This is a genomic window from Archangium violaceum (genome assembly GCF_016859125.1).
Taxonomy (GTDB): Bacteria; Myxococcota; Myxococcia; order Myxococcales; family Myxococcaceae; genus Archangium; species Archangium violaceum_A.
In genome coordinates this window covers 3,034,652-3,089,193 of sequence record NZ_CP069338.1, presented here as the reverse complement: position 1 = coordinate 3,089,193, position 54,542 = coordinate 3,034,652, and the positions used below count along the sequence as shown (strand labels likewise).

54 protein-coding genes and 6 tRNA genes (1 of these 60 cut by a window edge) are annotated in these 54,542 nt (G+C 68.0%); 42 read left to right on the top strand and 18 right to left on the bottom strand.

Features of this window, described 5'->3' with window-relative positions; all coding sequences use genetic code 11:
* Together JQX13_RS13285 and JQX13_RS13280 are read left to right on the top strand one after the other, a co-directional pair.
* On the top strand, positions 1 to 133 hold the final stretch of the coding sequence (locus tag JQX13_RS13285) for a universal stress protein (RefSeq protein WP_203409365.1). 317 nt of this gene lie to the left of the window's left edge; the window shows 133 of its 450 coding nt (coding positions 318–450); the start codon falls outside the window, past its left edge; it ends in the stop codon at positions 131 to 133.
* A gap of 122 nt (positions 134 to 255) precedes the next feature.
* The gene (locus JQX13_RS13280; protein WP_203409364.1) at positions 256 to 1,716 is read left to right on the top strand and encodes a M20/M25/M40 family metallo-hydrolase; all 1,461 of its coding nucleotides are present in this window, start codon (positions 256 to 258) and stop codon (positions 1,714 to 1,716) included.
* 7 nt (positions 1,717 to 1,723) lie between these two features.
* On the opposite strand, the gene JQX13_RS13275 is transcribed toward JQX13_RS13280, so the two are convergent.
* The gene (locus tag JQX13_RS13275; RefSeq protein ID WP_203409363.1) at positions 1,724 to 3,175 is read right to left on the bottom strand and encodes an amidase; all 1,452 of its coding nucleotides are present in this window, start codon (positions 3,173 to 3,175) and stop codon (positions 1,724 to 1,726) included.
* Positions 3,176 to 3,404: 229 nt separating this feature from the next.
* Between JQX13_RS13275 and JQX13_RS13270 the strand changes: the two genes are divergently transcribed.
* From JQX13_RS13270 to JQX13_RS13185, 18 genes are all read left to right on the top strand, one after another.
* Positions 3,405 to 4,190, top strand: a complete 786-nt coding sequence (locus JQX13_RS13270; protein WP_203409362.1) for a WecB/TagA/CpsF family glycosyltransferase — start codon at positions 3,405 to 3,407, stop codon at positions 4,188 to 4,190.
* A 71-nt stretch (positions 4,191 to 4,261) separates the two neighbouring features.
* Positions 4,262 to 5,383 (top strand): acyltransferase family protein, encoded by a 1,122-nt coding sequence (locus JQX13_RS13265; protein ID WP_203409361.1) that lies wholly within the window; start codon positions 4,262 to 4,264, stop codon positions 5,381 to 5,383.
* Positions 5,384 to 5,416: 33 nt separating this feature from the next.
* Positions 5,417 to 6,697 (top strand): carbamoyl-phosphate synthase, encoded by a 1,281-nt coding sequence (locus JQX13_RS13260; RefSeq protein WP_203409360.1) that lies wholly within the window; start codon positions 5,417 to 5,419, stop codon positions 6,695 to 6,697.
* A 127-nt stretch (positions 6,698 to 6,824) separates the two neighbouring features.
* On the top strand, positions 6,825 to 7,472 hold the full coding sequence (locus tag JQX13_RS56265; RefSeq protein WP_430384173.1) for a HEAT repeat domain-containing protein: 648 nt from the start codon (positions 6,825 to 6,827) through the stop codon (positions 7,470 to 7,472).
* Positions 7,442 to 7,795, top strand: coding sequence for a hypothetical protein (locus JQX13_RS13250; RefSeq protein WP_203409358.1), 354 nt, complete (start codon positions 7,442 to 7,444; stop codon positions 7,793 to 7,795). The genes JQX13_RS56265 and JQX13_RS13250 overlap by 31 nt, the downstream gene beginning before the upstream one ends.
* A gap of 154 nt (positions 7,796 to 7,949) precedes the next feature.
* Positions 7,950 to 8,102 carry a hypothetical protein gene (locus JQX13_RS13245; protein ID WP_203409357.1) on the top strand — a complete coding sequence of 51 codons (153 nt, stop codon included), beginning with the start codon at positions 7,950 to 7,952 and terminating at the stop codon, positions 8,100 to 8,102.
* Positions 8,103 to 8,201: 99 nt separating this feature from the next.
* A tRNA-Gln gene (locus tag JQX13_RS13240) sits at positions 8,202 to 8,274 on the top strand.
* 19 nt (positions 8,275 to 8,293) lie between these two features.
* Positions 8,294 to 8,363, top strand: a tRNA-Cys gene (locus tag JQX13_RS13235).
* Between the two features lie 115 nt (positions 8,364 to 8,478).
* A tRNA-Thr gene (locus JQX13_RS13230) sits at positions 8,479 to 8,551 on the top strand.
* A 23-nt stretch (positions 8,552 to 8,574) separates the two neighbouring features.
* Positions 8,575 to 8,646, top strand: a tRNA-Gly gene (locus tag JQX13_RS13225).
* A gap of 10 nt (positions 8,647 to 8,656) precedes the next feature.
* Positions 8,657 to 8,730, top strand: a tRNA-Arg gene (locus tag JQX13_RS13220).
* 12 nt (positions 8,731 to 8,742) lie between these two features.
* Positions 8,743 to 8,816, top strand: a tRNA-Arg gene (locus JQX13_RS13215).
* Between the two features lie 231 nt (positions 8,817 to 9,047).
* Positions 9,048 to 9,554: a glutathione S-transferase family protein gene (locus tag JQX13_RS13210; protein WP_203412010.1), complete on the top strand. Its 507-nt coding sequence runs from the start codon at positions 9,048 to 9,050 to the stop codon at positions 9,552 to 9,554.
* Positions 9,555 to 9,777: 223 nt separating this feature from the next.
* Positions 9,778 to 11,034 (top strand): glycoside hydrolase family 16 protein, encoded by a 1,257-nt coding sequence (locus tag JQX13_RS13205; protein ID WP_203409356.1) that lies wholly within the window; start codon positions 9,778 to 9,780, stop codon positions 11,032 to 11,034.
* A 160-nt stretch (positions 11,035 to 11,194) separates the two neighbouring features.
* Positions 11,195 to 12,535 carry a hypothetical protein gene (locus JQX13_RS13200; RefSeq protein ID WP_203409355.1) on the top strand — a complete coding sequence of 447 codons (1,341 nt, stop codon included), beginning with the start codon at positions 11,195 to 11,197 and terminating at the stop codon, positions 12,533 to 12,535.
* A gap of 138 nt (positions 12,536 to 12,673) precedes the next feature.
* Positions 12,674 to 16,537: a serine/threonine-protein kinase PknK gene (locus JQX13_RS13195; RefSeq protein ID WP_203409354.1), complete on the top strand. Its 3,864-nt coding sequence runs from the start codon at positions 12,674 to 12,676 to the stop codon at positions 16,535 to 16,537.
* A 56-nt stretch (positions 16,538 to 16,593) separates the two neighbouring features.
* On the top strand, positions 16,594 to 17,094 hold the full coding sequence (locus JQX13_RS13190) for a hypothetical protein (protein ID WP_203409353.1): 501 nt from the start codon (positions 16,594 to 16,596) through the stop codon (positions 17,092 to 17,094).
* A 25-nt stretch (positions 17,095 to 17,119) separates the two neighbouring features.
* Positions 17,120 to 18,202, top strand: a complete 1,083-nt coding sequence (locus JQX13_RS13185; RefSeq protein ID WP_203409352.1) for a hypothetical protein — start codon at positions 17,120 to 17,122, stop codon at positions 18,200 to 18,202.
* Here the strand turns inward: JQX13_RS13185 and JQX13_RS13180 are convergent.
* Positions 18,139 to 18,579 (bottom strand): hypothetical protein, encoded by a 441-nt coding sequence (locus JQX13_RS13180; RefSeq protein ID WP_203409351.1) that lies wholly within the window; start codon positions 18,577 to 18,579, stop codon positions 18,139 to 18,141. The genes JQX13_RS13185 and JQX13_RS13180 overlap by 64 nt on opposite strands.
* Before the next feature lie 184 nt (positions 18,580 to 18,763).
* Here JQX13_RS13180 and JQX13_RS13175 point away from each other — a divergent pair, with 184 nt between their 5' ends.
* Positions 18,764 to 19,369 carry a hypothetical protein gene (locus JQX13_RS13175; RefSeq protein WP_203409350.1) on the top strand — a complete coding sequence of 202 codons (606 nt, stop codon included), beginning with the start codon at positions 18,764 to 18,766 and terminating at the stop codon, positions 19,367 to 19,369.
* A 49-nt stretch (positions 19,370 to 19,418) separates the two neighbouring features.
* On the opposite strand, the gene JQX13_RS13170 is transcribed toward JQX13_RS13175, so the two are convergent.
* Together JQX13_RS13170 and JQX13_RS13165 are read right to left on the bottom strand one after the other, a co-directional pair.
* Positions 19,419 to 19,691, bottom strand: coding sequence for a DUF2277 domain-containing protein (locus JQX13_RS13170; RefSeq protein ID WP_203409349.1), 273 nt, complete (start codon positions 19,689 to 19,691; stop codon positions 19,419 to 19,421).
* 47 nt (positions 19,692 to 19,738) lie between these two features.
* A complete protein-coding gene (locus tag JQX13_RS13165) occupies positions 19,739 to 20,278 on the bottom strand; it encodes a GNAT family N-acetyltransferase (protein WP_203409348.1) in 540 nt (179 codons plus the stop codon).
* A gap of 174 nt (positions 20,279 to 20,452) precedes the next feature.
* On the opposite strand from JQX13_RS13165, the gene JQX13_RS13160 reads away from it, so the two are divergent.
* The 6 genes from JQX13_RS13160 (at position 20,453) to JQX13_RS13135 (ending at position 25,849) form a co-directional block, all read left to right on the top strand.
* Positions 20,453 to 21,418, top strand: coding sequence for an endo alpha-1,4 polygalactosaminidase (locus tag JQX13_RS13160; RefSeq protein ID WP_203409347.1), 966 nt, complete (start codon positions 20,453 to 20,455; stop codon positions 21,416 to 21,418).
* 249 nt (positions 21,419 to 21,667) lie between these two features.
* Positions 21,668 to 22,009 carry a hypothetical protein gene (locus JQX13_RS13155; protein WP_203409346.1) on the top strand — a complete coding sequence of 114 codons (342 nt, stop codon included), beginning with the start codon at positions 21,668 to 21,670 and terminating at the stop codon, positions 22,007 to 22,009.
* 42 nt (positions 22,010 to 22,051) lie between these two features.
* On the top strand, positions 22,052 to 22,831 hold the full coding sequence (locus JQX13_RS13150) for a hypothetical protein (protein WP_203409345.1): 780 nt from the start codon (positions 22,052 to 22,054) through the stop codon (positions 22,829 to 22,831).
* A 16-nt stretch (positions 22,832 to 22,847) separates the two neighbouring features.
* Positions 22,848 to 23,321 carry a DUF6328 family protein gene (locus JQX13_RS13145; RefSeq protein ID WP_203409344.1) on the top strand — a complete coding sequence of 158 codons (474 nt, stop codon included), beginning with the start codon at positions 22,848 to 22,850 and terminating at the stop codon, positions 23,319 to 23,321.
* A 209-nt stretch (positions 23,322 to 23,530) separates the two neighbouring features.
* Entirely contained in the window at positions 23,531 to 24,403 is an 873-nt protein-coding gene (locus JQX13_RS13140; RefSeq protein WP_203409343.1) for a DUF4142 domain-containing protein, read from the top strand.
* Between the two features lie 186 nt (positions 24,404 to 24,589).
* Positions 24,590 to 25,849: a PQQ-dependent sugar dehydrogenase gene (locus JQX13_RS13135; protein WP_203409342.1), complete on the top strand. Its 1,260-nt coding sequence runs from the start codon at positions 24,590 to 24,592 to the stop codon at positions 25,847 to 25,849.
* Between the two features lie 17 nt (positions 25,850 to 25,866).
* Here the strand turns inward: JQX13_RS13135 and JQX13_RS13130 are convergent, their stop codons facing one another.
* Both JQX13_RS13130 and JQX13_RS13125 read right to left on the bottom strand, forming a co-directional pair.
* Positions 25,867 to 27,105, bottom strand: coding sequence for an endonuclease/exonuclease/phosphatase family protein (locus tag JQX13_RS13130; RefSeq protein WP_203409341.1), 1,239 nt, complete (start codon positions 27,103 to 27,105; stop codon positions 25,867 to 25,869).
* Between the two features lie 4 nt (positions 27,106 to 27,109).
* Positions 27,110 to 27,985 (bottom strand): HAD family hydrolase, encoded by an 876-nt coding sequence (locus tag JQX13_RS13125; protein WP_203409340.1) that lies wholly within the window; start codon positions 27,983 to 27,985, stop codon positions 27,110 to 27,112.
* Between the two features lie 254 nt (positions 27,986 to 28,239).
* Here JQX13_RS13125 and JQX13_RS13120 point away from each other — a divergent pair, with 254 nt between their 5' ends.
* The 4 genes from JQX13_RS13120 to JQX13_RS13105 all read left to right on the top strand — a co-directional run bounded on the left by JQX13_RS13120 (position 28,240) and on the right by JQX13_RS13105 (position 30,429).
* A complete protein-coding gene (locus JQX13_RS13120) occupies positions 28,240 to 28,791 on the top strand; it encodes a DUF2188 domain-containing protein (RefSeq protein ID WP_203409339.1) in 552 nt (183 codons plus the stop codon).
* A gap of 65 nt (positions 28,792 to 28,856) precedes the next feature.
* Entirely contained in the window at positions 28,857 to 29,336 is a 480-nt protein-coding gene (locus JQX13_RS13115) for a hypothetical protein (RefSeq protein ID WP_203409338.1), read from the top strand.
* 51 nt (positions 29,337 to 29,387) lie between these two features.
* Complete coding sequence (locus JQX13_RS13110) at positions 29,388 to 29,705, top strand: hypothetical protein (protein ID WP_203409337.1); 318 nt, start codon at positions 29,388 to 29,390, stop codon at positions 29,703 to 29,705.
* Between the two features lie 169 nt (positions 29,706 to 29,874).
* On the top strand, positions 29,875 to 30,429 hold the full coding sequence (locus JQX13_RS13105) for a hypothetical protein (protein WP_203409336.1): 555 nt from the start codon (positions 29,875 to 29,877) through the stop codon (positions 30,427 to 30,429).
* A gap of 72 nt (positions 30,430 to 30,501) precedes the next feature.
* Here JQX13_RS13105 and JQX13_RS13100 read toward each other — a convergent pair whose 3' ends face one another.
* Entirely contained in the window at positions 30,502 to 32,193 is a 1,692-nt protein-coding gene (locus JQX13_RS13100; protein ID WP_203409335.1) for a glycoside hydrolase family 13 protein, read from the bottom strand.
* 257 nt (positions 32,194 to 32,450) lie between these two features.
* Between JQX13_RS13100 and JQX13_RS13095 the strand changes: the two genes are divergently transcribed.
* Positions 32,451 to 33,740 (top strand): SGNH/GDSL hydrolase family protein, encoded by a 1,290-nt coding sequence (locus JQX13_RS13095; RefSeq protein WP_239014727.1) that lies wholly within the window; start codon positions 32,451 to 32,453, stop codon positions 33,738 to 33,740.
* Positions 33,741 to 33,804: 64 nt separating this feature from the next.
* Here the strand turns inward: JQX13_RS13095 and JQX13_RS13090 are convergent, their stop codons facing one another.
* From JQX13_RS13090 to JQX13_RS13070, 5 genes are all read right to left on the bottom strand, one after another.
* On the bottom strand, positions 33,805 to 34,386 hold the full coding sequence (locus JQX13_RS13090; protein WP_203409334.1) for an FkbM family methyltransferase: 582 nt from the start codon (positions 34,384 to 34,386) through the stop codon (positions 33,805 to 33,807).
* Entirely contained in the window at positions 34,299 to 34,724 is a 426-nt protein-coding gene (locus JQX13_RS13085) for a hypothetical protein (protein WP_203409333.1), read from the bottom strand. Before JQX13_RS13085 ends, JQX13_RS13090 begins: the two co-directional genes overlap by 88 nt.
* Before the next feature lie 483 nt (positions 34,725 to 35,207).
* Positions 35,208 to 36,092: a pirin family protein gene (locus JQX13_RS13080; RefSeq protein WP_203409332.1), complete on the bottom strand. Its 885-nt coding sequence runs from the start codon at positions 36,090 to 36,092 to the stop codon at positions 35,208 to 35,210.
* Positions 36,093 to 36,179: 87 nt separating this feature from the next.
* Entirely contained in the window at positions 36,180 to 36,635 is a 456-nt protein-coding gene (locus JQX13_RS13075; protein ID WP_203409331.1) for a MarR family winged helix-turn-helix transcriptional regulator, read from the bottom strand.
* A gap of 84 nt (positions 36,636 to 36,719) precedes the next feature.
* Positions 36,720 to 37,412 (bottom strand): HAD family hydrolase, encoded by a 693-nt coding sequence (locus JQX13_RS13070; protein WP_203409330.1) that lies wholly within the window; start codon positions 37,410 to 37,412, stop codon positions 36,720 to 36,722.
* A 69-nt stretch (positions 37,413 to 37,481) separates the two neighbouring features.
* Here JQX13_RS13070 and JQX13_RS13065 point away from each other — a divergent pair, with 69 nt between their 5' ends.
* From JQX13_RS13065 to JQX13_RS13045, 5 genes are all read left to right on the top strand, one after another.
* Complete coding sequence (locus tag JQX13_RS13065; protein ID WP_203409329.1) at positions 37,482 to 38,237, top strand: DeoR/GlpR family DNA-binding transcription regulator; 756 nt, start codon at positions 37,482 to 37,484, stop codon at positions 38,235 to 38,237.
* Positions 38,238 to 38,379: 142 nt separating this feature from the next.
* Positions 38,380 to 38,775, top strand: coding sequence for a hypothetical protein (locus tag JQX13_RS13060; protein WP_203409328.1), 396 nt, complete (start codon positions 38,380 to 38,382; stop codon positions 38,773 to 38,775).
* Positions 38,768 to 40,135, top strand: coding sequence for a T6SS phospholipase effector Tle1-like catalytic domain-containing protein (locus JQX13_RS13055; RefSeq protein ID WP_203409327.1), 1,368 nt, complete (start codon positions 38,768 to 38,770; stop codon positions 40,133 to 40,135). The genes JQX13_RS13060 and JQX13_RS13055 overlap by 8 nt, the downstream gene beginning before the upstream one ends.
* An 82-nt stretch (positions 40,136 to 40,217) precedes the next feature.
* The gene (locus tag JQX13_RS13050; RefSeq protein ID WP_203409326.1) at positions 40,218 to 41,153 is read left to right on the top strand and encodes a DUF2931 family protein; all 936 of its coding nucleotides are present in this window, start codon (positions 40,218 to 40,220) and stop codon (positions 41,151 to 41,153) included.
* Positions 41,154 to 41,201: 48 nt separating this feature from the next.
* Complete coding sequence (locus tag JQX13_RS13045; RefSeq protein WP_203409325.1) at positions 41,202 to 41,342, top strand: hypothetical protein; 141 nt, start codon at positions 41,202 to 41,204, stop codon at positions 41,340 to 41,342.
* Here the strand turns inward: JQX13_RS13045 and JQX13_RS13040 are convergent.
* Complete coding sequence (locus tag JQX13_RS13040) at positions 41,318 to 43,666, bottom strand: PKD domain-containing protein (RefSeq protein WP_203409324.1); 2,349 nt, start codon at positions 43,664 to 43,666, stop codon at positions 41,318 to 41,320. The two genes, JQX13_RS13045 and JQX13_RS13040, sit on opposite strands and share 25 nt — an antisense overlap.
* Before the next feature lie 112 nt (positions 43,667 to 43,778).
* Positions 43,779 to 44,933 carry an alkaline phosphatase PhoX gene (locus JQX13_RS13035; protein WP_203409323.1) on the bottom strand — a complete coding sequence of 385 codons (1,155 nt, stop codon included), beginning with the start codon at positions 44,931 to 44,933 and terminating at the stop codon, positions 43,779 to 43,781.
* Between the two features lie 340 nt (positions 44,934 to 45,273).
* Between JQX13_RS13035 and JQX13_RS13030 the strand changes: the two genes are divergently transcribed.
* The gene (locus tag JQX13_RS13030) at positions 45,274 to 45,870 is read left to right on the top strand and encodes a YybH family protein (RefSeq protein ID WP_239014726.1); all 597 of its coding nucleotides are present in this window, start codon (positions 45,274 to 45,276) and stop codon (positions 45,868 to 45,870) included.
* 298 nt (positions 45,871 to 46,168) lie between these two features.
* On the opposite strand, the gene JQX13_RS13025 is transcribed toward JQX13_RS13030, so the two are convergent.
* Positions 46,169 to 47,608: a carbohydrate-binding domain-containing protein gene (locus JQX13_RS13025; RefSeq protein ID WP_203409322.1), complete on the bottom strand. Its 1,440-nt coding sequence runs from the start codon at positions 47,606 to 47,608 to the stop codon at positions 46,169 to 46,171.
* A gap of 698 nt (positions 47,609 to 48,306) precedes the next feature.
* Between JQX13_RS13025 and JQX13_RS13020 the strand changes: the two genes are divergently transcribed.
* Both JQX13_RS13020 and JQX13_RS13015 read left to right on the top strand, forming a co-directional pair.
* A complete protein-coding gene (locus tag JQX13_RS13020; protein ID WP_203409321.1) occupies positions 48,307 to 49,473 on the top strand; it encodes a trans-sulfuration enzyme family protein in 1,167 nt (388 codons plus the stop codon).
* 9 nt (positions 49,474 to 49,482) lie between these two features.
* Positions 49,483 to 50,886 carry a L,D-transpeptidase gene (locus JQX13_RS13015; RefSeq protein ID WP_203409320.1) on the top strand — a complete coding sequence of 468 codons (1,404 nt, stop codon included), beginning with the start codon at positions 49,483 to 49,485 and terminating at the stop codon, positions 50,884 to 50,886.
* Positions 50,887 to 50,961: 75 nt separating this feature from the next.
* Here the strand turns inward: JQX13_RS13015 and JQX13_RS13010 are convergent, their stop codons facing one another.
* Genes JQX13_RS13010 through JQX13_RS13000 form a run of 3 tightly spaced genes read right to left on the bottom strand, consistent with a single transcriptional unit; the run spans position 50,962 to position 53,029 of the window.
* On the bottom strand, positions 50,962 to 51,558 hold the full coding sequence (locus JQX13_RS13010) for a polysaccharide deacetylase family protein (RefSeq protein ID WP_239014725.1): 597 nt from the start codon (positions 51,556 to 51,558) through the stop codon (positions 50,962 to 50,964).
* Positions 51,559 to 51,611: 53 nt separating this feature from the next.
* On the bottom strand, positions 51,612 to 52,154 hold the full coding sequence (locus JQX13_RS13005; RefSeq protein WP_203409318.1) for a VOC family protein: 543 nt from the start codon (positions 52,152 to 52,154) through the stop codon (positions 51,612 to 51,614).
* On the bottom strand, positions 52,151 to 53,029 hold the full coding sequence (locus JQX13_RS13000) for a fumarylacetoacetate hydrolase family protein (protein ID WP_203409317.1): 879 nt from the start codon (positions 53,027 to 53,029) through the stop codon (positions 52,151 to 52,153). The genes JQX13_RS13005 and JQX13_RS13000 overlap by 4 nt, the downstream gene beginning before the upstream one ends.
* Positions 53,030 to 53,176: 147 nt before the next feature.
* Between JQX13_RS13000 and JQX13_RS12995 the strand changes: the two genes are divergently transcribed.
* Positions 53,177 to 53,935, top strand: coding sequence for a GntR family transcriptional regulator (locus JQX13_RS12995; protein ID WP_203409316.1), 759 nt, complete (start codon positions 53,177 to 53,179; stop codon positions 53,933 to 53,935).
* 370 nt (positions 53,936 to 54,305) lie between these two features.
* Positions 54,306 to 54,446, top strand: a complete 141-nt coding sequence (locus tag JQX13_RS12990; RefSeq protein ID WP_203409315.1) for a hypothetical protein — start codon at positions 54,306 to 54,308, stop codon at positions 54,444 to 54,446.
* Positions 54,447 to 54,542: the final 96 nt, after the last annotated feature.

Genomic DNA, 54,542 nt, shown 5'->3' with positions numbered 1-54,542 from the left:
GTATGACCTCATCGTGATGGGCACACACGGGCGCACGGGCCTGTCGCACATGATGATGGGCAGCGTGGCCGAGAAGGTCGTCCGGCTGGCGTCCTGCCCGGTGCTCACGTATCGCACTCCCGTGGAGAAATAGGTAGCCGGAGTGGAACCCGGGGAAGCAGGCGGGCCGGACGGGGCGTCAACCCACCGAGGTGCTTGCGAGGAGGCGCCCGCGGGACGAGAGTTCGCGCAGCCCTCTCTCCCCGGAGCTCCGACGTGCCCTCGGCCCTTCCCCTGTCCGCCGCGCTGCTTTCCCTGCTCACCGCCCCGCCGAAGGCCCCGGCGACCGCGACGAAGGACACGGGCCCCTCGCCGCAGGTGGCGGAGCGGCTCATCGGCGCGGCGCTCACGGAAGGCCATGCCTATGCGCGCCTGGCCGAGCTGACCGACGGCATCGGTCCGCGCCTGTCCGGCTCGGAGGGCGCCGAGGCCGCGGTGCAGTGGGCGAAGCGGAGCTTCGAGGCGGACGGCGTGAAGGTGTGGCTGGAGCCGGTGAAGGTGCCGCGCTGGGTGCGAGGTGAGGAGAGTGCCCGGGTGCTCGCCTCGAACCGGTTCCGAGAGCACCCGCTGTCCATCATGGCGCTGGGCGGCAGCGTGGGGACGCCCGCGGGGGGCCTCACCGCCGAGGTCATCGAGGTGCGCTCGTTCGAGGAGGTAGCGGCCCTGGGTGACAAGGTGAAGGGGAAGATCGTCTTCTTCAACCACGCCATGGCCGAGGCCGCGGACTACGGCAGATACGCGGGGCTGCGCACGCGGGGCGCGTCGGTGGCGGCGAAGGCGGGGGCGGTGGGGGCGCTGGTGCGCTCGCTGGCCACGGCGTCGCTGCGCTCACCGCACACGGGGGCCATGCGCTACGAGGACGGCGTGGCGCAGGTGCCGTCCGCGGCGGTGTCGGTGGAGGACGCGGAGCTGCTGCACCGGCTGCTGGCGGGCGGGCCGGTGAAGGTGGAGCTGAAGCTGGGCTGCAAGACGCTGCCGGACGCGGACTCCTTCAACGTGGTGGCCGAGGTGAAGGGCCGCGAGAGGCCCCAGGAGGTGGTGCTGCTCGGGGCGCACCTGGACTCGTGGGACGTGGGCACGGGCGCGCACGACGACGGCGCGGGCGTGACGATGGTGATGGAGACGGCGCGGCTGCTCGCGAAGCTGAAGCCGGCGCCGCGGCGCACGGTGCGCGTGGTGCTCTTCATGAACGAGGAGAACGGCCTGCGCGGGGGCAGGGCCTACGCCGAGGCGCACGCGGCGGAGCTGGCCAACCACGTGGCGGCGTTGGAGATGGACTCGGGAGGTGGCAGGCCGCTGGGCGTGGCGCTGCGCGCGGGCCCCGGGGGCGAGGAGCTGGTGCGTCCGTGGCTGCGTCCGCTCGAGGCGCTGGGGGCGGGCAGGCTGCTCCCGGGCGAGGCGGGAGGCGCGGACATCTCGCCGTTGATTCCGGCGCGAGTGCCCTTCGTGGGCGTGCGGGTGGACAGCAGCCGCTACTTCGACGTGCACCACTCGCACGCGGACACGCTGGACAAGGTGGACCCGAAGGACCTGGCGCAGAGCACGGCGGCGCTGGCGTGGGTGAGCTACGTGCTGGCCGAGGTGCCGGGCGTGCTGCCCCGCCCCGAGGCTCCTCCGGCCGAGGCCCCGAAGGCTCCGGCCGCGCCGGTGGGAGCCCCGAAGCCGTCGGCCCCCTGAGGCGCCGTCAGTACCCGGGCGGCTTGCGGAAGTCGCCCGTGAGCTCCACGAGGGACTCGGAGAAGGCGAGCAGCTCCTCGTCGCGCCACCGCCGGCCGACGAGCTGGACGCCCAGCGGTAGGGGTGAGTCCGCCAGCTTCGGGAGGGGCACCACGACCACGGGGTGGCCGGTGAGGTTGAACAGGGTGGTGAAGCCACAGGTGGCGGTGATGTAGGGCACCTGTTTGCCCTCCACGTTGATCCACTCGCCGCTGCGCCGGTGGGTGAAGGCCTGGCTCACGGTGACGGGACACAGCCAGGCGTCCCACTCGGACAGGAAGGCCTCCACCTGCCCGGTGATGCGGTCGTGGATGGCGAGCGCCTCGGCGTAATCGGACATGCTGCCCCGCACGCCGCGCACGATGCCGCGGTTGAGGATGGCGTCGCCGGGCATGGCGTTGAAGCGGATGCTGAAGATGAAGCGCGCCACGGCCTGCATCTCCGAGCCGAGCTCCGCGCCGAGCACGCGGCCCCACACCTCCCATGCCTCCTCGAGGTCCAGCCCCCTGGGCCCACGGCGCTCCACGTGGCAGCCCTGCGCTTCCAGGGTGCGCGCCAGCTTGTCCATGGCGGTGCGCGTCTCGCGCGTCACGGGCAGGCCGCCGAAGTCATCCGTCCAGGCGACGCGGTAGGAGCGCAGCTCGCGAGGCGGGACGTCGCGGAGGGGCACGGGAGGCACGTCCCAGTCCTCGTCATCCGGGCCCGCGAGCAGCTTCAATCCCAGCTTCAAGTCCTCCACGCAGCGCGCGAGCGGCCCGGCGGCGCCCTCGTAACGCACCCCGCGGGGGCGGCCGGGGAGCGGGGGGATGTGACCGGAGATGGGGACGCGGTGCTCGGTGGGCTTGAAGCCGAAGATGCCACAGTAGTGGGAGGGGACGCGGATGGAGCCGGCCAGGTCGCTGCCCACCTCGAGGGGCGTCATCCCCGAGGCCACCGCCGCGGCGCCTCCGCCGGTGCTGCCTCCGGGGGTGCGCGACTCGTCCCAGGGGTTGCTGGCCCGGCCGAAGAGGTGGCCACTCGTCTGCAAGTCCAGCGTGAGCGTGGGCAGGTTCGTCTTGCCGAGGAGGATGGCTCCCGCCTGCTTCATCCGCGCCACCACGGTGGCGTCGTGCGTGGGCACGTACGTACTCAGCCGCTTGTAGCTGCTGGTGGTGCGCACCCCGGCCGTCATGAAGGAGTCCTTGATGGTGAAGGGCACCCCGTGCAGGGGGCCCCAGGACTCTCCGCGGGCGAGCGCCTCGTCGGCCTCACGGGCTCGGGCGCGGGCGCGCTCCTCGTCGAGCGTGACGATGGCGTTGAGGCGGGAGTTGTGCCGGGAGATCTGCGCCAGATGCGCCTCCAACAGTTCGCGGGCGGACACCTCGTGGGTGCGCACCAGGGCCGCGAGCCGGTGGGCCGGAAGGAAGTTGAGCTCCTGCATGAGGGCGCCGCCCTTCTGCGCTGCGTCGTGGACGCCAGAAGCTAGGCACGGGGCACGAGTGGCTTCGGCATCCAGTGTCCTGGAGTCCCTCCCATGCGTTCACCAGCGAGCGGAGGGCCCGCGAGGTTCGTCGGCGGCGGACATTCCGGGGTCCCCCGTCCGGGTCTCCGCGAGTCCCTCCCGGATGTTCCGGTTTCCGCTATCTTCCGGACAGGGAGGAGGAGGACACATGGCAACCCCGGGGGAGACGAAGTCGGAGCGGTCGCGCAATTTCATGACGTTGATGGACCGCATCCGTGTCATCGACGACGAGGCGGCGGAGCGGGCGCTGCTCGACGAGCTCACCCGGCCCGGGAGGCCCTTCATCCTGTCCTTCGTCAACGCGCACGCGGTGAACCTGGGGTGGAATCAGCCAGGGATGCTGGACGGGCTGCTGCGCTCGGACATGCTGTTGCGTGACGGCATCGGGGTGAAGCTGGGCATGAAAGCGTTCAGCCGGCCGTATGGGCTGAACATGAATGGCACGGACTTCATCCCCAAGCTCGCCCGTGCGTACAAGGGGCGGCGGGTGGCGCTCTTCGGCACGCGCTCGCCGTGGTTGGACAACGCGCGGCGCACGCTGGAGGAGTGGGGGCTGGACATCGTGGCCTGCCATGACGGCTTCGACGCGCCGGAGACGTACGTGCGGCTGGCCACCGGGACGAAGCCGGAGCTCATCATCATGGCGATGGGCATGCCCAAGCAGGAGGCGGTCTCGGTGCAGCTGCGCGAGGCGCTCTCGCACCCGGTGCTCATCGTCAATGGGGGCGCCATCCTGGACTACATCGGCGGCAAGGTTCCGCGGGCGCCGCTCGTCATGCGCAAGGTGGGGATGGAGTGGCTGTTCCGTCTGGCGGTGGAGCCCCGGCGGCTGTTCAGCCGCTACGTCCTTGGCATCCCCATCTATTTCTCGCACGTGGCGGAGGTCCGCATGTCGGGGGGCGCGGACCAGACGGGCGGGCGGGCGGTGCGCTAGCGTGTCTGCCCGGAGGCCGGGGCTGGCCCTCTTGTGGGTCGTCGGGAATTCTGCGTTCCTAATGGGCGGACATGGAATCCGCCAAAGCCGCCCATCAGGCCTTTCTTCGCACCAAGACCTTCGGAGCCCTGGACGGGCTGCGAGCCCTCGCCATCCTCGCCGTGGTGCTCTACCACGTGCTGGAAGCGCGAGAGGGCCTCGTGGGGCGCTTCTACCTGAGCGTCTCGCTCTTCTTCGCCATCAGCGGCTTCCTCATCACCACGCTGCTGCTGCGCGAGCGCGAGACGACGGGCTCCATCTCCCTCAAGGGCTTCTACGCCCGGCGCTCGCTGCGCATCTTCCCGCTCTACTACGCGGTGACGTTCCTCTACATCGTGCTCGTCTTCTTCTTCGAGCAGGACATGGTGGTGCGCGGCGCGTTCTTCGACAACCTGAAGTACTACCTCACGTACACGTCGAACTGGTTCATCAAGCTGGAAGAGGGCCGCATCATCTTCTACTTCGCGTGGTCCATGGCCACCGAGGAGCAGTTCTACCTGATGTGGCCCTTCGTGGTGCGTTACTTCAAGACGACGTGGGGACCGGTGGTCTTCATGTCGGGCATGCTCGCGGTGGCCATCTTCATGGACTGGGCCACGAAGACGGGCTTTCTCGACACCCGGCTGCTGTGGGTGCGCATCCTCGCCAGCATCTCCGTCTCCGTGTGCATGGGCTGCCTGGCGGCGTACCTGACGCACTACCCCAAAGTCTTCGAGTGGACGTGGAAGGTGCTGGGGCAGGTGTGGAGCGTGCCGGTGGTGGTGGTGCTGGTGTTCTTCGCCATCTACAACCACGACACGCCGCTGTGGATTTCCTCGCTGCTGCTCACGGCGATGGTGATTGCGATGTGCATCCGGCCCGACCACGTGCTCGCGCCGCTGGTGGACCACAAGTGGCTGCGCTACATGGGCTCCATCACCTACGGCATCTACCTGCTGCACATGATTTCGCTGAACATCGTGCGCCGGGTGGTGCCGCACAACCTGATTCTCTACTACGTGCTGACGATGCTCCTGAGCGTCGGCCTGGCGACGCTGAGCTACCGCTACTTCGAGAAGCCCTTCCTGAAGCTGAAGAACCGCTTCGACTGGCGCGACAAGAAGCCGCAGCCGGCCGCCGAGCCGGTGGCGAGCACCCCGGTCAACCCGGGCTAGCGCTGGCGCGCTGAGGACACGAGGAATCGATACATGAACACACAGGCGCGTCCTCCCATCCTGCTGACGATGGCCGACTACTACGGCACGCTCGCCGCGGTGCGGTGCCTGGGTCGGCTGGGCATTCCCATCACCATGGCCGAGTCCAAGCTGCTGGCGCCCGCGCGCTGGAGCCGGTACGTGACGCGGCGGGTGGAGTGCCCGGACGTGGGAGACTCGGAGGCCTTCCTGGAGTGGCTGCTGCGCTTCGGTGAGGCCGAGCCGGGGCACGTGCTGTACCCCACGAGCGATGACATGGCGTGGCTGTTCGCCCTGCGCCGCGAGGAGCTGTCGAAGCATTTCCGCATGTACCAGCCGGACGTGGACGTCATCTACGGGCTGTTGAACAAGAAGACGCTCCACGACCAGTGCAAGGAGGTGGGGCTGGACGTGCCGGACACGTGGTTCCCGGAGGGTGAGGCGGACCTGGAGAAGGTGGCGGCCGAGGCGCGCTTCCCGGTGCTACTCAAGCCCCGGACGCAGATTCTGTTCGAGAGCCACGTGAAGGGCGCGCAGGTGGAGCGCGCGAGCGAGTTGTTGCCGCGCTACCGCGAGTTCCTGGAGCGCAACAAGTACGGGCGCAAGCTGTTGGAGTACGACGCGCGGGCGAACCGGCCGATGGTGCAGGCCTTCTACACGGAGGCGGCGCAGAACATCTTCAGCCTGAGCGGCTTCGTGGACCGGACGGGCGAGCTGTTCGTGGCGCGCGGGGCGGTGAAGGTGTTGCAGCGTCCGCGCAAGCTGGGCATCGGCCTGTGCTTCGAGGACGTGCCGGTGGACGCGGGGCTCGCGGAGAAGGTGCGGGCGCTGTGCAAGAAGCTGGGCTACCACGGCACGTTCGAGGTCGAGTTCATCCGGGCCGGAGGCAAGCAGCTGCTCATCGACTTCAACCCGCGCTTCTACAGCCAGATGGGCTTCGACATCGCGCGGGGGAGTCCGCTGCCGCTGTTCGTGTACGAGGCGGCGTGCGGGCACGAGGAGCGGCTGGGCGAAGAGGCGAAGGAGACGCTCGGCTGGAAGGGAGGGGGGCAGTACATCTACTGCCACCGGGGCATCTTCGAGCTGCTCTTGAGGGCGCAGGGGCTGTCGGGGCGGCTGTCCTCGGACGAGGTGAAGCACTGGCGCGAGTGGTACGCGCGCAACCGGGAGCACGCGGTGGACGCGGTCATCGACACGGGCGACTGGGTGCCGTGGATGGTGGACACGGCCATGCACCTGCGCACGTACGTGCGCTACCCGAAGTTCTTCATCCGCAGCATGGTGCTGGACCGGTAGGCGCGCTCCGAGCCCAACTCCCCAATCGTCACATTTCTGTCAAACACCCCTGGCGTGCGCGAGGGAGGGGGCCTTTCCCGTCCGTACTGTCTGCGGTCAGAATCCTCCCTCGGGATGGGGGGGCTGAATGCAGCGACGAACTCTGATGTGGCTGAGGGTGTGTTGTTTCACCCTTCTGCTCGGGAGCAGTTCACAGGCCACGACCAGGGAAGGTCCCGCCGAGGCGCCGCCAACGCGGATTCGGGGACTGCTCGCGGCTCTGGACGATCCCGACCCTGAGATCGTCGTGAGAGCGCTGTTGCGGTTGAGCGAAAAGGAGCTCGCACAGCCTGGAGTTCGAGAACGGCTGGGGGTATTCGCTCGAGAGCCGCGCATGCGGGAGCTGTTGAATGCGAAGGACTGGCGCATCCAGCTTGCCACCATCTCTTCATTGAGCGTGCTGGGGATGGGATTGGAGCAAGCGCACCTTTCCTCGCTCGTCGACTGTTCACGAAACCAGTACGTCTGTCTGGAGTCGTTGGAGGCACTGCGGGAGATGGGGGATGCGGCCAGCGCGCTGGCGCCAACCGTTGCCAACCTCTTGCGGAGCGACGACAAGGACATCTGTTGGGCGGCACTGGAGGCGCTGGGGGCGATGGGGTCGGAGGCCGGAGCGCAGGCGCCTCTCGTCGCCAGGCTCCTGGAGGACGAGGACCTTCGAGGAGCGCCCTCTCGGAGAAGAAGTTTCGCCGGGAGTTGCAGCGGATGGAAGCCGCCAAGATGGTGGTGTGTCTGAAGTGGAAGACTCCCGACGGTGAGGAGCAGTGCGAGTGGCGCTTCCGCCACGGCAAGATTCATGAGTTCTTCATTGCCCAGACCTTCCTGGGGAAGGACAACCGGCGAGCAGTCAAGCACCTGAAGGATCCACGCTTCCGGGGCGTCTACCTGCTGCTCGCGTTGTTGCTGGAGCCGGAGCAGGCCCAGACCCTGCGCGATATGCTGGTGGAGCATGCTGCGGCGACGCACGATCACTCGGTGAGCGACGACTTCGTCACCCTGCTCAAGAAGCGGCAGAACGCGGAGAAGGCCCGGGACCATCGTTCCCGGGACGTCGCATGAGCGGGGGTGATGCGTCCTGGAGTGCCGGTGGCGCTTGTCCATGAGGAGTGAGGGCTCGCGTGCCTGCTTGTCCCCAAGCGTCGAAGGAAGATCCGCGTGGCGTGTCAGGACACATTTCCGGCCGCGTCTTTTCTCGATGAAAGGAGCGGTGACCATGACGACGGTGGCGATGCAGAGCGCGATGAACCCCAAGCACACTGAGAAATTTGCCGGTTGCATCGATTCGCTCCCGCGCACCCACGTGGTTGCCGCTCCGGTTTTCCGTGCCCGGCGCTGGCAGTATCGCGGTCGTCCACCCGGTTTCTGACCGTCAGCGCCTCTTCTCTCTCGAGGCGCTGTCGATCAGAGGCCGGGCTCCCGAAGGGGAACCCGGCCTCTCGTGTTTTCGAGCTTCATCTTCACTCATACCGGGATCGTCTAACTGGCGAGGATGGCGGGCTCTGACCCCGCAGGTGCAGGTTCGAAGCCTGCTCCCGGTGCACGCAGCATGCAGGACATGGCCCGTTCCGCCTGGGGCGGCAGCGGTTTGCAACACCGCGTGGGGCGGGTTCGACTCCCGCATGGGCCTCTCACGTCGCACCCGTCGTCTGTTGTTTGTTGTCTGTGTTCATAGGCCGCGCTCCGGGAGCAGCTTGGAATCCAAATCCGAGCGTGCAGGGTTCAACTCCTTGGCGGCCTGCCATGCCCTTGTAGCTCAGCTGGAGGAGCGCCGGTTTCGTAAACCGGAGGCCGTCGGTTCGAACCCGACCAGGGGCTCTCGCAGTACCGAAGGTCGTGTTGCTGCCGTGGCCGAGAGGTGAGGCACCTGAGCGCCACTCAGGACGATGCGGGTTCGAGTCCCGCCGGCAGCTTCTGTTTTCTGGTTCCGTAGCTCAGCGGATGAGAGCACACGGTTGCGAACCGTGGGGTCGCAGGTTCGAGTCCTGCCGGAACCACTTCTTCTTCTTGCCTCTGTAGCTCAGTGGATGAGAGCGCACGGCTCCGAACCGTGAGGCCGCAGGTTCAATTCCTGCCAGAGGCACTCGTTCAACGCGGAGAGGGGCCGGTGCCCCACCGGGTCTCATACGCCTGCGCCACAGGGTTCAACTCCCTGCTCCGCGACTTCTCATGCACGCCGAGCCAGCTGGAGACGGCGTCGGTTCCACACACCGATTTCGCTGGGTTCGATCCCCAGGGCGTGCACTTCGCGTGGGGTCGTGAGAGAAACGGCCGATGACGCCCAACCCTCGACGGCCACTGCCCGGTGGGACGGATGCCGGTCCTGGTGGACCGCGCCGCGAACCGGACCCTTCCCGAGTCCAGCATCATCATCGAATACCTGGATCGCCATCACCCGGGCGCGACGCCGCTGATTCCCGGAGAATTCGACCAGGCCCTCGAAGCGCGCCTGTGGGATCGCTTCTTCGATCTCCAGATCGCCGAGCCGATGCAGAAGATCGTCACCGACCGGATCCGCCCCAAAGGGCGCGGAGATCCACACGGTGTGGAGGTGGCCAGGGCTTCGTTGCTCACCGCCTATGGCCTGCTCGATCGACAGATGGCGAACCGGACCTGGGCCATTGGCGAGGCGTTCACCCTGGCGGACTGTGCCGCGGGCCCCGCCTTGTTCTACGCCGATTGGGTCGTGCCCATCACCCAGGCGCACTCGCACGTCAGGGCCTATCTGGACCGCCTGCTGAACCGGCCGTCCTTCGCCCGCGCCGTGGAGGAGGCTCGGCCCTATAGAGGTCTCTTTCCACAGCCGCGGACGGAGGACTGACGCCTACCCCGGCGCCCCGGCCCCGTGAGTGAGCGGAGGCGGGGCCGGGGCGCCTACGCGTCTGGCATGCGAGCGTGGGGAAGCCGTTCGCCGTCGCCGCGGAGCCCTTGTCGGAGTTGGGTGGAAGGCGTCGAGCGCGAAGTCGAGCTGCATGGCTTTTTTGAGATGCGGGGCGGGAGTCCCCCTCTTCCCTGTAGACCTTTTCGAGGATGGAGGGTTTCAGATGATGCGAAGTCTCGTGGGACGAGGACGTGGGCGGTGCGTGCGGCTGGCCTGCGTGGTGGGCCTGAGCGGGCTGTTGGGGATGGGCTGTGGGCCCGAGCCGGAGGTCCGGGCGCTCGCGCCGGAGGAGACCCGAGCGAGCACGGCCGCGGCGACGGACAACCTGCTCGCCAACGGCGGCTTCGAGCAGGACCTCCAGGGCTGGAAGACGTGGCAGGCAAGCCTGTCGCGGATCCTCCGTTCCTCGGACGCGCCCGAGGGCGGCTACGTGGTGAAGGTCACGCCCGTGGCCGGGACGAGCGGAGGGTATTCGCTCGAGGCCGCGTCGAGCGTGGTGGCGGCTCCCGCTGCGTTGGGCACATACACGGCGAGCGCCTACGTCGCCGCCGCGAGCACGAGCGCGGTGGGCAAGACGGTGATCCTCGCGCTCCGGGAGACGGATGCCAGCGGTGTCGTCCGTGTGTGGGAGCAGAGGGCGACACTGACGCAGACCTTCCAGAAGGTCACCGTCTCGGCCACGCTCGAGCAGACGGACCGGAAGCTGTCCTTCTACATCCTCCAGACGAACAGCGTGTCGGGTGACGCCCTCTACGCGGATGACATCCGCGTCACGGCGCCTGGCACGCCCCCGGGCTGGCGGCTCGTCTTCCAGGATGACTTCCTGGGGAGCGCGGTCGATACCACCCAGTGGAGCATGTACTACTCGCCCGGGCATGGCGGCAATGGCTTGCGCCGTCCGAGCGCGTTCAGCGTCGCCAATGGCCTGCTGACAGTCACCGCGCAGATGGTCGATGGCACGCTCGTGTCGGGCGGCATGTCGCACAAGTCGAACTACAAGTACGGCCGCTTCGAGTTCCGCGTCCGCACCGAGCCGGACCCCAGCGGCACGACCAGTGGCGTGGTGCTCACGTGGCCCCAGAGCGGGAACTGGCCCTCGGATGGGGAGAACGACATCTACGAGACGGGCACCGGCACGAGCCGCGCCAGCTTCAGCACGTTCATCCACTACGGCGCGGACAACCGCCAGTACCATTACAGACACGCCGTGGACGCGACCCAATGGCATACCGTCGCGATGGAGTGGGAGCCGGAGGCCCTGCGCATCTTCCGCGACGGGGCCCTGGTCTGGACGCTCACGGACGTCAATGCCATCCCGGACGTGGCACACCATCTGTGCATCCAGCTCGACGCCTTCCGCACCACCATGGGCGCTCCGGTGAAGATGTACGTGGACTGGGTGAAGATCTACCAGCGCTGAGCGCCACCCCCTGGAGCCGCGGGGTGTGAGGCAATTCACTCCAAACGGGTGAACCTCTTCATGGTGGATGCCCCGGAGGCTGCTGCAACCTGCCCCCATCCGGGCACCTCGCGGGGCCCGTCCACGTGGTTTCAGTCGAGCACCAGGGGGATCGCATCCGATGCTGAGTCGATACACCTTCGTCACCCGACTGTTCATGGGAGTTCTCCTCGCCTGGCTTCCCGTCGCGAGCGCCCAGGCCCCGGCCGCTCGCCCGTCGCCCCAGGTGTCGGCGGTCGTCCCCGTCAGCATCACCCCGCCGTTCTCCGACCCCGAGAAGAACCTGCCGTATTTCGATGACTTCGCGTGGCGGGAGTTCATCGCGCTCACCTGGCCGGCACAGAAGGGCAGATACCGGGGCCTCGCCGACAACGGGAAGCGTTATGGTGACGTGTCCGTGCCGGGGGTCTGGGAGACATGGAAGGCGGACTACGAGTTGTTCCTCCCCGGGGGTGCGGCTCCGGCCACCTGGAACAGCTTCGACACACTCTCGCCATGCGATCCCAACGAGCGGCTGGCGCCCTACACGAAATACCTGGCCTCCTTCGACAGGTTCCACGGGTTCAACCAGGCCGGCCTCAAACGTCAGGCCGGTCCGCTGGTGAGCCAGAACCGCCAGTACGTCCGTTACGAGTTCCGGGTCAACAACACGCAGTACAACTTCATCATCAATCCTCCCTCGCGGTACCCGGGCCCGCTGTATCTGGCGGAGAACCTGCATGGCGGCACGGACAACCCCCTGGAGTTCCCGTTTGGTTCGATCGGGGTCAAGGCCTCGTGGCGCATCATGACGGGGGTGCCTCCCGAGCAATGGAGCCGCTACTACGTCACCCAGGCCAACGTGCTCGACCCGGTGTCCGGCAGGTGCACCCCAACCCCCGTCGGTCTGATCGGCCTGCACATCGTCAACAAGGTCGTGGGCTTCCCGAACTGGATCTGGGCCACCTTCGAACACGTCGATAACGTTCCGGCCATCCCGGGTGAGAAGAGCCAGGGGCGCGCGCCGTACGCGCTCAACAACGGCGATCCGACGACGCCGCCTTCTCCCATGGGCAGGCCGATCGATCGGTGTAATCCGCCGCGGCGGGACCCGGAGCCGACGCAGGTGGTGCGCATGCGGCCGATCGCCAGCTCGACCCAGCGTACCAACGAGGACTATCACGCCGCCCCAGGCGTCAAGGGCACCGTCTGGGAGAACTACCAACTCGTGATGACGCAGTGGCCGACCCACGACGGGACGGACAGCTTCCCCAATGCGCGCCAGCCGCAGCCGCAGACGAACACGGCCAACGTGGCGGCCGAGACCTGGTTCCAGGACTCGAGGTCCTCGTGCATGGCCTGCCATGGCAGGGCCAACCTGCATGGGTTCGATGGTGTCTGGTTCCTCCCGTTCAATGCGTATCCCCGGCCGGAGGTCCCCTGCCAGTCCCTGCTCCAGAAGGACGAGAAGGAGCAGGAGTAGCTGGAGGGCCCACCCGCGCCTCCTTCACAAGCGGAATCGCGCGGTGGATAATTCCTGTCCATCAACGCATCCTCGAGGCGGGCCTCGGTGTCCTCCTCCATGGGTCCTGTCCGGTTCGCCGGGGGAAAGGCGGGGCACGTGCGGATTCTGTCTCAGAAGGGATTCGAGGGGACCGCGCGGTTCGAGGTCCGCCGGCTCATCGGTCAGGGAGCCTTCGGCTCCGTCTACGAGGTTTTCGACCGTCACTACAACATGGTGGTGGCACTCAAGCTCCTCCATGACTCCCGGCCGAGCGCGCTCTACCGCTTCAAGCAGGAGTTCCGGCTCCTCACGGACATCGTCCACCCCAACCTGGTGACGCTCTACGAGCTGCACTCGGAAGGTGACCGGTGGTTCTTCACCATGGAGTATGTGGCGGGGAGCAACTTCATCGCCTACGTCCGCGAGCGCTCCGCCACCTCGGGTTCCTTCAACCCCATCTTGTCGCAGGCGCCCACCGAGACGCTCGAGCCCAGGGCCCCGTGGACGAGCCACGTCGAAGAGACGACCCTGGTGTTCCCATCGGAGACGTCGGCACGCGCGGCACCGCCCGCGCCGCTCTCCGCCGCTCCCGCGCCCGGTGCCCCAGAGCCCGCTCGCCCCGTCTTCTCCGTGGACCCGCGGCGCCTGCGCTCCGCTTTCTTCCTCCTGGCCCAGGGCGTCCGGGCCCTGCACGCGGCGGGCATCGTCCACCGCGATCTCAAGCCTTCCAACGTCCTCGTCACCAGCACCGGCCGGGTGGTGCTGCTCGACTTCGGGCTCGCCCGCGAGTTCGCGCCCGCGCCCATGGACGCGACTCCCGAGGAGTTGGCCGGCACGCCCTGCTACATGGCACCGGAGCAGTGGATGGGCGAGGCCGCCACCGAGGCGAGCGATTGGTTCAGCGTGGGGGTGATGCTCTATGAGGCCCTCACCGGGCAGCGCCCCTTCGTGGGTCCTCCGGCCCAGCGCCTCCAGGATCAGAAGAGGGGGGCGGTGCCGCCTTCGCGGCTCACGTACGGCCTGCCGCCGGAGCTCGAGGCTCTCTGCATGCGCATGATGAGCCCCATGCCGGAGGACCGCCCCAAGCACGAGGAGATCCTCTCCTGCCTGGCCCCGGAGGGGAGCGGGAGCCACGGGAAGAGCCGTCAGGTGCTGACGGGTCAGGGGCGCTCGCTCGTGGGTCGCGAGGCGGAGCTCCAGGTGCTGGAGGAGGCCTTCGAGCGGAGCAGGGAGGGGCGGGTCGAGACGGTGTACCTCAGCGGCGGTCCCGGCCTGGGGAAGAGCACCCTGCTGCGGACCTTCCTGGACTCCGCCTACGCGCGTGGTGCCATCACGCTGATGGGGCGCTGCTACGAGCGCGAGTCGGTCCCCTACAAGACCCTGGACAGCCTGCTGGATGCGCTCATGCGCTACCTCCTGCAGCTGCCCGACAACGAGGCGCGAGAGCCCATCCCCGCCCAGGTCCAGGAGCTCACGGCCTTCTTCCCCGTATTCCGGGTGCTCGCGCAGCTCGCTCCGGACGCTCCGGCACCCGCCGAGCCGCTCGATTCGCTCCAGATGCGCCATCAGATGGTGGCCGTCCTCAAGAAGCTGCTCGCGAGCCTGGCCCGGCGGGGACCCGTGGTGCTCTGCTTCGATGACCTCCAGTGGGGCGACGCGGACAGCGCACGCCTGCTGGCCGAGTTGCTCTCGCCTCCAGACGTGCCGCACCTGCTCCTCGTGGCGAGCTACCGCACCGGGGAGGCGGAGGTCAGCCCCTTCCTCCGCGAGCTGGAGCAACTGCTGGCGCACTCGCCCGCGCTGGCTCCCCGGCGCGAGCTCGTGCTCCAACCGCTCCCGGCGGAGGAGGCCCTGCGGCTCGCGCTGTTCCGGCTGGGCTCCTCCTCGCCCGAGGCCCGGCTCCGCGCCGAGCGCATCGTCCGCGAAGCCGAGGGCAATCCCTTCTTCATCGAGGAGCTCTCCCTCGAGCCCGAGCAGGTCACCGAGGAGGCGCCCGCGGCGTCCAGGGAGGGGAGCTCCCTCCGGGATGTGCTCGGAAGGCGGATCCACCAGCTCCCGGAGAGCGCGCGGTACCTGCTGGAACTGGTGGCCGTGGCTGGGCGGCCCACCGACGAGACCCTGGTGCTCGAAGCGGCCCGGGAGGGAGAGGCCGCGCTCTCCTCGCTCGTCCTGCTGCGCGCTCGGAGTCTGTTGCGGGTCCGCAGGGGGGAGCACACCCGCCTGGAGGTCTCCCATGATCGAATCCGCGAGTACGTGGTGGAGGGACTCGAGGCCAGCGCGCTCGCCGGACGCCACCGTCGGCTCGCCGAGGTGCTGGAGACCCGGCCCGAGCCGGAGCACGAGCTGTTGGCCGAGCACTTTCACGGAGCGGGTGAGCTGCGCAGGGCGGCGGTCCATGCCGTCCACGCGGCCGAGCGCGCCTACAAGGCCCTGGCCTTCCACCGTGCCGCGGAGCTCTTCGGGTCCGCGCTCCAATGGGGGGGCGGTGCCTCCGACGCGGAGCTCCCGCGTCCCAGGGTGCTCAAGACGCGCCGGGCCGAGGCCCTCGCGAATGCCGGCAGGGGCGCCGAGGCGGGGCCGCTGTTCCTCGAGGTGGCTCGCGAGAGCCCTCCGGAAGAGGGGTTGGGGCTCCAGCGCCGGGCCATCGAGAGCCTGATGCTGAGCGGCCGTATCGACGAGGGGCTGGGCCTGGTTCGGCCACTGCTCTCCCAGGTGGGCCTGTCCTATCCCCGGACCAACGTCGGAGCCTTCTCCAACCTGCTCTATCAGATGCTCCGCCTCCAGATGAGCCGTCTGGAGCCGAAGGCGCGGAGGACGCCAGCTCCGCCCGGGATGCTCGTCCAGGTGGACATGGGTTGGGCGCTCGGTAAATCGCTGGCGAGCGTGGAGTGGATGCGGGCGGGCAGCTACCAGCTGCAGAGCTTGAGGCTGGCATTGGAAGCGGGGGAGCCGTCCCGGGTCGCCCGCGCGTTGATCGCCTTCGGTCCCATCCTGATCTGGCAGGGGACGCCCCAGACGCTGGAGAAGGGCACCCGCTACCTCGAGCGGGGCTGGGAGCTTGCCCAGCGGCTGAAGGAGCCCGCGTTGATTGGCTTTGCCGAGACCTACCGTGCCGCGCGCTCGTTCGTCCTGGGTGACTGGAGCACCGCGCTCGCACAGGTGGATGGTGGGATGACGCTGCTCCAGCGGCACGGGACGGACGTCATCTGGGAGCTCAACGTGGGGCATACCCTCTACACCCTGGTGCTGCAGGCCACCTGCGACATCCAGGGATTGGAGCGGCGCGCTTCCGAGTGGTTCCGGTGGGCCACCGAGGTGGGCGATCTGTTCTCCCGGGTCACCGCCTCGTTCTCGACCGCGTACTGCCTGCTCGCCCGGGACGAGCCGGAGGAGGCCCGGGCGCTGCTGCGGGAGACCATGGCGAGCTGGACCCAGAGCGGTCTCGTCCAGAAGAACTTCGACTTCCAGCGCCATGCCCAGGCGGACCTCTACCAGGGACGGCCCGCGGACGCCTGGGCCCGCCTGGAGAAGAGCTGGCCCGCCCTCGTCTCGGGGCAGATCTTCCGGGCGCAGAACGCGCGCATGGAGCTGTATGCGCTGCGGGCGCAGATCGCGCTGGCCCTGGTGCGGGAGGACTCGAGCCGGCGCGCGAAGCTGCTCGAGACGGCCGAGCAGGACGCTGCCCGGGTCGGCCGCGAGATGCGGAGGGATGCTCCCTTCCTGGAGCAGCTGCTCCGGGCGGGTCTGGCCCGGGTGCGAGGGCAGCACGAGCAGGCCCTGGCCCACCTGTCGGTGGCCATCAACGGTTACCAGTCGGCCAACATGCCCACCCATGCGGCATGTGCTCTCTGGTGCAAGGGCGAGCTGCTGGGCGGTGAGGAGGGCAGGGCGCTCAAACTCCGGGCCGACACGCTGCTGACGGCTGGCGGAATCAAACGCCCGGAGCGATGGGCGACCCTTCTGGTTCCGGGTTTCAAATGATATAGCCCGGCTGTTATCGAACGAGTGGTGATTTGCGTCGACGCCGAAAGGGAAACATGCTTCTGCATTTCATCTCTGATCTGCTTCGCAACCCGGAACTCCAACGCAAGTTCACCAAGAACCCGAAGGGCATGATGGAGGAAGCCGGCCTGACCCCGGCTCAGCTGGAGGCCCTGCATGCCGGTTCTCTCGACAAGGTCATCGAGCACCTCCGTCTGGAGTTGAGCCACGTGGAGCTGTTCGCCGCGGTCTGGGTGAAGTCGGTGGTGGAGATCTCCTCGGTGACGCCGGACCCTGTCGAGACGGGCACCTCGGTTCAGCTCCAGATCTCCGGCGACTTCTTCGCGCTGGGTTCGATGGCCGTGCTCAAGCAGGGGACGGTGGAGCTCCCCGGGCAGACGCTCAACGTGGTGAACGCGGGCAACCGGGGGTCGCGTCTGACCGCCCAGGTACAGATTCCCTCCAACGTGCCGCTCGGCGCGTATTCGGTGCTGGTGGCCAACCCGGACGGGCACTACGGGAGCAAGGACAACGCCCTCACGATCGTGAGCGCCTGAGCACGCGAGAGCGAGCACTCCCCCGATGATCGTCCACGTCGATGAGTTGCTGAGTCGGCTGCGTCCGTTGCTCCCCGAGCTGCTGGTGGACGGGCGGGCCCTGGACAACATCCACACCGCGGCGCGGCTGTTGCCGGAAGTCTCGGGAGGCATCTGCCTCGAGTGCCGCCTGGAGGAGGGCTCCCGGCGGGTGGACTTCATGGTCTGCTGCATGGCCAGTGATGGGGGGCCCCCGGCACTGGCCGAGGCGCTGTCCAAGACACGTGAGCGTTTGCGCGGCCCCCACTGGGACGGCATTCGTGCGTTCTCCCAGGAGTGGGTGAAGCCCGGCTCGGTGCTGTCGCGGGTCCCCATCTTCTGGCTGGAGTACGATCTGGAGGGGGCTGTCTCCGGTGTACCCACGCCTTTTCCCTTCGTCTGTGTGCAGCCCGAGTTCGAACGGAGGGTGCCTACCTCCCGCCGGGCCTCGGGTGCCACCCACGATGAGGCGCTTCGCATCATCTGGCGGGCCCTGGAAGTGCTCCAGGGCAGGCCGGTGTCGCCCGCCATCGCGAGGACCATCACCCGCTGCTTCGAATTCCTCCCCGACCTGGCGGAGGTGGCGCACGTCGCGCCGCTCGCCGCTCGCGGCTCGGAGGCGATCCGGGTGGTCATCGGCGCGCCGCGAGCGGAGCTGGGGGCGTTCCTCGAGCGGATCGGCTGGCCGGGCCCTCGCGCTCAAATCGAGGAGATCGCCGAGCGCTGGCTCTCGCACCTGCACCTGATCGATCTGAACCTGGACGTGGGAGAGACCATCGGACCCACCGTGGGGCTCGGACTGGCGATGCCCGACGAGCCGCGCGGGACGTGGGCGGAGGGCGTGCTCCGCCGGCTGGTCGAGGCCGGGCTCTGCTCGCCCGCCAGATGCGATGCGGTGCTGGCGTGGCCGGGGTCGGAGCGCGTCATCCTCGACGGCCACGCCTGGCCGAACAAGCTGTGCCGGACGCTCGGGGTGAAGCTGGTGTGTCGGCCCCACGAGCCGCTCACGGCGAAGGCCTACCCCTATTACGAGTGCCGCTTCTCGCTCTGGAAGGACGCGTCCGTGACGTCGAAGTCACGCTTGATGTAGAAGTTCTTCGAGCCCATGTCGGTCTTCACGAACCCGCAGATGACGCTGGTGCTCGTGTGGCCGTTGACCGCGGGGTCGAAGAGCTGGGTGCTGGCGAAACCAGACATCCAGGTTCCATGCGGGGCGTTCATGCCGTTGAGGCTGCTGTTGCTGGAGCAGTATTGCACGCGCTTGCCCCGGGCGCTGTACGCGGACACGTACAGACTCGAGACCGCGTTCGAGGAATCCTTCGGCTTCACCGTGCAGCAGACGGAGAGCGTGCCGTCCGAGTAGCCCACCACCCAGTCGGATACGGTGACCAGTTCGTTGCCGGGATACGCGTTGGCGTCTGCTTCCCTGCCCGTGCTGCCCTTCAGCGCGTGGGTCGTGTCATCCATGTTCCCCTCCCTTGTTCGGTGAGCCAACCCGGGCTCGGACCATAGCGAAGTTCGGGCGCGCCGAGGAAGTCGCGGCCCCGCTCGGCTCCCTGGGGGGCCCCGCGGGCCAGGGCAGCTTCAGTGGGCCGGTTTGTCCCCGGGTCGGAGCACCACCAACTTCGGGCGAAAAGGAGGTCGCTTGCTCATGATGCGTCGAATCGCGGTGTGTCTCGTCTCGCTCGTGCTCACCTCGCCTGTCTGGGCCCAGGGCCAGGAGCAGGAGCACGCCCCGGCCGCCACGGGTGGTTCGGGCATTCCCATGGACATGTCCAGGATGGGCCCGTGGACTCGCAAGCCCACCCATGAAGCGAAGACACGAAAGGAGATCGAAGCCTGGGTCAAGGAGGGCGATGCCATCATGAAGCGTCGCGACTTCGAGGCGGAGCTCGCCCGGGCCGACTTCCCGGTCTACATGCTGACCGATGACAGCAAGGGCGTGCCGATGGCCGAGACGTACGACCGGCAGCAGTACGTGCAGATGATGAAGCCCATGTACGAGCAGATGCCCTCGGACATACAGATGAACCACAAGCTCGGCATCACCGTGTTGTCCGATTCGCTCGCCAACCTCACGGATGACTACACGATGACCATGGGGGGCCAGAAGTACTCCGGCAGGAACGCCGGGCTGCTCGTGAAGCGCGATGGTCAGTGGAAATGGAAGGCGTTCTCCGAGGCGGGCTGGGGAGACATGCCGCAAGCCGCGGTCGGTGGCTCCGGAACGCACGGAGACCAGGAGAAGCAGAAGTAGGGCGCATCCGGTATGCGCAGGGGCCTCGCCACGGGCTCGGGGGGAGACCTCAGCCCCGTGGCTCGGCCTTCTTGAAGCGCAGCTTCTTCATTTCCTCGAAGCGCGCCCGATTCCTTGGTGGGGTCGTCGCCACCAGCCCCTCGAGCATGCGCTTGGAGCTCTGGAAGATCTCCTCGACGGCGACCTCGAAGGCGTCGGCGTTCTGCTTCGACGGCTTGCGCGTGCCGGCGATCTTCCGGACGAACTGCAGCGCCGCCGCGCGGATGTCATCGTCGGTGGCGGGCGGCTCGAAGTTGAACAGGGGTTTGATGCTTCGGCACATGTCTTGAGGTTAACCCTGCCGGCCCCAGGAGATCCACGCCCGGCTGCTCACCTGGCCTCGGGGAGCCTCTCGAGCATCAGCATGGGCCCGCCTTTATACGTGCCGCGTGCGAACTCGCGGAACCCGCACTTGTGCGCGACCTTGAGGGAAGCCTCGTTCGGCGGGTCGATGATGCACACCACCCGCTCCGGACCGAACCGGCCTTCCGCCCACTTCAGCGCCGCGCGCACGGCCTCGGTGGCGAACCCCTTTCCGTGTGACCACGGAGACAGCACCCAGCCCGCCTCCTTGGCATCCCCGAGTGACGGTTCGATGTCACGTCGGAAGTCCGCGAAGCCCACCTCGCCGACGAACCGGCCCGTGCTCCTCTCGCGCACCACCCAGAACCCGAACCCCATCAGGTCCCAGTGGCCCACGTTGCGCAGCAGACGGGCCCACACCTCCTCCCGGGTGGACGGCTTGCCACCGATGTACCGGGTGACCTCCGGGTCGCTCCACAGCGCGAAGGCTTCCTCGAAGTTCTCGAGTCGATGGCCGCGCAGCGTGAGGCGCTCGGTGTCGATGGTGGGAATGGTGACGGCGGACATGAATTCACTCCTGTGGGGTTCACGACAACTTTAGCTGCCTCATGGGCGAGATGGGGGTTCTTTTAGTCTCTTGTTTCATGAGATTCGGGAGAAGCAGGCTTGTCTGGACGAGCGGCTCTGAATGCCTTATGCGCGGCGATGTTCAAAGCCAACTCACGGCTCAAGGGAGACACCATGCTGAAGCGATTGACCCGTCTGATTTCCTGTTCCGCGCTGCTCGTGTCCGGGTGCATGCCCATGGAGGGCGAGGACGCCCTGGCCGAAGCGGGAGCCAGGCAGGAGGCCTCCGGCGACCTGGCGTGCACCATCCCGAGCTTCCCCAAGGGGACCACCTGGATCTGGGACCTCGAGAACAGCTCCATCCCCACGACGCTCAACGCCCAGGTCTATGTCGTCGACCTCTTCGGGACCTCGAGCGCGAAGATCCAGGAGTACAAGAACGCTGGCAAGAAGGTGGTCTGCTACTTCAGCGCTGGCTCCTACGAGAACTGGCGGAGCGATGCCGCCCAGTTCCCGCGCGACACCTATTGCAGCCCCGGCGAGGACTGTAACGAGTCCATCCACATCATGGGCGACTGGTGCGAGAGCGGCGGGGGCTGCGAGTGGTGGTTGGATCACCGCAAGCCGGCGGTGCGGACCGTGATGGAGGCCCGCCTGCAGCTGGCGCGTGACAAGGGGTGCGACGCGGTCGAGCCGGACAACGTCGACGCCTACGCACACGACGATGAGATTTCGTGCACGGATCAGGCCTGCTGGGGCCTCACGGCGGCGGACCAGCTCGCCTACAACCGCTGGCTCGCCGAAGCGGCCCATGCCAGGTGTCTGGGCATCGCGCTCAAGAATGACGTCGAACAGGTTGCCCAGCTCGCCCCGTCCTTCGACTTCGCCATCAACGAGGAGTGCCAGAGGTACAACGAGTGTGGGGTCTACAAGACCGCCTTCGTGGACCAGAACAAGGCTGTCTTCAACGCCGAGTACCGCGAGGACGCGGGCGGCGACGTCACGAGCTGGACGTCGTGCACGGGAACGCAGGCGAGCTGCGCCTGCGGGGAGCGCGGCTTCGCTCAGGGCGACATGAGGACCCTGGTCTATAAGACCTCGAACGTCCGCTACAACAACGTGGCCATCACCTGCGGGTAGTCTGGAGCGCGCCCGGTGTGACACCGGGCGCGCTTCGGGTTCCCGGTTGGCGGTGTTCCGCGTGCCGCTGCTGGTATTGCTGAGGTTGAAGCAGGACGAGCCGAGGCTGCCGGGCAACCCATCCTTCCGTTCCCTCCTCCTCCTGCACCTCACCACACAGACGCTACCCACGAAGGGCAGTTCTCTCTCTCCGGGTGCGCACCATTTTCGTCCTGGAGGCTGGTGCACCCGATTCCTGAAGGGGACGACATGACGCTTTCAATCCGCGGGTTCCTGCGCAGGGCCTTTGCCCTCGGCACGCTGACGGCCGCCCTGGCGGCCGGGCAGGCCATGGCGCAGGAGGAGGAAGGGTTCTTCGAAGGAGGAATCTACGAGAACGACACCTTCGAGAACGATTGGTACTACGACACCTACGACATGGGGATGTACGACACGGGCGTGGGGGGCGCGGGCCTGGATGAGGTGGGCGAGTACGGTATGGGCTGGAACGAGAACGAGCTGTACGACGGCGACTACGACGCGGATGCCGGCAACGACTGGTTCTACGACACCTACGACGACCCGGGCGACGAGGGGCTCTTCGACATCTGAGGAGCCGGATGTAAAGCCTCTCAATCATCCAGGAGACAAGTCATGAAGAGTGCATTGAGCGCGTGGATCGTCGCGGGGACCGTGGTGTGTGTGACTCCCGCCTTCGCACAAGGACAGCAGCAGGCGGGCGGTTCGCGGCAACAACAGACACAGATGCAGCAGGGGGAGGCGGCCCATCAGGGCGGGACGGGCCAGCAGGCGCGACAGCGCGGCATGAGGAAGGTGCAGGGCACCATCCTCAAACAGAAGGAGGTCACCGTCCGCGGCACGGATCGCCGCCATCAGGTCGTCCTGCTGGAGACGCAAGGGGGCCGGCGGGTGGTGGTGGACCTGGGTTCCCCCATGCGCAACGCCCCTCAGCTGAAGGAGGGTCAGCAGTTGCAGGCCTCCGGGGTCGCCGGCCGCGTCGGGGACCGGGCCGTCCTGTTCGCCCAGCGCGCGACGATCGGCGGCAAGGAGGTCCAGCTCAACCGGCCAGAGCAACGGTTCAACAAGAGCCTGGCGCGCCAGGTGACGGGGCAGGTGGTACGCCAGAAGAACGTGTCCGTGCCGGGCAGTGACGTGGACAACACGGTGGTGCTGCTGCGCACCCAGCAGGGAATCGCGGCCGTCGATCTCGGGCCCGCGGATCAGCTGGGCTCGGCCCAACTCAAGGAGGGGCAACGCCTCTCCGTTCGTGCACGGCCCGTGATTCTCACGGATCGCATCGTCCTGGTCGCCGACCAGCTCACCTCCGGTGGGAAGACGATGAGGATCAACCGGCAGCAGTCTCCGGCGACGGGCGGGGCTGGAGTGGAGCCCCAGGACGAGCAGGGCCGTTAGAGACAACGCCCTCGACATGGACTCGCAATCGACGGAGCGAGAACGGTTCCGGGAAATCCTGGAGGAGCTTCGCACCATCATTCCGGGCGTCCAGGTCCTCCTGGCGTTCCTGCTCACCACCCCGTTCTCCTCCCGATTCGACCAGCTTGGCCAGACAGGCCGGACGCTGTACGGAGTCGCGGTGGCCAGCGCGGCCATCGCGACCATCCTCCTGCTGGCCCCCGCCTCCTATCATCGCATCACGCGCCTGTCCCAGGAGCGGGATGTCCATCGTCGGAGGCGCATCAAATACGCGGGAGTGATGACGGTGAGCGGCCTGCTCTTCCTGCTCGTCTCCATCATCACCGCCATCCTCCTGGTCACCCAGTTCGTCTTCGACATGTCCTGGGGCATGCTCGTGGCCGGGCTCGTGTTGGTCATCGCGCTCGTGTGCTGGTACGTGGTACCGCTCATCCAGCGCCCCGGTCACACCAACGAGTCACGGCGGTGAGGGCTGTCCCCCGCGGCCAATCCCTATCAATCCTCCCGCCCCAGGGGAGGGAAGGCCCTGTGGACGTGCGGTCTGCGTCTCATCCTCGTGGTGCGGGAGCTCCACACCGGTGGGGCGAGGGCCTGCACGGCGGCTCGGGATGCCGACTTCCCCGGCCGGAATCGCACCGTAGATTCTCCTGGGGGCCAGGGGCCCCGGGGGGATAAGACATGCGAAAACTGATGGGTTTGATGGTGGCGGCCTCGTTGGCGGGCTGGGGATGTGCGAGCGGCCCTCAGGAGCGGGCGGAACGACAGACGGAGCAGGAGCAGGTGGCCAGTGGCACGCGCGAGGAAGGCACGTTGCCGCAGCAGGAGGCAACCGAGGAAGACGAGCTCTTCGGACGCTCCTACGAGCAGGAGCAGGCCCAGGGCACTGGCGGCGCGGCCGGGGCCGGCGCCCAGCAGCAGCAGCCGGGTGCGATGCAGCAGCCGGGTGCGATGCAGCAGCCGGGCGCGATGCAGCAGCCGGGCACGATGCAGCAGCCGGGCGCGATGCAGCAGCCGGGCGCGCAGCCCCAGGTGAGACAGCTCGACGAGAGCCAGTGGTTGGCCGAGCTGATGCTGGCCAACCGGTGGGCCGCCGACATGTCGCGGATCGCCGAGGGCCAGGCCGCTACCCCCTCCGTCCGTCAGTTCGCGCAGAAGTCGGTGCAGACGCACCAGCGCTTCGAGCAACAGCTCCAGCAGCTCGCGCAGCGCGAGGGCATCGATATTGCGCAGGCCCTGCAACAGGGCGAGCTGAACGCAAGGCAGGACTTCATGCACGCGGCGATCCTCACCTCGCTGGCCAGCCTCCCGATGTTGAGCGGGGTGAACCTGGATAGAGCCTACCTGTCGTCCGTGGTGCTCTCGTACGACCTGGCCGTCGACAAGATGCAGTGGGCCTTGAAGCAGGTGAAGAACCCGCGGCTGACCCAGGCCATCCAGGACGAGCTCCAAACGCTCGTGCAGCACCGCCAGCAGGCGCACAAGCTCCTCGGGCAGGTCGCTCCCGAGGTGAAGCGAGGGCAGGCCCGCCGCGCGCCAGCCGATCGGCGCTGAGCCGGACCTCTTCTCCGGCCCTCTTCCTGGGCCGGGACGCACCGGTGTTCTGTTCAGTATCGGAGTGGCTCCTGGGACGCGATGTCAGGCAGTCCCTCGAGCCTCTTCCCGGGAGTGGTGGGGGCGCTCTCTTTCGGACACCGTGCATCTGCGGTTTCCCGGCCCGTCGCCTGCAGGTGTTCCACGATGCCCTCGTCCCGCCCGCCGCCTCGCTGTGCACTGTCCGCCCTCGCGCTCGCCGCGGCGGCCTGTGCTTCCTCTCCTTCCTCGCGGCCTCCCTCGGCCCCAGGTCCCAATCCCGAGGTGAAGCCCCCGGAGGCCCGCGCCGAGTCCGAGCGCATCGGCAAGGCCACCATCAGTCACGTCTCCCGCCCCGAGACCGTCCCCTTCCGCCCCGAGTTGCTCCGCCGCCTCTCGCTCCCGCCCGGCTTCCGCGCCGACGTCTTCGCCCAGGAGCTCGGAAGCCCGCGCATGCTGGCCGTGGGGAGCGATGGCGCCGTCTACGTCACCCGGCCCAGGCACGGGGATGTCCTCCTGCTCCGCGACCGCGATGGGGACGGACGTGCCGAGGAGCGGAAGACCGTTCTCTCCGGCCTGCCGCTCGTCCATGGCATCACCCTCCACCAGGGCCGCGCCTACGTCGCCACGCCCACCGAGGTCTGGGTCGCCAACGTCCTCCCCGATGGTTCCTGGGGCGAGCGCCAGCCCTTCCTCCGAGATCTCCCGGATGGTGGGCAGCACGCCAACCGCACCCTCGCCGTCGGCCCCGATGGGATGCTCTACATCTCCGTGGGCAGCAGTTGTAACGCCTGCGACGAGACCAACCCGGAGCACGCCGCCCTGCTGCGTGCGCCCCTGGACGGCTCGCGCCGCGAGCGCTTCGCCAGTGGTCTGCGCAACACCATCGGCTTCGGCTGGCACCCCGACACCCGCGAGCTCTGGGGCATGGACCACGGGAGTGATCACCGCGGCGACGACGTTCCCCCCGAGGAGCTCAACCGGCTCGTCCAGGGCGGCGACTACGGCTGGCCCTATGTCTTCGGCCAGCGGCAGGTGGACCCCATCATCGGGGACCCTCCCAGCACCACCAAGGAGGCCTACGCCCGGAAGACGGTGCCCTCCGTCCTCGAGTACCAGGCCCACGCCGCGCCCATGGGCATGGTCTTCTACACCGGCGCCATGCTCCCCGCCGAGTACCGGGGGGATGCCTTCATCGCCATGCGCGGCTCGTGGAACCGCCGCCCGCCCGTTGGCTACAAGCTGGTGCGCCTGCGCTTCGAGAACGGGCAGCCGCGGGGCTTCGATGATTTCGTCACCGGCTTCCTCCTCGATGAGGGCAGCCAGCACTTCGCCCGGCTCGCGGACGTTGCCCAGGCCCACGACGGCGCCTTGTTGCTGAGCGACGACACCAATGGCGTCCTCTACCGCATCTCCCGGGCCCGCTGAGCCACCGCTCCGGCGTGTCACAAGGCGTAGCGGGCGAGGACGGGCCGGTGATCCGACGCCTCGGTGGACTGGTCCACCTCCGCCTGCTCGGGCCGCAGGTCGCGCGTGGCGAAGATGGAGTCGAAGCGCTTGCCCGTCGCGGGCTTCGTTCCATCCGGGTCGGGTTCCGAGTTGAGGGTGGCCGCGTCCGCCACGTCCTGCAGGCGCCGCCACGCCTCGGTGCCCTCGCGCACCCGGCCCGACCTGAGCGCGTGCCGCGCCTCCTTCGGCGTCATCAGCGAGCCGTCCTCCCGGCGCACGCACACCGAGGACGCCGCGTCGAGCGCCTGTGGCAGCTCGCGCTCCAGGTCCCGCAGCGCGCGGCGGATGCGCGGATCTCCGATGTTGCCCACGCCCACGTCGCCCACGCTGGCGATGACGCCGCCGTAGCGCGCCTGGTACTCCTCCACGGTGTGCGTGGGATCGTAGCGGCGCAGCTGGGCCAGCAGCCAGGTGCCGTCGCGCTTGATGGCCACGTTGGCGTTGAAGTCCCCCATCACCACCGCCGGGCCGGGCCCGCACGCGTGCAACAGGCGGTGGAGCTGGCGCAGGTCGCTGGCGTTGATGGAGGTGTCTCCCAGCGTGTGGTGGACGACGTAGACGGAGACCGGACGTCCCCACACCTCGAGCACGGCGCGCAGTGCGCCCCGGTCCTCCTTCAGCTCGCCGGCCTTGTCCTGGCGGGAGATGGCCGCCCGTCGCTGGTCATCCTCCAGCGCATAGCGGTGATGAACCGCCTCGCGCAGCGGGTGCCGGGACAGGAGCGCCTTGCCATTGACGAGCCGCGCCTCCCCGTCCCCGGAGGCACCGAAGTAGGCGAGGTGGAAGCCGTGCTTCCGGGCGAGCGCCACGGAGATGGGCTGGTTGGCCTCCTGCAGGCCGATGATGTCCGGCATCCGCCCGCTGGCCTCGAGCCGCTCGAAGTAGCGCTCCAGCGCCTCGCGGCGCGCTCCCCCCATGAGGATGTTGTACGTCATCACCGTGAGGCCGGGCCCCCGGGGCGGAAGGGCGGAGGGGTGATACACCACCCGCGTCTCGCCGTCCCCGAGCGGGCGCGGTCCGGAGGTCTCGGGCAACTGGGCGAAGTCGTGGTAGGCGCGGGTGGGGCTCGGCTCGGGAAGGCGGGCCGTCCCGGCGCTGTGGGGGACGTGTCCGCCCAGGAAGGGGGCCGAGTAGAAGGGGAGCTGCTCGAGGAGGCGCGCGAGAAGTCGGGCCATGCCGTCACCCTCCGGTGGGCTCGCCGGGGGAGTGCCGCTCGCGCAGGGCGATGCGTTGGCACATGCTTCCCACGGCGAGCAGCAACGAATCACTGAGGTCCTCGCCCCGCCGGTAGTCCACGGGCGCCAGCCCCGTCACCCGCGCGTCCGCGCCGCGCTGGCCCTTGCGCTCGTGGCGTGCGCCGCGCTTGTACACCCCGAGGGAGATGCCGTGCCGCTCCTCGACGAGCGTGAAGCAGGGCACGTCCGTGAAGCCGTCTCCCACGTAGATGAACTGCGACAGGGGGATCCTCAGCTCGTGGGAGGGGGCCAGCCGGCTCACCTCGGAGGCGCGCTCCGCCTCCGGGCCCTCTCCCAGCCCGTGCGCGATGTGGAAGAGGTAGCGCGTCTTCTCGGTGTGGCTGATCACCTTGCGCGGGAAGTCCACCTGGCCGGCGGCGTCGTAGTGGAGCTCGTTGGCCCAGAGGGCGCGGAACTCCCCGGCGATGGAGGTGTGGCGGATGATGTCGGCGATGCCGCAGCTCAGCAGGTAGAACTCCAGCCGCGCGTGGCCCGGCTGTTGACGGGCGTGCGCGCGCAGCCGCTCGAACAGCTCGGGCACGCCCTGGAAGAGGCGCAGCTCGCGGCCCACCCCGGCGAGCCGCTCCCGGGTGATGGGGCCGCCGCGCGTCCTGCCGGAGCGGGAGAGCTCGACGAGCCGGAACAACTGCGCCGGGATGGGATCCCACCCCTCGTCCACGAGCCGCTCCTGGCTGGACCAGAACGCCTCCTCGTCCACCCCGAGCTCGCGCAGCAGGGTGCCCGTGCTGTCGGGCGCCAGCGTGTCGTCGAAATCGAAGATGACGGCGATGGTGTCGTGCCACCGCGCGGGCCTGGCCATCCGTGCACCTCTCCCTGCGCGTCCCACGGGACAAGCTCGGGCGGGCGGAGCACATTGCCAACCGCCGTGCCCGCGGGATGCGCATGACCTGCTTGCCCCTCTGAACGCCGGGCGTGCGCGGTAGCTCTCCATTCCTCACCGGAGGCACGAGTGATGCGCCACGCCGGGTCTCGACTATTGCCGCTCCTGTCCCCAACCTCTCTGGTGGAACGCTCCCACAAGAGTTCTCGGGCGTAGAACAGGCGAGGCACGCGATGGCATCGGCGACGAGGACGAGAGACCACGAGGAAATCCGGCACTGGGTGGAGGAGCGAGGAGGCATTCCCACCATCGTCAAGGGCACCGGGGGGCTGCTGCGCATCGACTTCGTGCGTGGCGCGAAGAGTGGTGGGCGCGAGGACTCGCTCGAGGAAGTGGATTGGGACCGCTGGTTCGAGCTGTTCGACCAGAACGAGCTGAGCTTCCTCCACTCGCCAGAAGAGGACAGCAAGTTCTTCAAGCTCGTCTCCGCGAGCAAGGGTGAGAAGCAGGACGGCTCGGACAGACGCGCCTCCACCTCATCCGAGCGCCCGAACAGGGGCGAGGACTGGAACGTGGTGCTCGTCACGAAGGAGGACGAAGGCTGGGTGGTGGAGTTCGAGGACGAGGGGGACCGGGAGGTGTTCCGCACCAAGTCCGAGGCGGTCCAACACGCGCGTGGGCTGGCACGGGAACATGAGCCGGCCGAGCTCATCATCGAGAAGGTGGATGGAGAAGAGGAGGACCGCATCCACTACGGGCTCCCCGAAGAGCACGCCCCGGCCTAGGAGCGGGTGGGCCTTCGGGCCACCCCCAACGGTAGAGCGCCGTACGAGAATCCCTGGAGATGGACATGCACGACAGCGGTTCGCGACGATGGAGGGTGGCGGGGGTGCTGGTCTCGGCCTCGTGGCTGGTGACGGCCTGTGGAGTCCTTCCGCAGAACCCGGGGAACGAATCCTACTCACCCGGCTCCCCTCGGGGCCCGGAGCAGGCCGGCTATAACGGCACCATCCAGGACATCCCCACCAGCATCGATCCCCGGACGCCCGAGGCGGCCGGCACCCCGGGCCGCTCCCTGGCGATGGACCCCGGTGAGCGGGCCCTGCTCGAGTCGAGGGGAACGGGCGGTGGCGGCCAGGGAGAGGATGTGGTGTTGGAAGCGGTCCCAGGGGTGGAGGGGAGGCGGTCCGGCTCCCTCTACGGAGGCTCGGGCGCGGAGGGCGCCGCCCCGATTCCCGGGGAGCGGGAGGTCATTGATCCGACTCGGGATACGCGCCAGCGGGCGCCCGCTTCCCAGGAAGGCTCTGGCGAGGGCTCCCAGCGACGTTGAACTGGAGCAGGAGGCGCGGCCCATCCGCTGCCCGACAAGGAGGTCGTGACGATGCATGGACGCATTCACAAGTGGATGGTGGTGGGGGCGCTGGCCTCGGCCTCGCTGCTGGTGACGGGCTGTGAGAACCGGGGCCAGGGCGTCGAAGTCCCTGGCCAGCCCGACAGCCGCGAGCTCGAGCCCGCCACGGGCGGGGCGGGCCAGCCGGACTCCGTGGATCCCCTGGAGCTCGACAACCAACCGAGCCTCGACGAGCCAGGGGGCGCCGCGGAGCCGAGGCAGAGGGGGGGCTCCGATGCCGGCACGGGCGGCGCGGGCATCCAGCAGGAGACGACGGGCACCTCGGACCAGGGGGGCCCCGTGAAGTAGGCAGTGGGGTGGGCAATCAATCGAGCAGGCCCCGCCCTATCGGGCCGTCACCCCTGGGGCGGTTTTTCTCCCTGACAAGCCCTGTGCACGCGTGATTCGTCCACCCAGTTTCTGCCACACCCCACGCGGGGGGAGCGTCCTTGATGAAGGACATGGAAGGGGAGGTACCATGCGGAAGCTCATGATGGCTGTGGTTGCAGTGGCGGGTCTCGGAATGACGGTGGGTTGCCAGAATCGCAGCGAGGTCCAGGAAGAGCGGCAGGATGTGGCCCAGGCGAGGCAGGGCGTCCAGCAGGAGCAGCGCGAGCTGCAGCAGGAGATCGCCGGGGAGCGCCAGGAGGGTCAGCAGGAGATCGCCGAGCAGCGCCAGGACGTGCAGGAGGAGCGGCAGGAGTTGAACGAGGCCCAGCGGGAGCGGATGCAGGAGCAACAGCAGGGCACGGGGGGCGGCGCGATGGCCGGTGCCCAGACGGTGAGTGGCCGCATCCAGTCCGCGACTCCGGATGCTGTCGTGCTGATCGTCCCGGATCAGAACAACCAGCAGATGCGGCTGCGTGCCGATCGCCAGACCCAGGTGAAGCGGGAGGACCAGACCCTGTCCCTGCGGGATTTGAATCCGGGTGACGAGGTCCGCGCCTCCTACGAGGTGGGCCAGAACGGACAGATGATTCTGCGCAACATCGAGGTGCAGAAGCAGTCCACCGACAACACGATGAACAAGTAATCCCGATGCACGGCGGCGCTGGGGCCGTACCCTGTCCGCCTGCCTCCACCGTGGGGGCAGGCGGACAGGGCGTCAGCGAGCGCGAATGACCAGCGCCTGGTAGGGCCGCAACGGCAGCTCCCGCGTGAGCTCCTGGGACGGGTAGTTGTTGCTGAGCACCTCACCGCCGACGAACTCACCGGGAATCCGGTACACGCCTGGCCGGTCACAGAAGTGCCCGACCACGAGCAACCGGGTGTGCGCGTCCCGCCGGATGTAACTGAAGACGGTGGGATGCTCGGCATCCAGGAGGGTGAAGGTGCCGTCCCGTACGACCGGCAGGGACTTTCGCAGGGCGATGGTGTCCCGATAGTGGTGCCAGACGGAGTTCGGGTCCGCCTCGGCCGCCTCGGCGTTGATGTCCGGGTAGTTGGGGTTCAGGGCGATCCACGGGGTGCCCTTGGTGAAGCCCGCGTTGGCCTCCCCGGACCAGTGCATGGGCGTGCGGGCGTTGTCCCGCCCCCGGGCGTGCACGCTCGCGAGGATGCGCGCGTCGTCCCAGCCGTGCTCGTCGCGCAGCGCCTTGTAGGCATTGAGGGTCTCGATGTCCTTGTAGTGGTCGATGCTCTCGAACGACACGTTGGTCATGCCGAGCTCCTGACCCTGGTAGATGTAGGGCGTGCCCTGCATGAACAGCAGCACGGTGCACAGCAGCTTCGCGCTCTCCACTCGGTACTCCCGGTCGTGCCCGAAGCGGGACACGGCGCGCGGCTGGTCGTGATTGTCCCAGTACAGGCTGTTCCAGCCACGGCCATGCAATCCCGTCTGCCAGCTCGCCAGCACGCGCTTGATGTCCGGCAGGGACAGCGGTGGGTTGCTCCACTTGCCGCGCTCGGCGGCGGCGTCGCCGAGGAAGACGTGCTCGAAGTGGAAGACCATGTTCAGCTCGCCGCGATCGAAGCCGCAGTACAACACGCTCTCGGCGGGTGTCACACCGGGTGTCTCTCCGACCGTCATCACGTCGTAGTGGGAGAGCACCTCGCGGTGCATCTCCTGGAGGAACTCGTGGATGCGCGGGCCGTTCAGGAAGTGCTGCTGGCCATCGGTGAGGCTCGTCCCGGGGAGGGGCCGGCCCTCGGGGAAGTCGGGGTGCTTGCTGAGCATGTTGATGGTGTCCATGCGCCAGCCGTCCACGCCCTTGTCGAGCCAGAAGCGCATCATGTCGTGCACTTCGCGCCGCACCCGGGGGTTCTCCCAGTTCAGGTCGGGTTGCTTGCGGCTGAAGAGGTGCAGGTAGTACTCCCCGCTGCGCTCGTCCTTCTCCCAGACGGAGCCGCTGAAGTACGACTGCCAGCGGGTGGGCGGTTGGCCATTCCGGCCCTTCCTCCAGATGTAGTAGTCGCGCTTGTCGGATCGCGGGTCCGCTCGGGACTCGATGAACCAGGGGTGCTCGTCGCTGGTGTGGTTCACGACGAGGTCGAGCATGAGCTTCAGGCCGCGCGCGTGGACTTCGCGCAGGAGCTCGTCGAAGTCGGCCATGGTGCCGAACTCGGGCATGATGGCGCGGTAGTCGGAGATGTCGTAGCCGTTGTCATCGTTGGGGGATGCGAAGATGGGCGACAGCCAGAGGACGTCCACTCCGAGCCGCTTGAGGTAGTCGAGCCGCCGGATGATGCCGCGCAGGTCGCCGATCCCATCCCCGTTGCTGTCCTGAAAGCTGCGAGGGTAGATCTGGTAGACGATGGCATCCTTCCACCAGGGGATGTGGGGCGCGTCGGGGGTCATGTTCGTCTCCGTGCAAGAGGTGCCGCGACAGGTCTACCAAGCCGCGGCGCTGCCTGCTCGGAGATGAGCCCACGCGAGTCTCCCACTGGGCGATTGGCAACGAATGCTCAGCACGGAATGGGCGTGCATTCGAAGGTGTGAGAAGAGACTTCCACTTCCTGGTCCGAGCCGCCTGACGATGACAAGGGGTTGTCCTTGGAAAGGTGTCAATTGCGCGCTAAACATCCTCCCCTCACAACAACCCCTGGTAGACGACCATGAAACATGCATTGAGGGATCGACGTCCGACCTGGTCCGCCATCACTCGCCGCAATCTCCTGGGAGGCGCTCTCGCGGCGACCCTGGCGGCAAGCGTGCTCACCGCCTGCGACGGTGACGACAAGGTCACCCACTGGTACGGAAGCTGGAGCGCTTCACCGCAGGACTACAACGAGCCGTTCCCCGCCCCTCCACCTCCCAGCTTCTTCAACAACCAGACGATCCGGCAGGTCCTGCGGACTTCGATCGGTGGCGATCAAGTCCGCGTGCGCTTCTCCAACGTGTTCGGCACGAGCCCGCTCGAGATCGCTGGGGCACGCATTGCGCTCAGCGCGGGCGGCTCCAGCATCGAACCGGCCTCCGACACCGAGCTGCGCTTCAATGGAAACGCTTCCGCTACGATTCCGGCTGGAGGCGAGCTGTGGAGCGATGCCGCGGAGCTCAGGGTGGGGGCCGAGGAAGAGCTGGCGGTGAGCCTGTTCCTCGCCACTGAAACCGCCGTGTCCACGGTGCACGCGCTGGGTCTGCGGACCCACTACGTGGCCGCCGGCAACGCCCTGTCCACCGAAACCCTCTCGGGCGCCGAGACACGCAGCTCGTACTACTTCATCTCGGGCGTTGATGTGCGGAGCAGCGCCAGGGCCAACGTGGTGGTGGCCTTCGGCGATTCCATCACGGATGGGGCGGGCACCACCCCGGACACCAACCGCCGGTGGCCTGACTACCTGTCGCGCCGCCTGCGAGCGGATGGGAGCGCGGGCACCGTCAGCGTCTTGAACGCGGGCATTTCGGGCGGCCGGATCCTCACGGACGTGATAGGGCCCAGTGGCGTCAACCGCTTCGAGCGGGACGTGCTGGGCCAGACCGGCGTCACCCATGTGATCTTCCTGCTGGGCATCAATGACATCGGTTTTGCGTCGTTCGTGCCGGAGCAGGAGGTGACGGTCGAGCAGATGACCGCGGGCACGCAGTCGATGATCGACAAGGCCAAGGCCAGGGGGGTCAAGGTGCTGCTGGGCACGCTGCTGCCCTGGAAGGGGGCGAATGCGGGCGGTGTGCCCTACTATTCGGAGGCTGGCGAAGCCAAGCGTCAGGCCTACAACGCCTGGGTACGCGCCAACACGACAGTCGATGGTGTGATTGACTTCGACCAGGCCTTGCGCGATCCAGCCGACCCCCTGGCCCTGTTGCCAGCCTATGACAGCGGCGACCACCTGCACCCGAGTGACGAGGGCGCCGAGGCCCTGGCGAATGCGGTGGATATCCGCCTGCTCGAAGTGCGGCCCTGACAGCTTCTGACATGTTGACCACCGGGGATTGGAGCCTTCGGTGCCCGTGGCGGCCCTGGTCGGGTCAGCGTGCCCCGCGGCGATTGAGGCAGTGCCATCCGCGCGGTGTCAGGAGCGCGCGGGCCCGGTCGGGCTCACGGGTTGCCAGGAGGCTGGGCGCCTTCCAAGAGTCGCCCTCGGGAGGGGCTTCAGGGGGCAGGAGGGCAGGGCCCCCCAGGGTTTTCTGGAGGCGGAAGAGCGTGTAGCCCGACTCGAGCAGGAGCCGCATGGTCGAGGTGGGCCAGGCTCCGTGGTCTTCGAAGACGATATCGCGCACATGGGTGGAGAGAAGGCGCGAGGCACCCCGGAGGGCGGCGCTCTCGCCTCCCTCGATATCGAGCTTCATGACGGTGGGCGCCAGAGGAGGTGGCAGCTCCGTGTCGAGGGTCCGCACGTCCACGGCCACGAGCTCTTGTTCGCTCATCGGTGGGTGCTCATCGGTCGCAACAAGGGAGGCAAGCCCCGCGTTGTCCTGGAATGCAGCCGGGATGCGCAGGTGTCCCGGGCGGTTCTCATCGCCTACGGCCACCGCGCGTGCCTCGAGGTGAAGGCCGGGCAGCGCCGCCCGCCACAGCGCCAGGTTGCGCTGCAGGTGCGCGTGCAGCATCGGGTGGGGTTCGAAGGCGATGACCTGCCCGTGGGCCCCGTCCGTGCCGCCATCACGCTCGCCATGTGCCCGATGTTCGCCCCCACGTCGAGTACCTGCTCGCCCGGGGAGATGAGCCGCCAGAGGGTCTCGCTCACCAGCAGGTCGTAGAGCCCCAGGTGCCACACCGCACGTCCGATGGTGTCACGAGGGTTGGCGATGAGCGGTAGGCCCCAGGGAAGCAGGAAGATCTGCTCCGTCTCTGGCTCTTGGGTTAGGAGTGCACGAAAGCGCTGCAGCAGTTGTTGCGGTCGGTAGAGATACTCGGGCTTGTTGAGTCTCTGTCGTAGAGTCGGCATCACGCACCCTGGCGTCAGGCGGAGTGTACACCCCAGCATCTCGTTTGATTTCATGCCAGCGCTCCGGCATGAACGCATGCAGGCTTGCTCTATCACGGTACAGCGCAGTACGAGTTCGTGCCCGCGATATTCCGTGAGTTGCTCCGTCGGTGCAGTGAACGGGTCTTTCGTGCCTGTAAACGGGATTGGGGCGAAGCCCCAGGAGGGGGCAACTCCTCACTGGACGGTGGTGGGCGTGTGGGACCGGCTGCGATTGGATCAGGTGCTCCAGAACCTGCTGTCCAATGCCATCAAGTACGGCCACGGCCAGTCTGTGGATTGTATTTGTGAGGTGGAGAGCGTACCCGGGCGTGGCGCCACCTTCTCCGTCGTCCTGCCTCGCACCTGGGGCGAACAGGAGGGCGCTGGCGAACACGTCCCTGGCGTGTTCGCCGCAAGGTCAAGGCCTGGGGCCTCCAGTTCATGGGCCCGTCCGGACACCCGCTAGGGCTGGATGCGGCCCATGCGCCCGCTCTGGTAGTCCTCGAACGCCTGGATGATCTCCGTCTGGGTGTTCATCACGAAGGGCCCATAGCGCACCATCGGCTCTCGCAGCGGGACTCCGGACAGGAGCAGGAGCTGGAGCGGCGCAGTCCCCGTGTTTGCCAGCACCACCGAGTCCGCGTCGTTGGCGAACAGCACCGCCTGCCCGTCCGCCACGCGCGTGGCCTCGGGGCCGAACGTCCCCTCGCCCTCGAAGACATAGGCGAAGGCGTTGTGGTCCCGGGGCACCGGCTGCTCGAGCCGGCCTCCCGGCTCGAGCGTGAAGTGCAGGTACTGGATGGGCGTGCGCGTGTCGATGACCGCGCGCACGCCGAGCGACTCGCCCGCGATGACCTTCACCCGGACCCGGCCATCCGGCGTCGTGGCCACCGGGATGCGTCCGGCCGGAATCTCCTGGTAGCGCGGCGCCATCATCTTGTCGCGCCGGGGCAGGTTCACCCAGAGCTGGAAGCCATGCATGCGCCCGCCCTTCTCGGCGAGCTCGCGCGCCGGCATCTCCGAGTGCACCACCCCCGCCCCCGCCGTCATCCACTGCACGTCCCCAGGTCCGAGCTCTCCCGCGTGGCCCGCCGAGTCCCGGTGCTGATGCCGCCCCTCCAGGATGTAGCTCACCGTCTCGAACCCCCGGTGGGGGTGGTCCGGCGCTCCCTTCGCCTCGCCCGGCCGCAGCTCCACCGGCCCCAACTCATCCAGCAGGAGGAACGGGTCGAACTGCATGAAGCCCGGAATGGGGAACGGCCGGCGCACCAGGAAGCCCTCGCCCTCCAGCGTCTGGACGGCCTGCACCACCTTCACCACGGAACGCGTGCTCCTGCCCTTGGACATGACTCCCTCCGATTTGGTTCGAACCTTGATGATTCGTACTGGAACTAAATGCGCGAGCGGAAACTTCGTTGCGGGGCCTCGTGCCGCTCAGCCCCCGGACAGGGAGCGCCCCAGCTTCTTGCAGAGCGCGCCGAGCTGCTCCTGCTCCTCGGCGGTGAGGGCCCCCATCAGCGCCGCGATGTGGGCGGCATGGGCCGGGAACACCTTTTCGATGACGCTCCGGCCCTCGGGGGAGAGGCTCACCACCACCACCCGGCGATCCTCCGGGCTGCGCTCGCGCTTGATCCACCCGTTGCGCTCCAGGTTGTCGAGCACCGCGGTCATGTTGGGGTTGCTGCGCAGCAGCTTGCGGCCCAGCTCACCCTGGCTCATGGGTCCCAGGTGCAGCAGGGCCTCCAGCACCGCGAGCTGGGGCGGCGTCATTCCCAGGCTGGCCAGGTGCCGCTGCAGATGGCCCCCCAGCGTCTCCATCGCCCGGGTCAGCTTGACGAACGTGTCGAGCGCCCGGGTCTCCCGCGCGCTGCCCTTGTAGTGCGTCGGCATTATTCTGCCCCGAAAGGTTCATGCTGGAAATAATCAGGCACGGGCGCGAGCGCAAGGGAAGGCCCCTGGCGGCGTCACATCGCCTCAAAGGGCGACGGGAGAGGGCAGCGTTCGAAAGTCCTCCGCGAGCCACTGCGGCTCTTCCCTGAGCAGGACGTCGCGGGGGAACGAGGTGGTCAATGCAAGGCACCTGGCGCCAGCGGCCCGGGCGGCACGGACCCCGAGCACGGCGTCCTCGACCACGAGGCACTCGGTGGGCGGCACCCCCAGCGCCGAGGCCGCTTTCAGGTACACCTCGGGGTGGGGCTTGCCCTGCACGACATCCTCCGCCGTCACCCGCGCATCGAACATCTCCAGCAGGCCCAGGCGTGACAGGGCGAGCTCGGCGTTCATGGGCGTCGCGCTCGTCCCCACCGCCCGGGGCACTCCCGCACGCCGCAGCGCCTCGAGGAACGCCTGCACACCGGGCACCGCGGACACCGGCGCGGTCGCGAGCATGCGGTTGAACAGCGTCTCTCGCTCGAGCACCAGGGTGGCCAGCTGCGCTTCGGTCCGCCCCTCTCCGAACCAGGCGCGCAGCACGTCCTCGGCCCGTCGCCCCGTGGTGGCGTTCAGCTCGGCCTGGCTCGGGACGTAGCCGCGTGCGCGCGCGAACTCATCCCACACCCGGTAATGCAGCTCGGTCGTGTCGATGATGACGCCGTCCAGGTCGAACAGGACCGCGGCGAAGGGGTAGATGTGCGACTTCTGCGTGCCTGTTCTTGCCGAATCGTGCATAGTCGCAGGAGGTAACATGCACGATTCGGCGACTTCAAGCCCGAATGAGGAAAGTGGGAGGTCGGACGAATGCTCACCGAGGAGCGGCGCAGGAGGATTCTGGAGACCCTGGCGAGCGACCAGCGGGTCGTGGCGAGCGCCCTGGCGGCCGAGTTCGGCGTGTCGGAGGACACGGTGCGCCGCGACCTGCGGGAGCTCGCCGAGGAGGGGCTGCTGCGGCGTGTCTATGGGGGCGCGGTTCCCCGGACGCCCGTGGCGCCCACCTACGCGGGACGGCGGAGCGAGTCGATGGAGGCCAAGAGCGCCATCGCCGCCACCGCGGCGCGCTTCCTGCGAGCCGGGCAGGTGGTGTTCTTCGATGCGGGGACCACGGCCAGGGCGGTTGCGACGCAGGTGCCGAGGGAGCTGGCGCTGACCGTCGTCACCCACAGCCTGCCGGTCGCCGCGGTCCTGGCGGAGCATCCGACGGTGGAGGTCATCGTGCTGGGGGGACGGCTCCTCAAGGAGTCGCAGGCCATGGTGGGCGCCGAGACGGTGGACGGCTACCGGCGGATCCGCGCGGACCTGTGCGTGCTGGGGGCGGCGAGCGTGCACCCGGACATCGGCCTGGGCGCCTTCGTTCACGAGGACGCCGAGGTCAAACGCGCCATGGTGGGGGCGGCCGCGGAGGTCATGGTGGTCGCCGCCGGCGAGAAGCTGGGCACCACCTCGCCCTTCCTGATCGGGCCGCTCTCGCTCGTGGACCGACTGGTGACGGACAGCGCCGCACCGGACGCGGTCCTCCAATCCCTCACGCACGCGGGCATTGAGCTCGTGCGGGGCTGACGTGCCGCGTCCCGGGACACCTCCCGGCGGCAAGGACCGACAGTGAGGGTGGAATTCTAGGGGAGCATTGCAGGAGCTTCAACCGGATGGTTTCATTACCGGATAGAGTCCTGATTTTCACTTGACCAGGGTCCGGTTCCGAATGCTGACCATCTCCCGGCGGCAATATGAGGCCTTTTCCAAGGACCGAGAACAAGGCTTCACCGCACGTGCGGTCGCGCATCTGCGCGAGCATCACCCCGATTGGTGCTATGGGCGTGACGACAGAACGCTTGCCGCCAGGGTCAGCGCCGCGACGGCCTTCGCGCGCGAGCATGGCGTGACGCAGGAGCCCAACGTCCTCAGGCTGCTCGACCTTCAAATGCGGCCGGGCTTCACCGTCCCGCTCTCGGGTTACCCGCACTACCGCCTGACCCAGCGCGGCTTCGACGAGGCCACGCGCGTGCGCAACTTCGCCTCCGCTCTGACCCATCCGCGGAGTCTGGTGGTCGTCACGCTCGACACGGATCTCGACGCGCTGGAGCGCGGCGATGTCTAACTACCTGTCGAGTCCGGTCTTCGGCGAGCCGGGTCCACCGGAGGGTGGCTCCGCTGGGGGCCCTGCTCAGGGCAGTGGAGGCGACGTCAGTTCGCCGGTGCAGCCCTGCGCGAAAGGCCCGCCCGAAAAGCCACCGATCCGCATCCGGGCGAGCCTGTTCTTCGACGGAACTGGCAACAACCGCACCAACGTGGGGCTCGGCAAGAGCGCCAAGGCCGATGCCAGCTATACCGCCGGGTTGAGCAACGTCGCGAAGCTCGAATCCGAGGGGCTCGACGGAGCCGGGCCGGCCGTGGACTGGCATTTCACCGTCTATACCGAGGGTATCGGCACGACGGATGGCGGTTCGGACAGCAGCTGGGACATGGCCATTGGCAGAGGGAAGACAGGCATCATCGCCAAGGTCGAGCGCGGCATCGCCGCGACCCTCTCCAACATCCGCGCGTTCTCGGGCTCCTTTGGCAAGATCGAGCATCTCCACATCGACACCTTCGGCTTCAGCCGAGGCGCGGCGGCGGCGCGCCATTGCGTCTGGAAATGCATGCAGGAGGCCGGAAGGACGCTGAAGAACCGGCTGGAGGCCAATGGCTTCACCGTCGGCGAGGTGGTGGTGAAGTTCGTGGGCCTGTATGACACCGTCGCGTCCTCTGGCTTGAAACACTCGGACGACACAGCGGAGCTGGGCCTCGACGCGATTTCGATCGCGGAGAAGGTCGTGCAGCTTGCCGCGGCCGAGGAGCACCGTATCAACTTCCGCCTGACCAACATCAACAGCGCCGGAGGCAAGGGCCGGGAAATCTTCCTGCCGGGAGCGCATTCGGACATCGGCGGCGGCTATGCCGATACCGAGGACGAGGTGGATTGGGAGCTGTTCGATCTGGACGTCGCCTGGCTCAACGCCGCGGAGAAGGCCGCGCTCGAGCGAGAACGCCAGTGGCTGGTCGCGTCGGGTTGGTATCGCGCCAACGAGCTGGCTTCGACCAATTTCTGGAACGAGATCAAGGCGACGCGGCGCAACATCTCGAACACCTATTCCCGCATCCCATTGCGGATCATGGCCGGGTTCGCCCGGGAAAAGGGGGTCCCCATCGCCGCGACACTGGAATCGCGCCACCCGATCCCCGGCGCGCTGTCCAAGGCGAATTCCGCGCTCCAGGCCTATGTCGGTCGCGGGGGCCGTTCCTCTCCTGACGACTGGTTCAAGACCGACCCTGCAGACGACGCCAGGTGGCACATCGCGCTGCGCCATGACTACCTGCATTTCTCGGCCCGCTATGGTGGCATCGGCGCCCACTCCCCGCAGTGGTCGGATGGCGGCCCGGTCAAGGGGCGTCGCGAGAGGATCATCCAGGATGGCTAGGCTGGCGGGTCCGTTGGCATTCCTCGCCATGGTGATGCTGGCGACGCAACCGGGTTGTGTCAGGAAGGAAGGCTCGAAACCCATGTTCGAATGGCTTCCCACCGAATCCGCGCCGGAGCGGTTTCCCGTGCGGCTGATCCGGGGAGACCTGTTCTTCGCCGACGGCAGGTCGATCTACGTCCCGGATGGTCGCGACGTGGCGAACGGATGGGGCCTGCGCGGGTCCACCCATATCGTGGATGAGGCGACGAAGCCGGTGCCCGTCCGGCTGGAGGTCGCATGGTTCTCCTACACCGAGGACCGTTTCTACCAGGGAGCCTTCGAGCTGCCCGCCGAGGCGATGACCGCGCGCTTCATGGCGGGTGTGACGGATCCGCTCACCGGCCGGCCGCTGGGGTTCGAGCGGATCATCGTCGGCATGGCGCCGGAGGGGCTCGTCTCGGTCTGGATGTCGGCGGGGGCGGAGGTGGTCGAGATGGCGGCCTTCGTCGCGCCCCAGGGCTCGCTGCCCTGGAAGAAGGTTCTCGACAACCCCGAGGTGTCCCGCGCTGACTTCATCCGGCAGGTGCTGAAGGCGAAGCTTGGCGCCGACGGACTGGCGCGGTTCGATCGCGAAGGTGTGCCCAAGGGGCTCTATCAGGGCTACCGGGTGCAGTACCTCTGGAGGCCGCAGATAACGGGCGATGGGACGCCGACAGGGCTCTGGATCCGGTCGTTCAACGGCGAGAATGCCTTCATCGGACCGGCGGGGCCGGCGATCGCGCGCGACACCCGTCCGGTGCCGGCCGAGGTGCAGCTCGACTGGACCGCCCCAGGTGGCACGGAGCTGTCCGCGAAGATTTCCTTCGACGAGGCGGAGATCTTCGCCGCCTTCGCCAAGCTCTCGCGCGGCGATGCCTCGCACCAGCTCGCGTTGGACATCGAGGTCTCGGGGACCGCCGCATCCGTGTCCCTGCGTGACGCCAAGTACATCCTGCCCCTGCAGAAGGCCCGCATCGAGCTGTTCCGAAAGCGTTGACATATCGGTGCGCTCCACTTCCACGGACACGCGGACAGTCACATCGCGGTGCCGCTCGTCACCCTCGGTGTGGAGGCCGGAGACACCGGCCGGATGGCCCGTGCGCGCTATGCGATAGGGCCACCCTGGCGAGTGGCACGAGGCTCGGGCTTCAAGCTCGTCGTCTACCCGGAGAGCCTGCTGCGCTGAGGATGGAGCGGGCGTGAGCGCGGACGACGCAGCGCGAAGCCGAGCGCCGCGAGCAGCAGGAGGGCTGTCGTGGGTACACCGCCATCCTGGCCCGCCGCGCAGCCACAACCGCCGGTGTCCGGAGGCGGCACCTTGTCGGTCACGCGGACGGTGACGGTATCCGTGCTGCTCTCGCCCTGGATGTCCGTCACCTGGAGCTGGAAGGTGAGCGCCGTCTCCCCGTCCACTTCGGGCGCGTTGAACATGGCCATCGGACCCCCCGGCAGGAGCGTCACGGCGGGGCCGTCCACCTGGGTCCAGGTGTAGGTCAGCGCCGCGTCCTCGGGATCCTTCGAGCCCGAGCCGTTGAGCGTCACCCCACTGCCCTCGCTGACCTTCTGGTCTCTCCCCGCCTGAGCCACCGGTGGCTTGTTGGGAACGTTCCGGACGAGCACCGTCACCCTCACCGGTTCGCTCTCCAGCTTCCCATCCCCCACGACGAGCTGGAAGGTCAGCTCCGTATCGGAGTCCACCAGGGGCGCGGTGAAGGAGGGCGTGGCCGAAGCGCTGTCGCTCAGGGTCACCGTGGGGCCGCCCTCCTGCGTCCACGTGTAGACGAGCGTGTCCTCGTCCACATCCGTGGCACTCCCCTCGAGCGTCACGTTCGTCCCCTCGTCCACCGCGGACACCTGCTCCACCTGGGCCACCGGGGCGTGGTTGAGATCATTCACCCGCACCGTGACGGTGAACGGGGCGCTCCGGTCCACTCCGTCGCTGGCGACCACCTGGAAGGTGAGCTCGAGCGTCTCCGTCACCCCGGGCGCGGTGAAGGTGGCCTGGGCCGTCCTGGCTCCCTCCAGGGCGACGGCGGGCTCGCCCACCTGCGTCCACTCGTAGCTGAGGGAATCCCCGTCGGCGTCCGTGCCCGTGGCCACCAGGGTCACCTTGTCGCGCTCATTGACGTTCAGCACCGGCTCGGCTTGCACCGTGGGGGCCCGGTTGCCAGCGGAGACGTCGAGCACCCGCACCGTCACCACCGACGGCTCGCTCGTGTTCACCTCATCGCGCACCCGCAGCTCGAACAGGAGGTCCGTGTCCAGCGTCACCTCGGGCGCGCGGAAGGTGGGGTTGCTCACCTGGGCGTCGCTGAGCGTCACGGCCGGGCCCTCGGTTTGCGTCCACTCGTAGGTGAGCGTGGCACCCTCGGGATCCGTTCCGTTGCCGGAGAGTGTCACCTGGCTCCGCTCGTTGACGGTCTGGTCCGGACCCGAGTCCGCCACCGGCGTCCGGTTGATGCACCTGCCCCGGTGGTCCACCACCGTCGAGAAAGGCGTGTTCACCACGCCCTCGAGCTGGAGGTCATCCAGGTCCCAGCCCGTGTCGCCCGTGCTCTCGTCGGTGCCGATGCGGAAGCGCAGGCGCACCGTCTTCCCCGCGTAGGTGGTGCCCAGGTTGAGGGTGGCCTTGGTGAACGCGGGGTACCCGGCACTCCGGCCTCCATAGGCCCGCCTTCCCCGGAGCGGGTTCGACCCTTCCGTATGGAGGGTCGTGTTGTAGGTGGGGCTCACGGAGGCGCCGATGTCCACCCAGGTCAGCCCATCATCCGCGCTCAGCTCGATGATGCCGCCGTCGTAGGGGACGCCCGAGGGGTTCACCTCGAAGGCGTAGCGCTGCTGGAAGATGACGCGGAACGTCGCCGTCCCCGATACCTGGAGGGGCGGCGAGACGAGCACGAGGTCCCCGGTCTCCGTGTTGTCCGGTCCGCGGAAGAACCCGTTCCCGCTCGCCGGGTCGAGCACACGCGTCCACTGCCGCGGGAGGCTCTCCGGGATGGCCTCGACGGTCCATGGGGAACGGGGCACCTCCACCGTCTCCCGGGTGCTCGTCTCCGGGAGGGCATCCATGTTCACCCGGTACACCACTGTGTGCCTCTTGTATTCGGGAGTCGTCTGCCCCTCGTCCCGGTAGTCGATGTTCAGGGCGAGGTCGCGCTGCGTGGCGGGGTCCGAGAGCTTCACCCTCAGCTCCGCGCTGGTGGTCTGGAGCGGCTCCGAGGCGGGAAAGAACACTTCCTGTCCGTCGGGGAAGGAAAGGCTCGGGTCCGAGCTGGAGAGCTTCATGCTCGTCCGCTCAAGCCGCTCGGTGCCGCTGTTGAGCAGGGTGACCCGCACGCGCGCGGTCTCGCCCGTGTCGAGCACTCCGTCATCATCACAGGATGCGGTCGTCCCCGTGGACTCGACCAGCTTCACGCTGTCGAGCTCCACGTGCTTGCCGGTGGCGAGGCCGGCGGCGTGTGAAGAGGCGGTCAGGGCGAGGACCACCCATGCGGCGAGGTATCGCTTCAAGGTACCGTCTCCAGGGTTCAGGGACGTCACCCCGGATTCTACCCCTCCTGGCCGCCAGACCTCACAGGGCTGACCCCGTACAGCCAGCCCGGTCCGGTGGGTGACGCGAGGCTCAGCGGAACGGCCCCGTCACCTCGAAGGTGACGCCGCGGCCATTCGTGCCGCGCTGCGAGCTGAAGTAGAGCCGGTGTCCATCCGGGCTGAACGCGGGGCCGGTGATTTCCGAGCCGGCGTGGCCCTCGAGCTGGAGGAAGGGGGCCACCACCCGGTCCGGGGTGATGATGCAGATTTGAAGGTCGCCGCCGTCCTCGGCCACGTAGAGGTCGCCCGAGCGCGACACCGTGACGTTGTCCACGCCAGTGAGCGGCGAGTCCGGGTGGAGGCCGTCGTCGTAGATGATTTCCAGCCGCCCGGTGGCCGGCGTGTGGGCCCACACGCGGTTGTCGCCCTTGGTGGTGAAGTAGACGACGCCGCTGTCGTACCAGCAGCCCTCGCCACCGTCGAAGGCCGAGGTCCACAGCGCCGCGAGCTGCAGCCACGCGGGCACCGACGCGGACACCTTGTGCCAGCTCAGGGTGGCGGTGCCCGCCAGCGCGTCACCGGAGATGCGCGCCGCTTCCAGGGTGCCGGACTCCAGCGACGGCCAGTTGGACGGCGTGAAGCGGTAGAAGCGCCCGTTGGAGCGGTCCTCCGTCAGGTACAGCCGCCTGCCCACGGGGTCCACCGCCACGGCCTCGTGCGCGAAGGTGCCCAGCTCCTTGCGCTCCACTCCCTGAGAGGGGTTGAGCGGATCGCACTCCCAGACGTGACCGCCGTCCCACTCCTCGCAGGACAGCCACGTGTTCCACGGCGTGGGCCCACCGGCGCAGTTGCTCACGGTGTTGCCGAGAATGCGGTACGCGGACACCACGTTGCCACCACCGTCGAACCGCACCGCGGACGCGCCGCCGCCCAGGGGCAGCTCGCTGTTGGACGTGTAGACCCAGCCGCCGTCACCCGTGGCGAAGCAGGCGCCGCCGTCCGGGCTGCCGTGCCAGGTGTAGCTCGTGCCCGGAACCACCTCGCCCGTGCGCGCGATGATGCGCGAGGCGAAGCCCGCCGGAAGCCGCACGCCCTGGGCATCCGGCGAGCCGGAGATGGCGCCGTAGGGGCTCGGCCCGGGCTGGGCGGGCGCCGCGTAGGCCTTCTTCCAGAAGCCGGGGCCCAGCACCAGTGCACCGCTGCCCACCGCGGAGAGGTGAAGGAAGTGACGACGATTCAAACGCATGCGGACTCCTCCCGTTCGTCAGGGAAGGTGGAGCGTTCCGTTTTCGCGGCGCGGGCATCGTCAACATCCGGTCAGGAGTGGCTGACGAAATGGTCGAGGGTGGGTGACGGATCCGAGCGGGGTGGAAAGGAGGTAGGGGGACTGCAACCGCTCCCCGTTCGGGCCGTGGCGTCCGCCGCTGGAGTTGCGCTCGCTCGACATTGTCAAGCAGCGCTTACGAGTCCATTCACAATCAGCAACTCAATCGAGCGGGTAGGGCTGTCATAGATTCTCTGCATCGTGACGGGACCGCGGTGCCGAGCTCGCGCCCGCGGCAGCAGTCACGACAGAGGAGAAGATCATGAGGACTGACAATATCAAGGGCGGACTCCGCCTCCTGGCCCTGGCCCTGGCTCTGACCGCGCTGATTCCGAACAAGACAGCCGCGCAGGTTGGCGGCTCGTCCAGTTGCCCGGCGAGCGGTCCTGCCGGCGTGGGGGCGCTTCATCGTGAGTGGATTCTCGTCGGCTGGGAGAAGCAGGTCGGCGACGGGCCGTTCATCTTCCGTGAGAAGCTCGGAAAGTATTATGACTTCTCGGCCCACGACGTCGTTCTCTACGACGACTTCGACCCTCGGAAGCGCGTGGCGCACAGCGCTGAAGAGTATGGAACGTTCTGGGAGCCGACCTTCTCCGCGCTGCGCAGCGTGCACCATCGCGTCGTCAACGGCCCGGAAGTAGCGTCCGGCTCCGGCGACCTGGCTGCCTCCACACTCGAGTTCGAGGCGCGCATCGAGGCCGCCGACCGCAAGGTCACCCGCATCCGTACCCGGTCGTCCCTTGTGTGGCGTTGTACCGGTGCCGGTTGGAAGATCATCCGAGAGCATAACTCGTCAGTCGTGATCCCCTCCGACCCTCGTGATGGGTTCCTGGATTCACACGGAGCGAAGACGAGGTGACCCGGGGGTGGACTCCCCCCCGGGCCGGGGTGAGGCCTCAATTGCCGAGGCCTTCGGCGGCGAGGATCACTCCCTGAGCGAGGAGGCGAAGCGCCAGCGGCCCGAGGAGGGCAACCTGTTCGCCTTCGAGGCGCCCGTGCCCGGGGACGTGAGCGCGCGCCGGCGTGGAGCAGGGAAGGCCCGGGAAGGTGCCAGAGGACTCGATACGCGGGATTGGAGCCCCAAGGTCGCCACGAAGGCCCTGATACCGGCATCCGTCAATCGTAGGCCTGCATCCCGCCATCCGGGCGCGCGTGGTTCACGGGCAGGTCGTGCTGTTGTCGCGCACGACATTGCCGGGCGCGGAAGCCACGAGGAAGCCACCGCTGCGGCAGGCGACGTTGTGGGTCACCGTGATGTTCTTCAGGGCACTCGGGAAGCTCACGGCGTTGCCCGAGTTGTCCCGGAAGGTGTTGCCGGTGGTGGAGGAGCCACCCACGGTGATGTCGTGGATGACGCCTGTGCCCCCTCCCCACGTGCGGCTGTGAATGCCGCTGGGCGAGCCCCAGAACTCGTTGTTCTCGATTCGGATGTTGTAGATGTCGTGGTTGCCGAGGGCGAGCTGCATGCCGGCCCCGTGCCTTCCACCTCGGACCTTGTTCCGGGCGTAGATGACGTCGTAGACGGGGGCGCCCATGGTGTGCGCCACGAGCCCGTCATCCCCGTCCGTGCCGACGCGCTGATCGACGATGTTGTCCAGCACGTGCCCCGTGTTCGAGTCCAGGATGTGGATGCCATCCAGTTGATCGTAGCGGTCATTGGTGGCCGACAACGTGTTGTTGTTACGGACGCAGAAGTTCGAGCTTCCGGCCACCGCGATGGAGTAGGTGAAAGGGTTTCGGGTGGAGACACCCTCCACTCGCGCATTGCGCGATTTACGCACGTCGACGAGGTACTCGTTGAGGCGCCCCGGGCGATTGCCGTCGAGCACGTCTCCGCTCTGGTCCACGGTGAGGTCCGCGATGGTGACATTGGTCGCACCCGACGTGGTGATGACGGGATAGCCGCCCCAGGGACCCGTGCGGGTGAGGAAGCCAGGTCCTGCCTTGATGATGGTCTCGGGTCCGACCCCCGCGAGCTTCACGTTGCTGCGAACGATGATGTGCCCGTTGGTGATGAAAGTGCCGGCTGGCAGCTTGACGATGCCTCCGCCCGCGTTGCTCGCGGCGTCGATTGCATTCTGGATGGCGGTGAAGTCATCCGAGGCATCGTTCGGAGTGGCCCCCACGGCCTGGCGCACGGTCGTGGAAGTCGCCCCCGTGGCCGCACACTCCACGGCAGGCGCAGGGGCGAGGAACTCCACGCGGTCGAGGCGGAGATTGCGGTCGCAGCTCGTGCTCACGTAGAGATCGTTGTCGAAGCGGATGTCGATTGTCGCGCTGCCGCTCACCGGGCTCGGCAGGCGTGCGACGTAGCTCGTCCAACTCGTGCTCGTCACCGAGGTCTGGAGGACCTGCGCCCCGTTGAGCAGCACGGTCATGCGCGGCGCGCCCTCGCACGTGTCACCGCGGGCCGAAATCCGCAGGGAGCCCACCTGCCCCGGGAGGGACAGGGACCGTATCGCGCTCCCATTCCGGCTCAGTACCAGTTCCTTGCCTCCGCTCGCCGTCCCCGCGGACGCAACCCCCCCGGCATCGGTCGGTGAGAGCGTCATCGACTCCGCCTCGATGGCTGCCGTCACGGTGAGCGAACGACCCAAGAGGCCGGCCTCTTCGCCCAAGAACGGCTCCTCGACACCGCAGGCGGCAACGGCGAGGAGCGGGAGCATGCGTACAAGTCGGCTGGACAGCGGCGGATGCGGATGCATGTGAGTCCTTTTCTGAAGAGCCATGCAGTCACTGATGCTACTCCGTTTCGCGGAGTCCCACCCGCCGAGCACGAAGTTGGCGGCGGCACAGACGTGACCACCGACCGCCATCTGGTTCGCATGAATGACGGCGCCAACCCTTGTCCGCTCGAGCAGGCGGTGTCCGCCACGTTGGGACGGTGGGTGAGGCTCGGGCCCTGGAACTGGAACGTGGGCGCGGCGTCTCTTCGAGGAGCTGGCGAAAACGGTCTCCTCTGCTCGGATGCTCGCTTCAATCGCCCGGGCACATCGCAGCGAGCTCTCGGAGTGTTGGCTGGGTGAACCTTCGGACCTGGATCGAGGGAGGCCCTCTCGCGAGCCGGGCGAGAGGTTGACAGGCCCGCCAGGGTCCTGCACGCTTTCCCTCGTTCCCTGTGGCTCACCTTGGAGTCCGGGGAGCGGAAGCATCGAGGCCTTCTCGGTGGAGTGGTCCGGCCGGGCCGCGCGCGGGGAGTGTCTCGGGACCAGAGCTGTCGGCAGGTCCCCGCGTGCTCCCTGCGCGAGTGCGTGCGCCCGTCGGCGGACACGGCACCCGTGTGCCAGGAGAGCGTATGGCGGACCACATCCAGGACAAACATCATTTGCGCACGGCCGCGGTACACGGAGGCGAGCCCCGGAAGGCCATCGAGGGCTCCATCTCCATGCCGCTCTTCCCCAGCTCCACCTACGTGCTGGGCAACCCCGCGGAGTTCGACGACATCCGCTACGTGCGGCTCAACAACACGCCCAACCAGCAGGCCGTCTCCGAGAAGCTCGCCCTGCTGGAGGGCACCGAGGCCGCCGTCGTCACCCCCTCGGGCACCGCCGCCGTCTCCATGGCCCTGCTCGCCCATCTGGAGAAGGGGGAGCACGTGCTCGCGCAGGACCACCTCTATGGGGGCTCGCGCAAGCTGCTGGACTCGCTGCGCGAGCGCTATGGCGTGGAGGTCACCTACGTCCCCGCCGAGGAGCCGGAGGCGTGGGCCCGGGCGCTGCGGCCCACCACCCGCGTCTTCTACCTGGAGACGCTCACCAACCCGCTGCTGGAGGTGGCGCCGCTGGACGAGGCGGTGGCCTTCGCGCGGCGGCACGGCCTGGTGTCGATGATCGACAACACCTTCGCCACCCCGGTGAACTTCCGGCCGGTGGAGCTGGGCTTCGACGTGGTCGTCCACAGCGCCTCGAAGTACCTCAACGGCCACTCGGACGTGGTCGCCGGAGTGGTGGCCGCGAGCGCCGAGCGGGTGAAGCGCGTGCGCAAGCTGATGAACCTGCTGGGCGTGTGCCTGGACCCGCACGCCTGCTTCCTGCTGCAGCGCGGCCTGAAGACGCTACCGCTGCGGGTGCCGGTGCAGAACGAGAACGCGCTGGCACTGGCATTGGCCTTCAAGAGGCATCCGGGCGTGCGCGAGGTGCGCTACCCGGGGCTGCCGGAGGATCCGTCCCACGCGCGCGCCCGGCGCTGGTTCAAGGGCTATGGGGCCACGGTGTGCTTCGCGCCCGTGGGCGGAGTGGAGCGGGCGGAGCGGATGCTGAAGCGGCTGCGGATTCCCCGGGAGGCACCCAGCCTGGGAGGACTGGAGACGCTGGTGTGCCGCCCAGCCACCACCACCCACGCGGGGATTCCGGATGACGTGCGCCGGGGCCTGGGCGTGGCGGACGAGCTCATCCGCGTCTCGTTGGGCGTGGAGGACGTGGAGGACATCATCCAGGACTTCTCGCGGGCGCTGGGGGACTGAGGCCTGCGCATGGAGTGGCGAGACAAGAGGAAGAGGAAGGGCCGATCCTGGCTGGCGCTGGCCGGAGTGTTGCTGGGGCTTGGGTTGCCCGAGTCCCGCGCGGACTCGGTGGAGCCTCCCGGGCGGGTGCTGCCAGGGCCCTCGCTGGAGCGGTGGTACGAGGGAAGGCGGGAGGAGGCCCAGGAGGAGCCGCGGCCGGGCGCGGAGGGCGGGAAGCTGGTGCTCCAGGGAGCGCGCGGGAAGGTGGCGCTCGCCACCGAGCTGAGCTCGCCCATCTTCGACTCCGTGGGCCGCGGGCGCGCCGTCATCGGTGGTGCCCGCCGGGGCAACACGCTGCGCGTGCTCCGCAGGGCCGGGAAGTCCCGGTGCTACGAGAGCCCGAAGCGGGGGCGCTGGTACGAGCTGGAGGGCGGCGGCTACGTGTGCGATGCCCGGAGCTTCCGCGTCACCCTGCCGCCGGTGGAGCCGGTGGATCAGCTCCAGCCGGACCTGTCCGAGGTGCTGCCGTACCGCTACGCGCGCGTGAGCAACAAGGGGGCGCCGCGGCTTTCGAGGCTGCCCACCGCGCGGGAGGCTCGCCTGCTGGACCAGCGCCATGCACGAGTGCGGCCCGTGGTGGAGCGCATGGCGGGCGACTACTTCGTCGCGTTGGGCGAGGTGGAGGACGTGGCAGGCGAGCGCTTCTACCGCACGGCTCGCCAGCACTACGTGCGGGAGAAGGACCTGGAGATATTGGTCCCACCGGCGATGCATGGGGAGCGATTGGGCGAGGAGGGACACCGGCTGCCGCTGGCCTTCGTCTATGGCGGGGACGCACCCCTCCACTGCCGCGAGGGCGGTGCGTGGAAGGTGTGCGGCGTGGCGCGCAAGCACGCGCGCTTCGAGGCCCTGGAGACGTTCGAGCACGGAGGGCGCCAGCTCGTCCGGGGCGAGGGGGACGTCGCCGTCGAGGCCCACTCGCTGCGCATGGCCCGGCGCGTGGAGCGGCCGGCCGAGGTGCCCGCCGGGGAGAAGTGGCTCCACGTCGACCTGAGCGAGCAGACGCTGGTGGCCTACGAGGGGGACACGCCCGTCTATGCAACGCTCGTCTCCACCGGGCGCAAGGGCTTCACCACGCCGACGGGCCTCTACCGCACCACCCGCAAGTGGCTCACCCGCACCATGCGCGGGAGGGACCCCGTGGACGGCATCTACGACGTCGAGGAGGTGCCCTGGGTGATGTACTACCTGCGCGGCTACGCCGTGCATGGCGCCTACTGGCATGACGACTTCGGCAAGGTGCGCAGCCACGGCTGCACCAACGTGGCCCCCATCGATATGCGCTGGCTCTACGAGTGGTCTTCGCTCCGCGTGCCGGAAGGTTGGCACGGCACCAACGAGGGCCCGGGCACGTGGATGTACTTCACCCGGTAGGCTCCTCGGGGGGCGGAGGCCCGCGCTTCGGAACCTGGCTCCTGGCGTACCGAGCGATATCCCGTTCCAGCCGGGTCAATGTGAGCCGGTCGCTACGAGCCCTCCGAGGTCACCCATGACGCGTCCGTCTACAATGGGAACACAGTCCGGCGGACACGCCGTGGTGAAACGCAGGCCCAGCGCCCTGGCCTTGTGGAGAAATCCATCGAGTCCCTGGAGACAGGCATTCGGGATGTCGTGCAAGACCAGCAGCGTGTGAGGGCGGGTCACGCAATCCGCGAGCGCCTTCTCCGGCCATCCTTCGGGATCGAGCCAGTCGCCTGGAACACTGTTCCAGAGAACGCACGAGTACCCATGGGCGATCAGATGATCGACCGCGCGCTGATTCAGGAGGTGTGGGCCCAGTCGGCCTCCGCCGCCAAAGGGGCGGAACCTCTTCGGCGGCGGCACCAACGGGGAGAGGAGCGCGTCGGTGGCGGCGATCTCCTCCTCCACTGCGTCCGGGCGTGCATCCTCGCCAAGTGGTACGGCGTGCGTGAAGGAGTGATTCCCGATGAGGTGTCCCTCGTCACGTGCACGCTCGACGAGGTGCCGCCCCTCATCCGAACCGAGGTGCTTCCCCAATACGAAGAAGTGCGCGGCGATTCCATGCCTCGCCAGGATGTCGAGCACCCGAGGCGTCACATCGGGATCGGGCCCGTTGTCGAACGAGAGCGTGAGGAGGCTCACCGGAACACGTTGTTCGAGGTGCGATCACCCGCGAGCCAGCGCGCCAGCTCCCGGTGCGCATGGGCACGGCGCTCCTGCACCACCTCGGGCTTCACGGCGTCCGGATTGTCGTACGCGAACTCGACGATCATTCCATTCGGGTCCTTGACGTAGAGCGACCGGCAGTAACCGTGCTCGAGCACGTACATCCCGGGCTCGGTATAACCAGCGGCTCGCAGACGTTGCTCCATCTCCTTCTGGGTCTCCGGATCGACGTTCAGCGCGATGTGGTGGAACGGAGAAGGAGGCATCTTCGGTCCGAAGAGCTCTTGATCCGACGGCTTCTCGAATTGGAAGAACGCAAGCGCACTCCCGTCGCCGAGCTCGAAGAACACATGGCAATAGGTGCGGGTGGCGCCGAAGAGCTCGTCCGATTCACACCAGGTCGCGACGAGCGGCAGGCCAATCACATCCTCATAGAACTTCCGCGTCGCTTCGAGATCCCTGGTCACGTAGGCCGTGTGATGAAGCCGGCTCGGCAGTTTCGCTCGTATGTTCATACTTCCTCCCTCCCCGCGTTGATGACAGGGTTCCTCAGCACACCGAGCCGCTCGACCGAGACCTCGCACACGTCCCCGGCACGGAGATAGCGCGGCGGCACTCGCGCAGCGCCGACACCGCTCGGCGTGCCCATCGCGATCACATCCCCCGGTAGAAGCGTCATGACCTCGGAGAGCTCGGCGAGGACGGTGGCGACATCGAAGAGCATGTCCGACGTGCTCGCGTCCTGCACGAGCTCGCCTCCGACGCGCATCTGGATGCGGAGTCCCTTGGCGCCCTCCGGCAGTTCGTCGGGTGTCACGAGCTCGGGGCCGAGGGCGCCCGTGCCGTCGAAGTTCTTCCCGAGCGTCCACTGATGGGTGCGCTTCTGATAATCGCGAATCGAACCATCGTTGAAGAGCGTGTATCCCGCGACCCACTCCAGCGCCCGGTCCCGTGGAATGTTGCGCCCCGGACGCCCCACCACCACCGCGAGCTCGGCTTCGTAATCGAGCTGCTCCGAGCACGTGGGCACCGCGAGCGGCGCATCGTGCGCGAGAAGACTCGACGGCACACGCGTGAACACCACCGGGTAGCGAGGCGCCTCGTAGGCCGCCTCCGACGCATGCGCGACGTAGTTCAGTCCGAGGCAGAGGATCTTGCCCGGCTCCGGCACGAGCGGCCGGTAGCGGAAAGCCAAGGCATCGAGCCGGTACCGCTCGGGTGCCTCGGCCGCGCGACCCGCCAGGGCCTTCAGCACGCCGGGTCCACGCTCGAGCAGGCCGCGAAGCGAGCTTCCGACTGATGGATCGAGGGAGGTCACGTCGACCATCCCGTTCGGCGTTCGCACGCCCAGTGCCGGCACATCGTTCACGAGAATCGAAGCAATCCGCATGTCCCTTCCTCTCCGCGCGATGAATTCTTAGCGAATGCGAATGCTCGCGCCATGCAAAATGTCGACAAAACGCATTTTGCATCCAGTATGACGCCTTGCATCAATTTCATGCCGTGCCGTATAGAGCCTGCTCCCGTGAGGAGGACGATGACTGCTCCGTCTCGCATCCCTGGCCCGGTATCCGAACCCACGCTCGCGTCGGCGGTCGTGGATCGGATTCGCAGCGACATCCTTCGTGGGGTGTTGCCACCGGGCGAGAAACTGAGGCTCGAACATCTGGCGCCTCGCTACGACGTCGGGCGGACGCCGCTGCGCGAGGCCTGCTGCCGCCTGGCGTCCGAAGGGCTCGTCACCATCGAGGACCAACGCGGCTTCCGGGTGGCGCCGATCTCTCGCGCCGACCTGCTGGACCTGACGAGGGCCCGCCAACAGATCGAAGCCATCGCGCTGCGCGCGGCGATCGCACACGGAGACATCGCGTGGGAAGGCGAGGTCACCGCGGCCCTCCACCGCCTCCTCCGAATAGCCCCGGCCTCGGACAGCGGGGCACTCGACGAAGCCTGGGAGAGCGAACACGCGCGCTTCCACAAGACCCTGCTCAGCGCGTGCGGCTCGCCCTGGCTCCTCAAGTTCCATGCGACCTTGTTCGACCAGAGCGAGCGCTACCGCCGCCTCTCCCTGGCCTATGGCAGGGTCGAGCGAGACATCGACGGAGAGCACACCGCCCTCGTGCGAGCCACCCTGGCTCGCGACGCGGAGCGCGCCTGCGCCCTCCTGATCGAACACATCGCGAGGACGACCGAGCTCGTCCTCGCCGGCCATCCAGGACTGCGCTCCGCCGACTCCTCCTCCGAGGAGTTGTCGACAAAAACCAGAAGTACCTCCGGAAAGGGAATGACGTCGTGACCTCGTCCTCGTACCGGGTTGAGGGGGCGTGATGCGCACCTCTCTTTCATCGAGGGGCCGCACGGCATTCGGATCGCGGTGAGCGAGACGGGCCCGTCGTCGGGTGCGCCGTCCGTACTCTTCGTGCACGGCATCGCCCGGGGCAGGCGGAAACCTACGAGGCCGCAGCGCGTTCCTTCTTCGACGCCTGCGCGGCACGACCGGTACATGGGGCGTTGGCCGACGAGAGCATCCGCGCCATGCTGCGCGTGCCGCCGCACGTTCGTCGTGCGCTCCTCGCGCGCACGGAGGACTATTAGCGGAGCTCGAACGCTGCCGCCTTCCGGTGACCGCGCTGCACGGCGAACTCGATCAAATGGTCCTTCCGGCCATGAGCTCGGAGGTGGTGCTGTCACACGCACGCACGGCCCGGTGCGTGCGGCTTCCCGGCGTGGGACACCTGCCTTTCGTCGAAGCCAAGGCGCACTTCGAGGCCGCGCTCGCGGAGTTCGTGGCGAACCGCCACAGGTGAATGGCTGGCCGTTGAGCAGTCCGGGCGCGACGCGCACTCGCCTCTCCGCGAGGTGGTGCGCCACGTCCGCGGGCTTGCGGCTCGGCGGCCTCAAGG

Bases quoted from the DNA above. Each gene is read 5' to 3' on its own strand.
- JQX13_RS13275 (WP_203409363.1), bottom strand. From the start codon at position 3,175: ATGCAGGAGCTCAACTTCCTTCCGGCCCACCGGCTCGCGGCCCTGGTG.
- JQX13_RS13270 (WP_203409362.1), top strand. From the start codon at position 3,405: ATGGCAACCCCGGGGGAGACGAAGTCGGAGCGGTCGCGCAATTTCATG.
- JQX13_RS13265 (WP_203409361.1), top strand. From the start codon at position 4,262: ATGGAATCCGCCAAAGCCGCCCATCAGGCCTTTCTTCGCACCAAGACC.
- JQX13_RS13260 (WP_203409360.1), top strand. From the start codon at position 5,417: ATGAACACACAGGCGCGTCCTCCCATCCTGCTGACGATGGCCGACTAC.
- JQX13_RS56265 (WP_430384173.1), top strand. From the start codon at position 6,825: ATGCAGCGACGAACTCTGATGTGGCTGAGGGTGTGTTGTTTCACCCTT.
- JQX13_RS13250 (WP_203409358.1), top strand. From the start codon at position 7,442: ATGGAAGCCGCCAAGATGGTGGTGTGTCTGAAGTGGAAGACTCCCGAC.
- JQX13_RS13245 (WP_203409357.1), top strand. From the start codon at position 7,950: ATGACGACGGTGGCGATGCAGAGCGCGATGAACCCCAAGCACACTGAG.
- JQX13_RS13210 (WP_203412010.1), top strand. From the start codon at position 9,048: ATGCCGGTCCTGGTGGACCGCGCCGCGAACCGGACCCTTCCCGAGTCC.
- JQX13_RS13205 (WP_203409356.1), top strand. From the start codon at position 9,778: ATGATGCGAAGTCTCGTGGGACGAGGACGTGGGCGGTGCGTGCGGCTG.
- JQX13_RS13200 (WP_203409355.1), top strand. From the start codon at position 11,195: ATGCTGAGTCGATACACCTTCGTCACCCGACTGTTCATGGGAGTTCTC.
- JQX13_RS13190 (WP_203409353.1), top strand. From the start codon at position 16,594: ATGCTTCTGCATTTCATCTCTGATCTGCTTCGCAACCCGGAACTCCAA.
- JQX13_RS13185 (WP_203409352.1), top strand. From the start codon at position 17,120: ATGATCGTCCACGTCGATGAGTTGCTGAGTCGGCTGCGTCCGTTGCTC.
- JQX13_RS13180 (WP_203409351.1), bottom strand. From the start codon at position 18,579: ATGGATGACACGACCCACGCGCTGAAGGGCAGCACGGGCAGGGAAGCA.
- JQX13_RS13175 (WP_203409350.1), top strand. From the start codon at position 18,764: ATGATGCGTCGAATCGCGGTGTGTCTCGTCTCGCTCGTGCTCACCTCG.
- JQX13_RS13170 (WP_203409349.1), bottom strand. From the start codon at position 19,691: ATGTGCCGAAGCATCAAACCCCTGTTCAACTTCGAGCCGCCCGCCACC.
- JQX13_RS13165 (WP_203409348.1), bottom strand. From the start codon at position 20,278: ATGTCCGCCGTCACCATTCCCACCATCGACACCGAGCGCCTCACGCTG.
- JQX13_RS13160 (WP_203409347.1), top strand. From the start codon at position 20,453: ATGCTGAAGCGATTGACCCGTCTGATTTCCTGTTCCGCGCTGCTCGTG.
- JQX13_RS13155 (WP_203409346.1), top strand. From the start codon at position 21,668: ATGACGCTTTCAATCCGCGGGTTCCTGCGCAGGGCCTTTGCCCTCGGC.
- JQX13_RS13150 (WP_203409345.1), top strand. From the start codon at position 22,052: ATGAAGAGTGCATTGAGCGCGTGGATCGTCGCGGGGACCGTGGTGTGT.
- JQX13_RS13145 (WP_203409344.1), top strand. From the start codon at position 22,848: ATGGACTCGCAATCGACGGAGCGAGAACGGTTCCGGGAAATCCTGGAG.
- JQX13_RS13140 (WP_203409343.1), top strand. From the start codon at position 23,531: ATGCGAAAACTGATGGGTTTGATGGTGGCGGCCTCGTTGGCGGGCTGG.
- JQX13_RS13135 (WP_203409342.1), top strand. From the start codon at position 24,590: ATGCCCTCGTCCCGCCCGCCGCCTCGCTGTGCACTGTCCGCCCTCGCG.
- JQX13_RS13130 (WP_203409341.1), bottom strand. From the start codon at position 27,105: ATGGCCCGACTTCTCGCGCGCCTCCTCGAGCAGCTCCCCTTCTACTCG.
- JQX13_RS13125 (WP_203409340.1), bottom strand. From the start codon at position 27,985: ATGGCCAGGCCCGCGCGGTGGCACGACACCATCGCCGTCATCTTCGAT.
- JQX13_RS13120 (WP_203409339.1), top strand. From the start codon at position 28,240: ATGGCATCGGCGACGAGGACGAGAGACCACGAGGAAATCCGGCACTGG.
- JQX13_RS13115 (WP_203409338.1), top strand. From the start codon at position 28,857: ATGCACGACAGCGGTTCGCGACGATGGAGGGTGGCGGGGGTGCTGGTC.
- JQX13_RS13110 (WP_203409337.1), top strand. From the start codon at position 29,388: ATGCATGGACGCATTCACAAGTGGATGGTGGTGGGGGCGCTGGCCTCG.
- JQX13_RS13105 (WP_203409336.1), top strand. From the start codon at position 29,875: ATGCGGAAGCTCATGATGGCTGTGGTTGCAGTGGCGGGTCTCGGAATG.
- JQX13_RS13100 (WP_203409335.1), bottom strand. From the start codon at position 32,193: ATGACCCCCGACGCGCCCCACATCCCCTGGTGGAAGGATGCCATCGTC.
- JQX13_RS13095 (WP_239014727.1), top strand. From the start codon at position 32,451: ATGAAACATGCATTGAGGGATCGACGTCCGACCTGGTCCGCCATCACT.
- JQX13_RS13090 (WP_203409334.1), bottom strand. From the start codon at position 34,386: ATGCTGCACGCGCACCTGCAGCGCAACCTGGCGCTGTGGCGGGCGGCG.
- JQX13_RS13085 (WP_203409333.1), bottom strand. From the start codon at position 34,724: ATGCCGACTCTACGACAGAGACTCAACAAGCCCGAGTATCTCTACCGA.
- JQX13_RS13080 (WP_203409332.1), bottom strand. From the start codon at position 36,092: ATGTCCAAGGGCAGGAGCACGCGTTCCGTGGTGAAGGTGGTGCAGGCC.
- JQX13_RS13075 (WP_203409331.1), bottom strand. From the start codon at position 36,635: ATGCCGACGCACTACAAGGGCAGCGCGCGGGAGACCCGGGCGCTCGAC.
- JQX13_RS13070 (WP_203409330.1), bottom strand. From the start codon at position 37,412: ATGCACGATTCGGCAAGAACAGGCACGCAGAAGTCGCACATCTACCCC.
- JQX13_RS13065 (WP_203409329.1), top strand. From the start codon at position 37,482: ATGCTCACCGAGGAGCGGCGCAGGAGGATTCTGGAGACCCTGGCGAGC.
- JQX13_RS13060 (WP_203409328.1), top strand. From the start codon at position 38,380: ATGCTGACCATCTCCCGGCGGCAATATGAGGCCTTTTCCAAGGACCGA.
- JQX13_RS13055 (WP_203409327.1), top strand. From the start codon at position 38,768: ATGTCTAACTACCTGTCGAGTCCGGTCTTCGGCGAGCCGGGTCCACCG.
- JQX13_RS13050 (WP_203409326.1), top strand. From the start codon at position 40,218: ATGTTCGAATGGCTTCCCACCGAATCCGCGCCGGAGCGGTTTCCCGTG.
- JQX13_RS13035 (WP_203409323.1), bottom strand. From the start codon at position 44,933: ATGCGTTTGAATCGTCGTCACTTCCTTCACCTCTCCGCGGTGGGCAGC.
- JQX13_RS13030 (WP_239014726.1), top strand. From the start codon at position 45,274: ATGAGGACTGACAATATCAAGGGCGGACTCCGCCTCCTGGCCCTGGCC.
- JQX13_RS13020 (WP_203409321.1), top strand. From the start codon at position 48,307: ATGGCGGACCACATCCAGGACAAACATCATTTGCGCACGGCCGCGGTA.
- JQX13_RS13015 (WP_203409320.1), top strand. From the start codon at position 49,483: ATGGAGTGGCGAGACAAGAGGAAGAGGAAGGGCCGATCCTGGCTGGCG.
- JQX13_RS13005 (WP_203409318.1), bottom strand. From the start codon at position 52,154: ATGAACATACGAGCGAAACTGCCGAGCCGGCTTCATCACACGGCCTAC.
- JQX13_RS13000 (WP_203409317.1), bottom strand. From the start codon at position 53,029: ATGCGGATTGCTTCGATTCTCGTGAACGATGTGCCGGCACTGGGCGTG.
- JQX13_RS12995 (WP_203409316.1), top strand. From the start codon at position 53,177: ATGACTGCTCCGTCTCGCATCCCTGGCCCGGTATCCGAACCCACGCTC.
- JQX13_RS12990 (WP_203409315.1), top strand. From the start codon at position 54,306: ATGAGCTCGGAGGTGGTGCTGTCACACGCACGCACGGCCCGGTGCGTG.